This window comes from Pseudomonas sp. ES1 (assembly GCF_050586605.1).
GTDB classification, from domain to species: Bacteria; Pseudomonadota; Gammaproteobacteria; order Pseudomonadales; family Pseudomonadaceae; genus Aquipseudomonas; species Aquipseudomonas sichuanensis.
Map to the genome: position 1 here is coordinate 1 of NZ_JBOBDM010000047.1, position 52,257 is coordinate 52,257.

At 64.1% G+C, this 52,257-nt stretch carries 52 protein-coding genes and 1 pseudogene; 30 read left to right on the forward strand and 23 right to left on the reverse strand.

Going from position 1 to position 52,257, the window contains the following annotated elements:
- Nucleotides 1–126: 126 nt before the first annotated feature.
- The 5 genes from ACQ4N9_RS18865 to dadA form a co-directional block, all read right to left on the reverse strand.
- Entirely contained in the window at nt 127–1,422 is a 1,296-nt protein-coding gene (locus ACQ4N9_RS18865) for a hypothetical protein (RefSeq protein WP_390969515.1), read from the reverse strand.
- Nucleotides 1,423–1,784: 362 nt separating this feature from the next.
- Nucleotides 1,785–2,189, reverse strand: coding sequence for a c-type cytochrome (locus ACQ4N9_RS18870; RefSeq protein WP_110992137.1), 405 nt, complete (start codon nt 2,187–2,189; stop codon nt 1,785–1,787).
- Between the two features lie 154 nt (nt 2,190–2,343).
- Nucleotides 2,344–2,892 carry a cupin domain-containing protein gene (locus ACQ4N9_RS18875; protein WP_110992018.1) on the reverse strand — a complete coding sequence of 183 codons (549 nt, stop codon included), beginning with the start codon at nt 2,890–2,892 and terminating at the stop codon, nt 2,344–2,346.
- Between the two features lie 108 nt (nt 2,893–3,000).
- Nucleotides 3,001–4,074 carry an alanine racemase gene (gene alr / locus ACQ4N9_RS18880; protein WP_390969517.1) on the reverse strand — a complete coding sequence of 358 codons (1,074 nt, stop codon included), beginning with the start codon at nt 4,072–4,074 and terminating at the stop codon, nt 3,001–3,003.
- Nucleotides 4,075–4,266: 192 nt separating this feature from the next.
- Nucleotides 4,267–5,568 carry a D-amino acid dehydrogenase gene (gene dadA, locus ACQ4N9_RS18885; RefSeq protein WP_390969519.1) on the reverse strand — a complete coding sequence of 434 codons (1,302 nt, stop codon included), beginning with the start codon at nt 5,566–5,568 and terminating at the stop codon, nt 4,267–4,269.
- Between the two features lie 155 nt (nt 5,569–5,723).
- On the opposite strand from dadA, the gene dadR reads away from it, so the two are divergent.
- Nucleotides 5,724–6,212, forward strand: a complete 489-nt coding sequence (dadR, locus tag ACQ4N9_RS18890; protein ID WP_003258963.1) for a transcriptional regulator DadR — start codon at nt 5,724–5,726, stop codon at nt 6,210–6,212.
- Nucleotides 6,213–6,216: 4 nt separating this feature from the next.
- Here the strand turns inward: dadR and ACQ4N9_RS18895 are convergent, their stop codons facing one another.
- Nucleotides 6,217–6,570, reverse strand: a complete 354-nt coding sequence (locus tag ACQ4N9_RS18895) for a YkgJ family cysteine cluster protein (RefSeq protein ID WP_390969521.1) — start codon at nt 6,568–6,570, stop codon at nt 6,217–6,219.
- 156 nt (nt 6,571–6,726) lie between these two features.
- Between ACQ4N9_RS18895 and ACQ4N9_RS18900 the strand changes: the two genes are divergently transcribed.
- Nucleotides 6,727–8,019, forward strand: a complete 1,293-nt coding sequence (locus tag ACQ4N9_RS18900) for an NAD(P)/FAD-dependent oxidoreductase (protein WP_390969523.1) — start codon at nt 6,727–6,729, stop codon at nt 8,017–8,019.
- 130 nt (nt 8,020–8,149) lie between these two features.
- Here ACQ4N9_RS18900 and ACQ4N9_RS18905 read toward each other — a convergent pair whose 3' ends face one another.
- A complete protein-coding gene (locus ACQ4N9_RS18905; protein ID WP_125861103.1) occupies nt 8,150–8,380 on the reverse strand; it encodes a DUF1127 domain-containing protein in 231 nt (76 codons plus the stop codon).
- A gap of 178 nt (nt 8,381–8,558) precedes the next feature.
- On the opposite strand from ACQ4N9_RS18905, the gene ACQ4N9_RS18910 reads away from it, so the two are divergent.
- Complete coding sequence (locus tag ACQ4N9_RS18910; protein ID WP_390969525.1) at nt 8,559–9,989, forward strand: PLP-dependent aminotransferase family protein; 1,431 nt, start codon at nt 8,559–8,561, stop codon at nt 9,987–9,989.
- A gap of 60 nt (nt 9,990–10,049) precedes the next feature.
- Nucleotides 10,050–11,606 carry a phospholipase D family protein gene (locus ACQ4N9_RS18915; RefSeq protein ID WP_390969527.1) on the forward strand — a complete coding sequence of 519 codons (1,557 nt, stop codon included), beginning with the start codon at nt 10,050–10,052 and terminating at the stop codon, nt 11,604–11,606.
- A 35-nt stretch (nt 11,607–11,641) separates the two neighbouring features.
- Here the strand turns inward: ACQ4N9_RS18915 and ACQ4N9_RS18920 are convergent, their stop codons facing one another.
- Both ACQ4N9_RS18920 and ACQ4N9_RS18925 read right to left on the reverse strand, forming a co-directional pair.
- Entirely contained in the window at nt 11,642–12,781 is a 1,140-nt protein-coding gene (locus ACQ4N9_RS18920) for an MFS transporter (RefSeq protein WP_390969529.1), read from the reverse strand.
- 138 nt (nt 12,782–12,919) lie between these two features.
- The gene (locus tag ACQ4N9_RS18925) at nt 12,920–14,413 is read right to left on the reverse strand and encodes an aldehyde dehydrogenase (protein ID WP_110992009.1); all 1,494 of its coding nucleotides are present in this window, start codon (nt 14,411–14,413) and stop codon (nt 12,920–12,922) included.
- A 195-nt stretch (nt 14,414–14,608) separates the two neighbouring features.
- Between ACQ4N9_RS18925 and ACQ4N9_RS18930 the strand changes: the two genes are divergently transcribed.
- Nucleotides 14,609–14,968 (forward strand): cupin domain-containing protein, encoded by a 360-nt coding sequence (locus tag ACQ4N9_RS18930; protein WP_390969531.1) that lies wholly within the window; start codon nt 14,609–14,611, stop codon nt 14,966–14,968.
- A gap of 198 nt (nt 14,969–15,166) precedes the next feature.
- On the opposite strand, the gene rpmG is transcribed toward ACQ4N9_RS18930, so the two are convergent.
- Nucleotides 15,167–15,322 carry a 50S ribosomal protein L33 gene (rpmG, locus tag ACQ4N9_RS18935; protein ID WP_003253507.1) on the reverse strand — a complete coding sequence of 52 codons (156 nt, stop codon included), beginning with the start codon at nt 15,320–15,322 and terminating at the stop codon, nt 15,167–15,169.
- Nucleotides 15,323–15,333: 11 nt separating this feature from the next.
- Nucleotides 15,334–15,570 (reverse strand): 50S ribosomal protein L28, encoded by a 237-nt coding sequence (gene rpmB / locus ACQ4N9_RS18940; protein ID WP_003253504.1) that lies wholly within the window; start codon nt 15,568–15,570, stop codon nt 15,334–15,336.
- 362 nt (nt 15,571–15,932) lie between these two features.
- Between rpmB and ACQ4N9_RS18945 the strand changes: the two genes are divergently transcribed.
- On the forward strand, nt 15,933–17,522 hold the full coding sequence (locus tag ACQ4N9_RS18945) for an ABC transporter substrate-binding protein (RefSeq protein WP_390969534.1): 1,590 nt from the start codon (nt 15,933–15,935) through the stop codon (nt 17,520–17,522).
- Nucleotides 17,523–17,656: 134 nt separating this feature from the next.
- Here the strand turns inward: ACQ4N9_RS18945 and radC are convergent, their stop codons facing one another.
- Complete coding sequence (gene radC / locus ACQ4N9_RS18950) at nt 17,657–18,337, reverse strand: RadC family protein (protein WP_125466057.1); 681 nt, start codon at nt 18,335–18,337, stop codon at nt 17,657–17,659.
- 127 nt (nt 18,338–18,464) lie between these two features.
- On the opposite strand from radC, the gene coaBC reads away from it, so the two are divergent.
- The 5 genes and pseudogenes from coaBC (at nt 18,465) to ACQ4N9_RS18975 (ending at nt 22,928) form a co-directional block, all read left to right on the forward strand.
- Nucleotides 18,465–19,676: a bifunctional phosphopantothenoylcysteine decarboxylase/phosphopantothenate--cysteine ligase CoaBC gene (gene coaBC / locus ACQ4N9_RS18955; protein ID WP_110992005.1), complete on the forward strand. Its 1,212-nt coding sequence runs from the start codon at nt 18,465–18,467 to the stop codon at nt 19,674–19,676.
- Nucleotides 19,677–19,681: 5 nt separating this feature from the next.
- Nucleotides 19,682–20,137 carry a dUTP diphosphatase gene (gene dut, locus ACQ4N9_RS18960; RefSeq protein ID WP_102684802.1) on the forward strand — a complete coding sequence of 152 codons (456 nt, stop codon included), beginning with the start codon at nt 19,682–19,684 and terminating at the stop codon, nt 20,135–20,137.
- 134 nt (nt 20,138–20,271) lie between these two features.
- A pseudogene (locus tag ACQ4N9_RS18965) lies at nt 20,272–21,645 on the forward strand (phosphomannomutase/phosphoglucomutase); the annotation flags it as partial.
- Between the two features lie 30 nt (nt 21,646–21,675).
- Nucleotides 21,676–22,584, forward strand: a complete 909-nt coding sequence (argB, locus tag ACQ4N9_RS18970) for an acetylglutamate kinase (protein ID WP_347151123.1) — start codon at nt 21,676–21,678, stop codon at nt 22,582–22,584.
- 137 nt (nt 22,585–22,721) lie between these two features.
- Nucleotides 22,722–22,928 carry a hypothetical protein gene (locus tag ACQ4N9_RS18975; RefSeq protein ID WP_347151122.1) on the forward strand — a complete coding sequence of 69 codons (207 nt, stop codon included), beginning with the start codon at nt 22,722–22,724 and terminating at the stop codon, nt 22,926–22,928.
- Between the two features lie 54 nt (nt 22,929–22,982).
- Here the strand turns inward: ACQ4N9_RS18975 and pyrE are convergent, their stop codons facing one another.
- Nucleotides 22,983–23,624, reverse strand: a complete 642-nt coding sequence (pyrE, locus tag ACQ4N9_RS18980) for an orotate phosphoribosyltransferase (protein WP_125466060.1) — start codon at nt 23,622–23,624, stop codon at nt 22,983–22,985.
- An 80-nt stretch (nt 23,625–23,704) separates the two neighbouring features.
- Between pyrE and ACQ4N9_RS18985 the strand changes: the two genes are divergently transcribed.
- Nucleotides 23,705–24,484: an exodeoxyribonuclease III gene (locus ACQ4N9_RS18985; RefSeq protein ID WP_110991998.1), complete on the forward strand. Its 780-nt coding sequence runs from the start codon at nt 23,705–23,707 to the stop codon at nt 24,482–24,484.
- A 139-nt stretch (nt 24,485–24,623) separates the two neighbouring features.
- Here ACQ4N9_RS18985 and rph read toward each other — a convergent pair whose 3' ends face one another.
- Complete coding sequence (gene rph / locus ACQ4N9_RS18990; RefSeq protein WP_110991997.1) at nt 24,624–25,346, reverse strand: ribonuclease PH; 723 nt, start codon at nt 25,344–25,346, stop codon at nt 24,624–24,626.
- A gap of 227 nt (nt 25,347–25,573) precedes the next feature.
- Between rph and ACQ4N9_RS18995 the strand changes: the two genes are divergently transcribed.
- On the forward strand, nt 25,574–26,437 hold the full coding sequence (locus ACQ4N9_RS18995) for a YicC/YloC family endoribonuclease (RefSeq protein ID WP_125466061.1): 864 nt from the start codon (nt 25,574–25,576) through the stop codon (nt 26,435–26,437).
- Between the two features lie 14 nt (nt 26,438–26,451).
- Nucleotides 26,452–27,072 carry a guanylate kinase gene (gene gmk / locus ACQ4N9_RS19000; protein ID WP_322359671.1) on the forward strand — a complete coding sequence of 207 codons (621 nt, stop codon included), beginning with the start codon at nt 26,452–26,454 and terminating at the stop codon, nt 27,070–27,072.
- Nucleotides 27,073–27,185: 113 nt separating this feature from the next.
- Here the strand turns inward: gmk and ACQ4N9_RS19005 are convergent, their stop codons facing one another.
- From ACQ4N9_RS19005 to ACQ4N9_RS19015, 3 genes are all read right to left on the reverse strand, one after another.
- A complete protein-coding gene (locus ACQ4N9_RS19005) occupies nt 27,186–28,733 on the reverse strand; it encodes an APC family permease (protein ID WP_110991994.1) in 1,548 nt (515 codons plus the stop codon).
- 107 nt (nt 28,734–28,840) lie between these two features.
- Complete coding sequence (locus ACQ4N9_RS19010; RefSeq protein ID WP_390969562.1) at nt 28,841–29,620, reverse strand: gamma-glutamyl-gamma-aminobutyrate hydrolase family protein; 780 nt, start codon at nt 29,618–29,620, stop codon at nt 28,841–28,843.
- A 4-nt stretch (nt 29,621–29,624) separates the two neighbouring features.
- Complete coding sequence (locus ACQ4N9_RS19015) at nt 29,625–31,007, reverse strand: glutamine synthetase family protein (protein WP_390969564.1); 1,383 nt, start codon at nt 31,005–31,007, stop codon at nt 29,625–29,627.
- Nucleotides 31,008–31,214: 207 nt separating this feature from the next.
- Between ACQ4N9_RS19015 and ACQ4N9_RS19020 the strand changes: the two genes are divergently transcribed.
- The 5 genes from ACQ4N9_RS19020 (at nt 31,215) to ACQ4N9_RS19040 (ending at nt 35,927) form a co-directional block, all read left to right on the forward strand.
- The gene (locus ACQ4N9_RS19020) at nt 31,215–32,087 is read left to right on the forward strand and encodes a LysR family transcriptional regulator (RefSeq protein WP_110991991.1); all 873 of its coding nucleotides are present in this window, start codon (nt 31,215–31,217) and stop codon (nt 32,085–32,087) included.
- 219 nt (nt 32,088–32,306) lie between these two features.
- Nucleotides 32,307–32,570, forward strand: coding sequence for a DNA-directed RNA polymerase subunit omega (gene rpoZ, locus ACQ4N9_RS19025; RefSeq protein WP_003253383.1), 264 nt, complete (start codon nt 32,307–32,309; stop codon nt 32,568–32,570).
- A gap of 59 nt (nt 32,571–32,629) precedes the next feature.
- Nucleotides 32,630–34,738, forward strand: coding sequence for a bifunctional GTP diphosphokinase/guanosine-3',5'-bis pyrophosphate 3'-pyrophosphohydrolase (spoT, locus tag ACQ4N9_RS19030; protein WP_110991990.1), 2,109 nt, complete (start codon nt 32,630–32,632; stop codon nt 34,736–34,738).
- A 23-nt stretch (nt 34,739–34,761) separates the two neighbouring features.
- Nucleotides 34,762–35,142 (forward strand): RidA family protein, encoded by a 381-nt coding sequence (locus tag ACQ4N9_RS19035; RefSeq protein ID WP_110991989.1) that lies wholly within the window; start codon nt 34,762–34,764, stop codon nt 35,140–35,142.
- Nucleotides 35,143–35,201: 59 nt separating this feature from the next.
- On the forward strand, nt 35,202–35,927 hold the full coding sequence (locus ACQ4N9_RS19040) for a hypothetical protein (protein WP_390969568.1): 726 nt from the start codon (nt 35,202–35,204) through the stop codon (nt 35,925–35,927).
- 157 nt (nt 35,928–36,084) lie between these two features.
- Here the strand turns inward: ACQ4N9_RS19040 and ACQ4N9_RS19045 are convergent, their stop codons facing one another.
- Nucleotides 36,085–36,942, reverse strand: a complete 858-nt coding sequence (locus ACQ4N9_RS19045; protein ID WP_390969569.1) for an SDR family oxidoreductase — start codon at nt 36,940–36,942, stop codon at nt 36,085–36,087.
- 192 nt (nt 36,943–37,134) lie between these two features.
- On the opposite strand from ACQ4N9_RS19045, the gene exbB reads away from it, so the two are divergent.
- From exbB to ACQ4N9_RS19075, 6 genes are all read left to right on the forward strand, one after another.
- Nucleotides 37,135–38,097 carry a tonB-system energizer ExbB gene (gene exbB / locus ACQ4N9_RS19050; protein WP_125466068.1) on the forward strand — a complete coding sequence of 321 codons (963 nt, stop codon included), beginning with the start codon at nt 37,135–37,137 and terminating at the stop codon, nt 38,095–38,097.
- Nucleotides 38,098–38,100: 3 nt separating this feature from the next.
- Entirely contained in the window at nt 38,101–38,529 is a 429-nt protein-coding gene (gene exbD, locus ACQ4N9_RS19055) for a TonB system transport protein ExbD (RefSeq protein ID WP_110991985.1), read from the forward strand.
- Nucleotides 38,526–39,260: an energy transducer TonB gene (locus tag ACQ4N9_RS19060; protein ID WP_390969572.1), complete on the forward strand. Its 735-nt coding sequence runs from the start codon at nt 38,526–38,528 to the stop codon at nt 39,258–39,260. The genes exbD and ACQ4N9_RS19060 overlap by 4 nt, the downstream gene beginning before the upstream one ends.
- Before the next feature lie 94 nt (nt 39,261–39,354).
- Nucleotides 39,355–40,281 carry a hydrogen peroxide-inducible genes activator gene (locus ACQ4N9_RS19065; protein WP_125466070.1) on the forward strand — a complete coding sequence of 309 codons (927 nt, stop codon included), beginning with the start codon at nt 39,355–39,357 and terminating at the stop codon, nt 40,279–40,281.
- Between the two features lie 4 nt (nt 40,282–40,285).
- Entirely contained in the window at nt 40,286–42,364 is a 2,079-nt protein-coding gene (gene recG / locus ACQ4N9_RS19070) for an ATP-dependent DNA helicase RecG (protein ID WP_390969574.1), read from the forward strand.
- 78 nt (nt 42,365–42,442) lie between these two features.
- Nucleotides 42,443–43,846: an HDOD domain-containing protein gene (locus tag ACQ4N9_RS19075; RefSeq protein ID WP_390969575.1), complete on the forward strand. Its 1,404-nt coding sequence runs from the start codon at nt 42,443–42,445 to the stop codon at nt 43,844–43,846.
- Between the two features lie 114 nt (nt 43,847–43,960).
- Here ACQ4N9_RS19075 and ACQ4N9_RS19080 read toward each other — a convergent pair whose 3' ends face one another.
- The 4 genes from ACQ4N9_RS19080 to ACQ4N9_RS19095 form a co-directional block, all read right to left on the reverse strand.
- Nucleotides 43,961–44,335 carry a helicase gene (locus tag ACQ4N9_RS19080; protein WP_125466073.1) on the reverse strand — a complete coding sequence of 125 codons (375 nt, stop codon included), beginning with the start codon at nt 44,333–44,335 and terminating at the stop codon, nt 43,961–43,963.
- 142 nt (nt 44,336–44,477) lie between these two features.
- Complete coding sequence (locus tag ACQ4N9_RS19085) at nt 44,478–44,774, reverse strand: HU family DNA-binding protein (RefSeq protein WP_110991978.1); 297 nt, start codon at nt 44,772–44,774, stop codon at nt 44,478–44,480.
- A 188-nt stretch (nt 44,775–44,962) separates the two neighbouring features.
- Nucleotides 44,963–46,111, reverse strand: coding sequence for an NAD(P)/FAD-dependent oxidoreductase (locus ACQ4N9_RS19090; RefSeq protein WP_390969578.1), 1,149 nt, complete (start codon nt 46,109–46,111; stop codon nt 44,963–44,965).
- Between the two features lie 31 nt (nt 46,112–46,142).
- Nucleotides 46,143–46,310, reverse strand: a complete 168-nt coding sequence (locus ACQ4N9_RS19095; protein ID WP_008091623.1) for a rubredoxin — start codon at nt 46,308–46,310, stop codon at nt 46,143–46,145.
- Between the two features lie 216 nt (nt 46,311–46,526).
- On the opposite strand from ACQ4N9_RS19095, the gene ACQ4N9_RS19100 reads away from it, so the two are divergent.
- Nucleotides 46,527–47,084: a chorismate--pyruvate lyase family protein gene (locus ACQ4N9_RS19100; protein ID WP_390969581.1), complete on the forward strand. Its 558-nt coding sequence runs from the start codon at nt 46,527–46,529 to the stop codon at nt 47,082–47,084.
- The gene (gene ubiA, locus ACQ4N9_RS19105; RefSeq protein ID WP_390969583.1) at nt 47,084–47,974 is read left to right on the forward strand and encodes a 4-hydroxybenzoate octaprenyltransferase; all 891 of its coding nucleotides are present in this window, start codon (nt 47,084–47,086) and stop codon (nt 47,972–47,974) included. Before ACQ4N9_RS19100 ends, ubiA begins: the two co-directional genes overlap by 1 nt.
- 116 nt (nt 47,975–48,090) lie before the next feature.
- Here the strand turns inward: ubiA and ACQ4N9_RS19110 are convergent, their stop codons facing one another.
- Complete coding sequence (locus tag ACQ4N9_RS19110) at nt 48,091–48,459, reverse strand: COG4315 family predicted lipoprotein (protein WP_110991974.1); 369 nt, start codon at nt 48,457–48,459, stop codon at nt 48,091–48,093.
- A gap of 175 nt (nt 48,460–48,634) precedes the next feature.
- Here ACQ4N9_RS19110 and phoB point away from each other — a divergent pair, with 175 nt between their 5' ends.
- The 3 genes from phoB to ACQ4N9_RS19125 all read left to right on the forward strand — a co-directional run bounded on the left by phoB (nt 48,635) and on the right by ACQ4N9_RS19125 (nt 52,237).
- A complete protein-coding gene (gene phoB, locus ACQ4N9_RS19115; RefSeq protein WP_011536427.1) occupies nt 48,635–49,324 on the forward strand; it encodes a phosphate regulon transcriptional regulator PhoB in 690 nt (229 codons plus the stop codon).
- A 72-nt stretch (nt 49,325–49,396) separates the two neighbouring features.
- On the forward strand, nt 49,397–50,668 hold the full coding sequence (gene phoR, locus ACQ4N9_RS19120) for a phosphate regulon sensor histidine kinase PhoR (RefSeq protein ID WP_390969659.1): 1,272 nt from the start codon (nt 49,397–49,399) through the stop codon (nt 50,666–50,668).
- A 228-nt stretch (nt 50,669–50,896) separates the two neighbouring features.
- A complete protein-coding gene (locus ACQ4N9_RS19125; RefSeq protein WP_390969587.1) occupies nt 50,897–52,237 on the forward strand; it encodes a hemolysin family protein in 1,341 nt (446 codons plus the stop codon).
- Nucleotides 52,238–52,257: the final 20 nt, after the last annotated feature.

The window sequence follows — 52,257 nt, forward strand, 5'->3', positions numbered from 1 at the left end:
GAGGTTTGCCACTCGGCGGCGGATTAATTACCGCTGCTCCAACGTTGAGCAGAAACACCGCAAACCGCACAGACAACAGATGTCGTGCAAGAATGAAATCGTGAGCCGTAATACTTCATCAGCCTTTCACGACGTTGCAACAGCGACCACCGCTGCAACACCATGTCTACTACACGCCACCAACAATGAGCCACGGGACGTTAGTGTGGGCGGCATAGAAAATGTCGTACGTGTGTGCGAGGGCATACCGTATCCATACTCAGCGAAAGAATAATCCAACTCTCCCGACTCAGCCCGATAACAACCCAACATCGGAGCAGCGATAAGATCGGATCCCCCACAATAAATTCTATCTCCTGCCATCGTAGCAACTCTCCACTGGGAATCCACCTTAGGAATATGCAATGACTCGAAACGCTTTGTGATTTCTCCGGCCTCATCGATAGCCCATACAGTCGCAGCTCCGCGACGTGGATCATCAACCATAACATAGCCCAGCACCCTGAGACTATTATCGGAATGTAGCGCACACCCCCTGACAATTAATCCCTCAAGCTCAACTTTACCCGCACTGCCATAACTGAGGTCGACATCACCCGTTAATTCGAATGCACGGACAACAGACCATCTAGAATCACCAGGCGAGACGAAAACGCCTACTAGCCGTGCTCCGTGCACGGCAAGTTCTGTCAACACTCTCCCATATGAAAGATCATCGCGATTTCCTATAATTACGCCACCATCAGTACCAAACTTCTCATCGATCGCTCCGTTCGCATCGAGTCGCACTATCAGGCTTGCAAACTTGGCCTCAGATTCAAGGTAAGCGATCAGGTAGCAACCTCCATAGGGGTCGAAGACCGCCCCTTTGCAGGAGACCCGTTCAAACTCTGGATTTAGAGGAATGAAATGCGAAGCCAACAACCCATCTACATTCAGTAAGCCTTTATTTCCAAAGGTATCATCCAGCCTCCCCGCGCCATCCATGCATATCAAGTAAGCGACGTCTACCTCAGCCGACGCGGACAACGCATACGTGATTAATCTTCCTTCAGCGTCTATGAACGTCGACTTCGGGATCGTGTAGCCTCTCGACCCCAATTGAATTGTCAAGCTACCTCCTGTACCAAATGACTGTTCAACCACCCCCTTTTCGTCAAACATCGTAAACCCGGCTTTTTGCGAGCGACCACTATTAAGATAATTATAATAGCTAACGACATAGCTACCTTTACCTGCAGGGTAAGGTATCAGTGTCAACGCGTTTCCAGCGGGAACACCATCGATTTCAAACGACTTGACACCGGATTCGGCGAATCGTTTATCCAGACCCAGATCGGGGATAGGAAGAGGCGCTTCAGACGCGCTGGTCGAACTCGCACCAGGGCCAAAGTACAATTCTTTTTCTTCGATGTCTTTCATGAGATTTATCCTGTTGAATTGAACGTCATTACTGGACGCAGTATTCACACCTAGGAAAAGTATTTATCAATGCGAAAAGGCTTTATTCCAGGAGGGAGGGGTACGGATTTAGCATTCTCGCAAAAGCTCATTTACTTAAGCACACTTCCCTGATTGCCTAGTCCAGCTTCATGCAGTCGCACTACACCCTGATTGAAACGCTGCTCAAAAAGCTGCGCAACTGTCAAAAATGCTAGTTTTTATTGAGCACTGCGTGAGGCTGGTAGCGACTTACAGCTAGAGGGGGCATGCCAGTGAATAATGGTTCAAGCGCAAAAGAAAAAGCCCGCCATGCGGCGGGCTTTCGGTAATTCAAGCAGCGTTCAGAGCCCGGACATCTTCTTGATCGCACCCTTGAGGTCATCATCCGAGCAATCCGCGCAGGTGCCCTTCGGTGGCATGGCGTTGATCCCGGTGATGGCCTTGGCCAGGATGCCGTCGAGGCCGCCCTGGTGGTCGGCGCGTTCTTTCCAGGCCGCGGTGTCGCCGATCTTCGGCGCACCCAAAAGGCCACTGCCATGGCAGGCGTTGCAGTGCTTGGCGATGATGTCGTCCGGCGTCTTGGCACCGCCGCCGCCAGCGCTGGCGACCACTTCCATGCCCTTGCATTCCTGGCCCTGGACGCAGACTTGCCCAACCGGCGCCAGGCGCTTGGCGATCTCGTCGTTGGTCGCAGCGGTTGCGCTCATTGCCCAAAGGGCGAATACGGCTGCTGGTACGGCCAGCATCTTCTTGATTTGGTTCACACGTACACCCTCATGGTGGCTAATCACGCTCGCGGCCACGGTATAGCGAGCGTTGAAAAGTATAGCGGCACTCCTGAAAGCGTGGAACGACCACACTCGGGGAAAGGGTATTGGCGAATCAATGCACTGCGCTGGATCAAAAGTTCGACGGGGTGGCCGCGCTGATCAACCGGGCAGGCTCGGCGAACGGGTTGCGGAAACGGTGCGGGCGGGTGCTTTCGAAGTAGTAGCTGTCGCCGGCTTCGAGGATGAAGATCTCGGTGCCGACCACCAGTTCCAGGCGGCCTTCCAGGAGGATGCCGGTCTCTTCGCCGTCATGGGTGAGCATCTCTTCGCCGGTATCGGCGCCGGGCGGGTAGACCTCGTTGAGGAAGGCGATGGCACGGTTGGGGTGCGACTTGCCGACCAGCTTCATGGTCACCGCGCCGTCGGAGATGTCGATCAGCTCGTGGGCCTTGTAGACGATCTGCGTCGGGCTTTCCGGTGCCAGTTCGACCGAAAAGAACTCGACCATGGACATGGGGATGCCACTGAGCACCTTGCGCAGGGAGCTGATGGAGGGGCTCACGCTGTTCTTCTCGATCATCGAGATGGTGCTGTTGGTCACCCCGGCGCGTTTGGCGAGTTCGCGCTGGGACAGGCCCTTGAGCTTGCGGATGGCTTGCAGTCGTTCACCGACGTCCAAAGCGTGGGCCTCCAGGAAGGGGTCAGGTGGGGGATGTGTGAACGATATGATGGCAATGCCGTTCAGTATTTACAACACACCGCCCCGCAGCCTGTCCGCTTCGGCGCCTTATTCGCCGATATAGTCCCGCGGCACGCGCTTGAGATTGCAGAAGATCTGGTACGGGATGGTACCGGCCTGCAACGCCACGTCGCTGGCCAGCACCTGCTTGCCCCACAGCTCGACCGGGCTGCCGACGGTGGCCTCGGGCACCTCGGTGAGGTCGATGCAGAGCATGTCCATCGACACCCGGCCGATCAGTTGGGCGCGCTTGCCGGCGACCACCACAGGCGTGCCGGTGGGGGCCTGGCGCGGATAGCCGTCGGCATAGCCCATGGCGACTACGCCGACCCGGGTCGGGCGAGGGCTGACGAATTTGGCGCCATAGCCCACCGGCTCACCGGCCGGCAGTTCGCGCACGCTGATCACCCGCGATTGCAGGGTCATCACCGGTTGCAGGCGGGCGGCCTGGGCCTGCTCCACCTCGAACGGGGTGGCGCCATACAGCATGATGCCCGGGCGCACCCAGTCGCTCTTGATGTTCGGCCAGCCCAGCACCGCCGGCGAGTTGCGCAGGCTGCACTCGGCGCTAAGGCCCTGGCGGGCAGCTTCGAACACCGCCACCTGCTGCTCGGTGGCCGTGGCGTCGAGTTCGTCGGCACGGGCGAAGTGGCTCATCAGCACGATGCGCGACACCTTGCCGCTGGCCAGCAGGCGCTGGTAGGCGTTGTGGTAGTCCTTGGGGTGCACGCCAACCCGGTGCATGCCGGTGTCCATCTTCAGCCAGATGGTCAGCGGCTTGTGCACGGGGGTCTGTTCCAGCGCTTCGAGTTGCCACAGCGAATGCACCACGCACCACAGGTCGTGCTCGGCGATCAGTGCCAGCTCGCTGGCCTCGAAGAACCCTTCGAGCAGCAGCACCGGCGCCTTGATGCCGGCCGCGCGCAGCTCCAGGGCTTCCTCGATACAGGCCACGGCAAAACCGTCGGCCTCGGTTTCCAGGGCCAGGGCGCAACGCACCGCGCCATGGCCGTAGGCGTCGGCCTTGACCACGGCCAGGGCCTTGGCACCGGTCAGCTCACGGGCCAGGCGGTAGTTGTGACGGAGGGCTTGGAGGTCGATCAGGGCACGGGCGGGACGCATGGCGGCAGCCTTCTGGCAGTTCTGGTTATGTAGAAATCCCCGGCGCGGCAGATGGGGGTAGGTACCCACCGCACCGGGGTGAGGGAACAGGTCGATCAGTGTTTGCCCCTTCCCGGCTAAAGCCGCTTCCACAGAAATCGCGCTCTCTGTGGGAGCGGCTTTAACCGCGAAGGGGCCGGTACAGGCGCCCGCTTACTGGTGCGCCGGCGCCGGCTGGCCTTGGCTGGCAGCTTCGCGGCTGTTGCCGTAGCGCGAGATGTCCAGGCCTTCGGCGCTGATCTGCGGCTTCTTGCGGGCAATCAGGTCGGCCAGCAGGCGGCCGGAACCGCACGCCATGGTCCAGCCCAGGGTGCCGTGACCGGTGTTGAGGAACAGGTTACGGAACTTGGTGGCACCGACGATCGGCGTGCCGTCCGGGGTGGCCGGGCGCAGACCGGTCCAGAAGCTGGCCTGGCTCAGGTCGCCGCCGCGAGGATAAAGGTCGTTGACGATCATCTCCAGCGTTTCGCGTCGACGCGGGTTCAGCGACAGGTCAAAACCGGCGATCTCAGCCATGCCGCCAACACGGATACGGTTGTCGAAACGGGTGATCGCCACCTTGTAGGTTTCGTCGAGGATGGTCGAGGTCGGCGCCATGTCGCCATCGGTGATCGGCACAGTCAGCGAGTAGCCCTTGAGCGGGTATACCGGGGCCTTGATGCCCAGCGGCTTGAGCATCTGCGGCGAGTAGCTGCCCAGGGCCAGCACGTAGCGGTCGGCGGTTTCCAGCTTGCCGTCGATCCACACGCCGTTGATGCGGTCACCGGCGAAGTCCAGGCGCTGGATGTCCTGGCCGAAGCGGAACTCGACGCCCAGCTTGACGGCCATGTCGGCCAGCTTGGTGGTGAACAGCTGGCAGTCGCCGGTCTGGTCGTTGGGCAGGCGCAGGGCGCCAGCGAGGATATCCTTCACGCCGGCCAGGGCCGGCTCGACGCGGGCGATGCCGTCGCGGTCGAGCAGCTCGTAAGGCACGCCGGACTGCTCCAGCACGGCGATGTCCTTGGCCGCGGCATCCACCTGGGCCTGGGTGCGGAACAGCTGGGTGGTGCCCAGGCTGCGGTTCTCATAGGCGATGCCGGTTTCGGCACGCAGCTCGTCGAGGCAGTCGCGGCTGTACTCGGACAGGCGCACCATGCGCTCCTTGTTCACCGCGTAGCGGCTGGCGGTGCAGTTGCGCAGCATCTGCGCCATCCACAGGTACTGGTCGACGTCGCCGGTGAGCTTGATGGCCAGTGGGGCGTGGCGCTCCAGCAGCCACTTGATGGCCTTGAGCGGCACGCCTGGCGCGGCCCACGGCGAGGCATAGCCGGGCGAGATCTGGCCTGCGTTGGCAAAGCTGGTTTCCATGGCCACCGCCGGCTGGCGGTCGACCACCGTGACTTCGAAACCTTGCCGGGCCAGATAGTAGGCACTGGCGGTTCCGATCACACCGCTACCTAGTACCAGTACTCGCATTGTTCATCCCTCGCACGCGGCTCGCCGCAGTCTTTTGTTGATATGGCATGGATGCGCGCATTGTATGAAGGACAGCCCAGTGCAATTCACTATATAAACGCCTATATTTGGCGAGAATTCTTGGCAAAATCGCCTTTGACGGAGGGGCATCCCCTATGAGAACCCAGCACCAGAGCAAGCGTGAACTGGACAAGATCGACCGCAATATCCTGCGCATCCTGCAGAATGACGGCCGTATCTCGTTCACCGAACTGGGCGAGAAAGTCGGGCTGTCGACCACCCCCTGCACCGAGCGCGTGCGCCGCCTGGAGCGCGAAGGGATCATCATGGGCTACAACGCCCGGCTCAATCCGCAGCACCTCAAGGGCAGCCTGCTGGTGTTCGTCGAGATCAGCCTGGACTACAAGTCCGGCGACACCTTCGAAGAGTTCCGCCGCGCCGTGCTCAAGTTGCCCCACGTGCTGGAATGCCACCTGGTGTCGGGCGATTTCGACTACCTGGTGAAGGCGCGTATCTCGGAAATGGCCTCGTACCGCAAGCTGCTGGGCGACATCCTGCTGAAGCTGCCGCACGTGCGCGAGTCGAAGAGCTACATCGTGATGGAAGAAGTGAAAGAGAGCCTGTGCCTGCCGATTCCGGACTGAGGCGTCAGACCAGCACTTGGCGGGTGCTGGCGATATAGCTGTGGACCAGTTGTTCGGCCGCCGGGTCGATCGGCTGCTCAGGCCCGCGGCCACGCGGGCAGGCCAGGCGCGGGGTGGTGCCGAACAGGCGGCAGATCATCGGGCGTTCTTCGTAGACGGTGCAGCCGTTGGGGCCCAGGTGCACGCAGTTCAGATGCTCCAGGGCCACTTCCTGCTCGGCCTGGGTCTTGCGCGGCAGGCGGGCCATTTCTTCGGCCGAGGTGGTGACCGGGCCGCAGCAATCGTGGCAGCCGGGTACGCACTCGAACGAGGGAATGAGTTCGCGCAGGAAGTGGATCTTGTGGCGGTTGCAGGACATGGGCGGCGTATCTGTAGGATGTGCGGCGGATTATAGGGCCAATCGCCGGCAAGCCGGCTCCCACAAGGATCAGTGGTGGCCTGTGGGAGCCGGCTTGCCGGCGATGAGGCCAGTTGCCTATCCTCCCTCTTTCGCCTAAGCCCCGGGAATCGACAGATGATCCACAGCGCGCAGCACGCCGCCTCCTACTACGCCGCCAGTAGCGCGCCACACTCCGACCATCCGTACCTGCAGGGCGAGCACAGCGCCGACGTGTGCATCGTCGGCGGTGGCTATTCGGGCCTGAACACCGCCATCGAACTGGCCGAGCGCGGCCTGTCGGTGATCCTCCTGGAGGCCCGCAAGCTTGGCTGGGGCGCCAGCGGGCGCAACGGCGGGCAACTGATTCGCGGGGTCGGCCATGGCCTGGAGCAGTTCCTCCCGGTGATCGGCGAGGACGGCGTGCGCAGCATGCGCTTGATGGGCCTGGAGGCCGTGGAGATCGTCCGTGAGCGGGTCGAGCGCCACGCCATCGACTGCGACCTGACCTGGGGCTACTGCGACCTGGCCAACAAACCCGCCGAGCTTGCGGGTTTTGCCGAGGACGCCGAAGAACTGCGCAGCCTGGGCTATCGCCATGAACTGCGCCTGGTGCAGCCCGGCGACATGCATTCGGTGGTGGGCTCCGACCGCTATGTCGGCGGCCTGATCGACATGGGCTCGGGGCACCTGCACCCGCTCAACCTGGCGCTCGGTGAAGCGGCTGCCGCCAGCCGCCTGGGCGTGCAGTTGTTCGAGCAATCGGAAGTCACCCGCATCGAGTACGGCCCTGAAGTGAAGGTGCACACCGCCCAGGGCCGGGTCCGCGCCAAGACCCTGGTGCTGTGCTGCAACGCCTACCACAACGACCTCAACCGCGAACTGGGCGGCAAGGTGCTGCCGGCCGGTAGCTACATCATCGCCACCGAGCCGCTGGGCGAGGAGCGTGCACGCCAGCTGCTGCCGCAGAACATGGCGGTGTGCGACCAGCGCGTGGCCCTGGACTACTACCGGTTGTCCGCCGACCATCGCCTGCTGTTCGGCGGTGCCTGCCACTACTCCGGGCGCGACCCGCAGGACATCGCCGCCTACATGCGACCGAAGATGCTCAAGGTGTTCCCGCAACTGGCCGACGTGCGCATCGACTACCAGTGGGGCGGGATGATCGGCATCGGCGCCAACCGCCTGCCGCAGATCGGCCGCCTGGCCGGGCAGCCGAACGTCTATTACGCCCAGGCCTACTCCGGGCATGGGGTGAACGCCACCCACCTGGCCGGGCGCCTGCTCGGCGAAGCCATCAGCGGCCAGCAGAGCGGGCGTTTCGACCTGTTCGCCAAGGTGCCGCACCCGACCTTCCCCGGCGGCAAGCTGATGCGCTCGCCGCTGTTGGCATTGGGGATGTTGTGGTACAGGCTCAAAGAGCTGGTGTGATCGGGTATCGGGCCCTATCGCCGGCAAGCCGGCTCCCACAGGGACTGCGCAAGCTCATGATGCTCGCTACCCTGTGGGAGCCGGCTTGCCGGCGATAGGGCCAACCCTGACAACCCAATACCTTGATCCCTCAATCCCTCCAGAACGGCTTGCGCGCCTCGTGGCACGCCTGCTCCCAGGTCAGCCCGATATCGCGCAGCTGGTAGTCCTCCAGCTGCAGCAAGGCCCTGCGGGTGCGCCAGCGATGCAGCATGAGCCCCCAGCGCCCGAGCCCCGCCGGAGCGCTGTAAACCTTGGGCCGCTGCCCCGCCTCCAGTTCCGTGGCCAACAGTTGCAACCGTACATCGCTCATGCCACCCATTACCGCACCCTCCAGATCACGTCATAGCGTGCAGAAAGCATGCGCGTGCGAGCCATGAGCAATACAGATCCAACACAGATTTATTATTTCCATACAGAATTGGCGGAAGGCCCGCTGAATGGAGTATTTTCCTACAATCTGTATCGGTCCCACCCCACAAGATATTCAGGAGTATGCCGTGACCCTCTACCTCAACCTGGCCGAACTGCTCGGGTCGCGCATCGAGCAGGGCCTGTACCGGCCGGGCCAACGCCTGCCCTCGGTCCGCGCCCTGAGCACCGAGCACGGGGTCAGCCTGAGTACCGTGCAACAGGCCTACCGCCTGCTGGAGGACAACGGCCTGGTGTCGCCACGGCCCAAGTCCGGCTACTTCGTCGCCGAGGACCGCAACCTCCCTGCCCTGCCCGACATCAGCCGCCCGGCGCAACGGCCTGTGGATATCTCCCAGTGGGAACAGGTGCTGGAACTGATACGCGCCACCCCGCGCCCGGAAGTGATCCAGCTGGGCCGTGGCATGCCGGATGTCGACAGCCCCACGCTCAAGCCGCTGCTGCGCAGCCTGGCGCAGCTCAGCCGGCGCCAGGACATGCCCGGCCTGTACTACGACAACATCCACGGCAATGCCCAACTGCGTGAGCAGATCGCCCGGCTGATGCTCGATTCCGGCTGCCGCCTGGGCCCGGCCGACCTGGTGGTGACCACCGGCTGCCACGAGGCGCTGTCGTGCAGCATCCGCGCGGTGTGCCAACCCGGGGACATCGTCGCGGTCGACTCGCCGAGCTTCCACGGCGCCATGCAGACCCTCAAGGGCCTGGGCATGAAGGCGCTGGAAATCCCCACCGACCCGATCACCGGCATCAGCCTCGAAGCGCTGGAGCTGGCCCTGGAGCAGTGGCCGATCAAACTCATCCAGATCACCCCCAACTGCAACAACCCGCTGGGCTACATCATGCCCGAGGCGCGCAAGAAGGCCTTGCTCACCCTCGCCCAGCGCTACGACGTGGCGATCCTCGAAGACGATGTGTATGGCGACCTGGCCTACACCTACCCGCGCCCACCCACCATCAAGTCGTTCGACGACGATGGCCGGGTGCTGCTGTGCAGTTCGTTCTCCAAGACCCTGGCACCGGGCCTGCGTATCGGCTGGGTAGCGCCGGGGCGCTACCTGGAGCGGGTGCTGCACATGAAGTACATCAGTACCGGCAGCACCGCCTGCCAGCCGCAACTGGCCATTGCCGACTTCATCGCCGAGGGCCACTACCAGCCCCACCTGCGGCGCATGCGCAGCCAGTACCAGCGCGGCCGCGACCAGATGTGCGACTGGGTGACCCGTTATTTCCCGCCGGGCACCCGCGCCAGCCGGCCCCAGGGCGGCTTCATGCTGTGGGTGGAGTTGGCGGAAAGTTTCGATACGTTGCGCCTGAACCGGGCTTTACTGGAGCAGGGCGTGCAGATCGCCGTGGGCAGCATCTTCTCGGCCTCAGGCAAGTACCGCAATTGCCTGCGCATGAACTTCGCCGCGCGGCCGACGCCGCAGATCGAAGCCGCGGTGCGCAAGGTGGGGGAAACCGCCCATCGTCTACTGGCGGCCGAACAGGCTGCCGGGTAACGTTGCGCCGCCCGCCACGGTCCAACCCCATAAGCCCCTGTCGCACAGGACGATTCACCCTTGAGACGCCAGCCAGCCCTGCCCCTGCTGCTGGTGCTGCTGCTCGGCCTGTCAGGCTGCGCCAGCACCGCTACACCCCGTGATGTCAGCCAGGCGCTGCCGGCCAGCGAGTCGGCGTTCGGCCGCTCGGTGCAGCGCCAGGCCGCGCCCTACGAGGGGCGTTCGGGTTTTCGCCTGCTGCCCAACAGCAACGAGGCCTTCCGCGCCCGCGCCGAGCTGATCCGCAACGCCCAGGCCAGCATCGACCTGCAGTACTACATCGTCCACGACGGCCTCAGTACCCGCGCACTGGTGCACGAACTGCTGCGCGCCGCCGACCGCGGCGTGCGCGTGCGCATCCTGCTCGACGACACCACCAGCGACGGCCTGGACACCATCATGGGCACCCTGGATGCCCATCCGAACATCCAGATCCGCGTGTTCAACCCGCTGCACCTGGGCCGCAGCACCGGCGTGACCCGCGCCGCGGGCCGGCTGTTCAACCTGTCGCGCCAGCACCGACGCATGCACAACAAGCTGTTCCTGGTGGACAACAGCATGGCCATCGTCGGCGGGCGCAACCTGGGCGACGAATACTTCGACGCCGAGCCCAACCTCAACTTCACCGACATCGACCTGTTGGGGGTAGGCCCGGTGGCCGAGCAACTCGGGCACGGCTTCGACCAGTACTGGAACAGCGCCCTGAGCCGGCCGATCGGCGATTACCTGTGGTGGCAGCCCGATGCCGAAGACCTGCGCGCCAGCCGCCAGCGCCTGGAAGTGTCCCTGGCCGAGGCACGCATCAAGCGCAAAGCCCTTTACGACCGGCTGATGGCCTACCAGGCACAGCCACGTCTGGACGTATGGCGCAACGAGCTGATCTGGGCGCACAGCCAGGCGCTGTGGGACGCGCCGAGCAAAGTGCTGGCCGATGACGAACCCGACCCACAACTGCTGATGAGCCAGCAACTGGCGCCGGACCTGAACAGCGTGCGACACGAGCTGATCCTGGTGTCGGCCTACTTCGTGCCGGGTGAGCCGGGCTTGCTGTACCTGACCAGCCATGCGGACGCCGGTACCTCGGTCAAGCTGCTGACCAATTCGCTGGAGGCCACCGACGTACCGGCGGTACACGGCGGTTACGCGCCCTACCGCCGCGCCCTGCTCGAACATGGCGTGCAGTTGTACGAGATGCGTCGCCAGCCCGGCGACCGCAGTGCCCGGCGCGGCCTGAGCCTGCACGGCAGCTCCGACTCGAGCCTGCACAGCAAGGCGATGGTGTTCGACAGGCGCAAGACGTTCATCGGCTCGTTCAACTTCGACCCGCGTTCGGTGCTGTGGAACACCGAGGTCGGCGTGCTGGTGGACAGCCCGGAGTTGGCCGAGTACACCCGCGACCTGGCGGTACAAGGCATGGCGCCGGCGTTGAGCTACCAGCCAAAGCTGGTGGGCGGGAAGCTGGTGTGGGTCACCGAGGACAATGGCCAGCGGCATATGCTGCTGACCGAGCCGGGTGGCTGGTGGCGGCGGTTCAATGCCTGGATCAGCAAGGCGGTGGGGCTGGAGAAGATGCTGTAGGGCCTATCGCGGGCTTGCCCCGCGATAGCAATCGATCAGGCAGACGCTGGCTCGAAGGCATCCTTGCGCCGAGTCAACACCACCAACCCCGCTGCCCCCACCGCCATCAGCAGCAGCAACGCATGCCCACTGACCCACTGGCTACCCGCCCCGGCCAGCAGCGGCCCGAGCAGGCAACCGATACCCCACAACTGCGCCACGTGGGCATTGGCCCGCACCAGCTCATCATCACGATAGCGCTCGCCGATCAACACCAGCGACAGGGTGAACAACCCTCCCGCACTGGCCCCGAACAGCACCCACAAGGGCCAGATCAGCGGCGTGTGCAGCAGCAGCGGGATGGCCAGGCTCGAGACCAGCAGGGTCAGCGCGCAGCCACTGAACAACGTGCGTCGCGACATGCGATCAGCCAGCGCCCCGATCGGCAACTGCAACACCGCATCGCCCACCACCACGGTGCTGACCATGAACAGCGCCACTTCCGTGGTGAAGCCCTGCTGCAGGCAATACACCGGCAGCAGGGTGAGGATCATGGCCTCGAAAGCGGCGAACAGGGCGATGGCCCAGGCAATGACCGGCAGCCGCCGGCAGAAGGCGAACAGGTCGAAGAAGGTAACGCTGCACGCCTCGGTGCTGGGTGCGCCGCTACGGCCAATGAGGATCAGCGGGGCAACCAGCAGCAGCCCGGTCGCCGCCCAGAAACCGAAGTCATCGTTGGAACCGAGAAAACCCAGCACCATCGGCCCGGCCAGCTGACTCAGGGCGTAGCTGCTGCCATACAGCGCCACCAGCCGCCCGCGCCATTGCTCGACCACCAGCTGGTTGATCCAGCTTTCGCCGAGGATGAACACCACGGTCAGCGACATGCCGATCAGCAGGCGCAGCGCCAGCCACAGCGGGTAACTGGGCAGCAACGCCACCAGGCCGATCGACAGCGCCCCGCCCCACAGGCACAGGCGCATGGCGGCCGGTACACCGACCCAACCGGCCAGGCGGCTAGCCACGGCGGCGCCGACCAGCACGCCCAGCGCTGGCATCGCCGCCATCACGCCGATGGCGAACCCACCGTAACCCCAGCCCTCCAGGCGCAGGGACACCAGCGGCATGCTCACGCCGAGCGCGAGCCCGACACTGAGCACCGACGCCAGCACGGCAAAATAGGTTCCCCAACGCATGGTGGCCTCCCGGGCAGTCAAATCAGGCAGAAAGCATCGCGGGGCAAGCCCGCTCCCACGCCGCCAAGGGTTTGATGATGAATCATCAGCGCTTGGTTGCGTGGGAGCGAGCTTGCCCCGCGAAAAGGCGTTACCGGATTACAGCTTGATCCAGGTCGCCTTCAGCTCGGTGTACTTCTCCAGCGCGTGCAGCGACTTGTCACGGCCGTTGCCCGACTGCTTGAAGCCACCGAACGGCGCGGTCATGTCGCCGCCGTCGTACTGGTTGACCCAGACGCTGCCGGCACGCACGGCGCGGGCGGTCTTGTGGGCCTTGGAGATGTCCGAGGTCCAGATGCCGGCTGCCAGGCCGTATGGGGTGTCGTTGGCGATGGCGATGGCTTCTTCAGCGGTGTCGAAGGTGATCACCGACAGTACCGGGCCGAAGATTTCTTCCTGGGCGATCTTCATGGCGTTGGTCACGCCGTCGAAGATGGTCGGCTCGACGTAGGTGCCGCCGGTTTCTTCGAGGATGCGCTTGCCGCCAGCCAGCAGCTTGGCGCCGTCCTGGTGACCGGCGTCGATGTACGACAGCACGGTGTTCATCTGCTGGGTATCGACCAGCGCACCGACGGTGGTTGCCGGGTCCAGCGGGTTGCCCGGTTTCCAGGCCTTGAGGGCCTCGACCACCATGGGCAGGAACTTGTCCTTGATCGAACGCTCCACCAGCAGACGCGAACCTGCGGTGCAGACTTCACCCTGGTTGAAGGCGATGGCGCTGGCTGCGGCCTCGGCGGCGGCTTGCAGGTCCGGGGCGTCGGCGAAGACGATGTTCGGGCTCTTGCCGCCGGCTTCCAGCCAGACGCGTTTCATGTTCGACTCGCCGGCGTAGATCATCAGCTGCTTGGCGATCTTGGTCGAACCGGTGAACACCAGGGTGTCGACGTCCATGTGCAGGGCCAGGGCCTTGCCCACGGTGTGACCATAGCCTGGCAGCACGTTGAGCACGCCCGCCGGGATACCGGCTTCGATCGCCAGCTGGGCGATGCGGATGGCGGTCAGCGGCGATTTTTCCGACGGCTTGAGGACGATGGAGTTACCGGTGGCCAGGGCCGGGCCGAGTTTCCAGCAGGCCATCAGCAGCGGGAAGTTCCACGGCACGATGGCACCGACCACGCCCACCGGCTCACGGGTAACCAGGCCGAGCTGGTCGTGCGGGGTTGGCGCGACTTCGTCGTAGACTTTATCGATGGCTTCGGCGTTCCAGTGCAGGGCACTGGCCGCGCCTGGCACGTCGATGCTGGAGGAGTCGCCGATCGGCTTGCCCATGTCGAGGGTTTCGAGCAGGGCCAGCTCTTCGACGTGCTTGCGCAGCAGGTCGGCGAAGCGGATCAGCTTGGCCTTGCGCTTGGCCGGAGCCAGGCGCGACCAGACGCCGGATTCGAACACGGCGCGGGCATTTTCGACAGCGCGGTTGGCATCGGCCAGGTCGCAGCTGGCAACCTTGGCCAGGAAGCGTCCGTCCACCGGGCTCAGGCAGTCGAAGGTTTCACCGGATGCGGCATCGGTGTATTCGCCGTTGATGAAGGCGCGGCCTTCGATCTTCAGTTGCTGGGCACGCTGTTCCCAGTCCGCACGAGTCAGGGTGGTCATAGGAAACTCCTCTCTTGTTAAGGTGCAACGCCGCACTGAGGACTCACGGGCGCTGTCAGAAATTCTGGCCGGGTGACGAGGCACACGGGCACCTGCCACCCTAAACCAGGGCGGGGAAACTATCAATATATTTGACACGAACGGCTCAAATGCCTACTGATGTTCATTTTATTAAACAACAACAGGGTAACCACCATGAGTATCGCCAGCATCGTCGACTTCGCCCAGGTTCTGACCGAGGCCGAACGCTACCGCCCGGCGGCGGAGAAAATCCTCAAGGGCGAGCCTGACCAGGCTGTCTACAACCACTATTCCAGCCCGTGCGGGCAGTTCGCCGCGGGCGTCTGGGAAGGTGAAGTGGGCCAGTGGACGGTGAACTACACCGAGCATGAATACTGCGAGATCGTGCAAGGTGTGTCGGTGCTGCGCGACCAGGAAGGCAATGCCAAGACCCTGCGCACCGGTGATCGCTTCGTCATCCCGGCGGGCTTCAAGGGCACTTGGGAGGTGCTGGAGCCGTGCCGCAAGATCTATGTGATGTTCGAGCAGAAGTAAGCGCCAGCTTCTTCGCGGGTAAACCCGCTCCCACAGGCTGTGGGAGCAAGGGGTTCCTGCAGGCTTGCAGTGAAGCTCAGGTTTCGCACGGCCCCTGTGGGAGCGGGTTTACCCGCGAAGAGGCTGAACACGATTTTCCTGCAGGCATAAAAAAACCCGCCACCTTACGGTTGCGGGTTTTTTCAGGTTGCCGATCAATTACTTGATCTTGGCTTCCTTGTACACCACGTGCTTGCGGACGACCGGATCGTATTTCTTGATCTCGATCTTGTCCGGAGTGGTGCGCTTGTTCTTGTCGGTGGTGTAGAAGTGGCCGGTACCGGCACTCGAAACCAGACGGATCAATTCACGCATGATGTTCTCCCTTAAACCTTGGCGCCAGCTTTGCGGATGTCGACCAGAACGGCATCGATGCCGCGCTTGTCGATGATACGCATGCCTTTGGCGGAAACGCGCAGACGCACGAAACGCTTCTCGGATTCAACCCAGAAACGGTGGTGCTGCAGGTTTGGCAGGAAACGACGACGGGTTTTGTTGTTTGCGTGGGAAATGTTATTCCCGGTTACTGGACCCTTACCAGTAACTTGACAGACTCTCGACATGCCTCAGCCCTCTAAAACCACATGCCCAACCCGGCATGGGTTGGCCGCTTAATCTCTCAGTCATTGGCGCTAGGCGCCGTGTTTCCGAGGGTCTTATCGACCGGAAGCGCTTACGCGACAGGCCGAGCCCCTAGAAAAGAGCGCTGCTTTATACCAGAAAGACTCAGCCGCAACAACAGAAGATGTGTCTTCAGGTCGTGCCGAGTGCGCCCGGGCAGCATAACGACTGGGGCGCCAAGGTGTCGACCGCCCGTCGCCGAATTAATGCGAAAGGGTGTGGTCATTTGCCCGTGCCCACACTAGGGTAGGACTTTTCCAGACTGCACCGGCAGATGGTGCCACAAACCCGCCAAGGAGCCACCATGCGTGCCGCCGCCCTTTCCCTGTTGTTCACCACGCTGTGCGCCGCCGGCCTTGCCCAGGCCGCGCCGCTGTCGGTGTGCACCGAAGCCAGCCCGGAAGGCTTCGACGTGGTCCAGTACAACTCGCTGACCACCACCAATGCCTCGGCCGATGTGCTGATGAACCGCCTGGTCGAATTCGATGCAGGGCTGGGCAAGGTCGTGCCCAGCCTGGCCGAGCGCTGGACGGTGTCGCCGGACGGCCTGATCTATGACTTCACCCTGCGCCAGGGCGTCAAATTCCACACCACGCCCTACTTCAAGCCCAGCCGCGAGCTGGACGCCGAAGACGTGCTGTTCAGCTTCCAGCGCATGCTCTACCCCGCCCACCCCTGGCACAAGACCGCTGCGGGCGGCTACCCGCATGCCCAGTCGCTGCAGCTGGGCAGCCTGATCAAGTCGATCGAGGCCCCCCAGCCCAATACCGTGCGCTTCACCCTCTCGCACCCGGATGCCACCTTCCTGGCCACCCTGAGCATGGGCTTTGCCTCGATCTACTCCGCCGAATATGCCGACAAGCTGCTCAAGGCCGAGACCCCGGACAAGCTCAACAGCCAGCCTGTGGGTACCGGGCCGTTCGTCTTCCAGCGTTTCCAGAAGGACGCCGTGGTGCGCTACCGCGCCAACCCCGACTACTTCGCCGGCAAACCGTCGGTCGACCCGCTGATCTTCGCCATCACCACCGACGCCAACGTACGCCTGCAGAAGCTCAAGCGCGGCGAATGCCAGGTGGCCCTGTCGCCCAAGCCGCTGGACATCGCCGAGGCCGGCAAGGACGGCAACCTCAAGGTGGCGACCACCCCGGCGTTCATGACCGCGTTCGTCGCCATCAACAGCCAGCACCCGCCGCTGGACAAACCCGAGGTGCGCCAGGCCATCAACCTGGCCTTCGACAAGCCGGCCTACCTGAAGGCCGTGTTCGAAAACACCGCCACCGCCGCCAACGGCCCCTACCCGCCGAATACCTGGAGCTACGCCAAGGACCTGCCGGGTTACGCCATGGACCAGAAGAAGGCCAAGGCGCTGCTGGCCAAGGCCGGCCTGGCCGATGGTTTTGCCACCACGATCTGGACCCGCCCGTCGGGCAGCCTGCTCAACCCCAACCCCAGCCTGGGCGCGCAGATGCTTCAGGCGGACCTGGCCAAGGTCGGCATCAAGGCCGAGATTCGCACCCTCGAGTGGGGCGAGTTGATCCGCCGCGCCAAGGCGGGCGAGCACGACCTGCTGTTCATGGGCTGGGCGGGTGACAACGGCGACCCGGACAACTTCCTCAGCCCGCAATTCTCCTGCGCGGCGGTCAAGTCCGGGACCAACTTCGCGCGGTTCTGCGACAGCCGCCTGGACCAGCTGATCAATGCCGGGCGCACCACCAACGACCAGAGCGTGCGCAGCCGTCTGTACCAACAGGCCCAGGCACTGATCCAGCAGCAGGCGCTGTGGCTGCCGCTGGCGCATCCGACGGCGGCGACCTTGCTGCACAAGGGTGTCGAGGGGTATCAGGTGAGCCCGTTCGGGCGGTTGGATTTCAGCAAGGTCTCTGTGGGCCGCTGATTATCTGCTGACTGTGCCGGCCTCTTCGCGGGTAAATCGGGGCGCCGAACCGCCGCTCCCAGAGGTTTCGCGCCGAATGCGCAGCCTGTGGGAGCGGGTTTACCCGCGAAGAGGCCGGCGCAGTCAACTCATGACTAGCCTGCCAACCACCCATGCTCGGCCATGGACAGTGGTTCGCCATCACCGACGATGACATGGTCCATCACCCTTACGTCGATCAGCGCCAGCGAGCGCTTGAGCATCTGCGTCAGGTGCACGTCGTCCTGGCTGGGCTGGCAATGGCCTGACGGGTGGTTATGGCACAGGATCAGCGCCGCCGCGTTGTGCAGCAAGGCCCGGCGTACCACCTCGCGCGGGTAGATGCTCGCCCGGTCGATGGTGCCGCGAAACAGGATCTCGAACGCCAACGGCCGGTGCTTGGTATCCAGGAACAGGCAACCGAATACCTCGCTGGCCTCATGGCGCAGCATCGATTTCAGATAGCGCCGCACCGATGTCGGCGACTCCAGCGCCGACGCACGCTCGATGCCCTCGTCCAGATACCGCCTGCCGATCTCCAGCAACGCCTGCAACTGGGCGTATTTCACCGGCCCCAGTCCCGGCTCACGCAGAACCCTGGCACGATCGGCCTCGAGGAACGGCCTGAGCCCGCCAAACTTCGCCAGCAGCCCACGCGCCAAGTCCAGCACATTACGCCCGGCGACCCCCGACCCCAGCAACACCGCGACCAGCTCGGCGTCCGACAGCACCGCCGCGCCGCGCTGCAACAACTTCTCCCTCGGCCGCTCCTCGGCCGGCCATTCTCTGATGTTCATCCCCCCTCCTCGCCTGCCACTACGGCCCGTTTGGGCGCTGTGTTAATCTAGTTCGCTTCGAAAATGCGACGATCTGCCGCAGGCAGTCACCGTCGCCGCCCGCTTTCACTGGAATAAGGCAAGGCCTATGCAGCGGTTGTATCGCAAGCGCATCGTTCTCGGCGTGGGTGGCGGCATCGCCGCCTACAAGAGCGCCGAGCTGATTCGCCGACTCCTGGAACACGGCGCGCAGGTGCGCGTGGTCATGACCCGTGGTGGTGCCGAATTCATCACTCCGCTCACCCTGCAGGCGCTGTCCGGCCACCCCGTGCACATGGACTTGCTCGACCCCGCCGCCGAAGCGGCCATGGGCCATATCGAACTGGCCAAATGGGCAGACCTGGTGCTGATTGCCCCGGCCACCGCCGACCTGATGGCGCGCATGGCCCAGGGCATGGCCGACGACCTGCTGACTACCCTGGTGCTGGCCACCGACGCCACCGTCGCCGTGGCGCCGGCGATGAACCAGGCCATGTGGCGCGACCCGGCAACCCAGGACAACCTCGAACTGCTCAAGCGCCGTGGTATCCAGGTGTTCGGCCCGGCCTCCGGCAGCCAGGCCTGTGGCGATGTGGGCCTGGGCCGCATGCTCGAAGCCACCGACCTGGCCTGGTGCGCCGCCGAGAGCTTCAAGCGCCAGGCACTGACCGGCAAGCACGTGCTGATTACCGCCGGGCCGACCCAAGAGAACATCGACCCGGTGCGCTACATCACCAACCATAGTTCAGGGAAAATGGGCTTTGCCCTGGCCGAGGCGGCCGCTGAAGCCGGGGCCCGGGTGACCCTGGTCACCGGCCCGGTACACCTGCCGACCCCGGACCGGGTCAGCCGCATCGACGTGGTCAGCGCGCGGGACATGCTCGCGGCCTGTGAAGCCGCCATGCCCTGTGACCTGTTCATCGCCTCGGCTGCGGTCGCGGACTACCGCCCGGAAGTCGTCGCCGCACAGAAGCTCAAGAAAGATCCCACCACCGGCGACGGCATGCTGCTGCAGATGGTGCGCAATCCCGATATCCTTGCGACCATTGCCGGCCGCGCCGATCGCCCGTTCAGCGTGGGCTTTGCCGCCGAGACCGAGCACCTGCTCGACTACGCCACGCGCAAGCTCAAGGACAAGAACCTCGACCTGATCGTCGCCAATGATGTGGCCAACCCCAGCATCGGCTTCAACAGCGAGGAAAACGCCCTGACCGTGATCGACCGGCAGCAGCATCAAACCCTCTTCGCGCAGACCAGCAAAGGCAAGATCGCCCGCCAGCTGGTTGCCTTCATCGCCGAACGGCTCAACCAGGTTCAATAAGTTACATGCACGCTCTTCAAGCCAAGATCCTCGACCCACGCCTGGGCACCGAATTCCCCCTGCCGCAGTACGCCACCCCCGGCTCCGCCGGCCTGGACCTGCGCGCCCTGCTCAAGGAGGACACCGTCCTCGAGCCAGGCCAGACCCTGCTGATCCCCACCGGCCTGTCGGTGTACATCGGCGACCCGGGCCTGGCGGCGATGATCCTGCCGCGCTCGGGCCTGGGCCATAAGCACGGCATCGTGCTGGGCAACCTGGTCGGCCTGATCGACTCGGACTACCAGGGCGAGCTGATGGTCAGCTGCTGGAACCGTGGCAGCACGCCGTTCACCATCACCGTCGGCGAGCGCATCGCGCAGTTGATCCTGGTGCCGGTGGTGCAGGCGCATTTCGACATCGTCGAGCAATTCGACGAGACCCAGCGCGGCGCTGGCGGCTTCGGCCACTCGGGCACCCGCTGAGGCAACAACAGACCGTTCGGGCCATGGATGGCGAACTCTCTGGCGAAACCGCCGTCCAAGCGTTCAGTTTGCGCCTGCCCAGAAGCCTTTGACTTATGGAGTCCCCAGAGATGAACGACATGGCCCACCTGGTCCCCGCACTGCCGGACAGCATCTTCCGCGCCTATGACATCCGCGGCGTAGTCGGCAAGACCCTGCACGCCGAAACCGCCTACTGGATCGGCCGCGCCATCGGCGCCCAGACCCTCGCCCAGGGCGAACCACAGATCTCGGTAGGCCGTGACGGCCGCCTGTCCGGCCCGATGCTGGTCGAGCAACTGATCAAGGGCCTGGTCGAGGCCGGTTGCCAGGTCAGCGACGTCGGCTTGGTGCCGACCCCGGCGCTGTATTACGCCGCCAACGTGCTGGCCGGCAAGTCGGGCGTGATGCTCACCGGCAGCCACAACCCATCGGACTACAACGGCTTCAAGATCGTCATCGCCGGCGACACCCTGGCTAACGAACAGATCCAGGCCCTGCTGACCCGCCTGAAAACCAACGACCTGACCCGTGGCGAAGGCCATGTGGAAAAAGTCGAGATCCTCGAGCGCTACTACCAGCAGATCGTCGACGACGTGAAGCTGGCCAAGCGCCTGAAGGTGGTGGTCGACTGCGGCAACGGCGCCGCTGGCGTGATCGCCCCGCAATTGATCGAGGCGTTGAACTGTGAGGTGATCCCACTGTTCTGCGAAGTCGACGGCAACTTCCCCAACCACCACCCGGACCCGGGCAAGCCTGAGAACCTGGAAGACCTGATCGCCAAGGTGAAAGAGACCGGCGCCGATATCGGCCTGGCCTTCGACGGCGACGGCGACCGCGTGGGCGTGGTGACCAACACCGGCAGCATCGTCTACCCCGACCGCCTGCTGATGCTGTTCGCCCAGGACGTGCTGTCGCGCAACCCGGGCGCCGAGATCATCTTCGACGTCAAATGCACCCGCCGCCTGACCCCGCTGATCGAACAGCACGGTGGCCGCGCGCTAATGTGGAAGACCGGCCACTCGTTGATCAAGAAGAAGATGAAACAGACCGGCTCCTTGCTGGCCGGCGAGATGAGCGGTCACATCTTCATCAAGGAACGCTGGTACGGTTTCGACGACGGTATCTACAGCGCCGCGCGCCTGCTGGAGATCCTCAGCAAGGCCGGGCAAAGCGCCGAAGACCTGTTCGCCGCGTTCCCCGATGATATTTCCACGCCGGAAATCAACATTGATGTGACCGACGAGGGTAAATTCAGCATCATTGATGCTCTGCAACGCGACGCCGACTGGGGCGATGCCAACCTGACCACCATCGACGGTGTGCGGGTCGACTACGCCCACGGCTGGGGCCTGGTTCGCGCCTCCAACACCACACCGGTGTTGGTGCTGCGCTTCGAGGCCGACAGCGCGGCAGAACTCGACCGTATCAAGGCTGTATTCCGCACGCAGTTGCTGCGGGTCCAACCAGGCCTGCAACTGCCGTTCTGACGACTATCCGTTCCTTACCTGGAGCCCTGCATGACCCTCGATCGCGATGCCGCTTCCCATGTAGCCGAGGTTTTGTCCGAAGCACTGCCTTACATCCGCCGCTTCGTCGGCAAGACCCTGGTGATCAAGTACGGCGGCAACGCGATGGAAAGCGAGGAGCTCAAGACGGGCTTCGCCCGTGACATCGTGCTGATGAAGGCCGTGGGCATCAACCCGGTGGTCGTGCATGGCGGCGGCCCGCAGATCGGCGACCTGCTCAAGCGCCTGTCGATCGAGAGCCACTTCATCGACGGCATGCGCGTCACCGACTCGGCGACCATGGACGTGGTGGAGATGGTCCTGGGCGGCCAGGTCAACAAGGACATCGTCAACCTGATCAACCGCCATGGCGGCAGCGCCATTGGCCTGACCGGCAAGGACGCCGAGCTGATCCGTGCGCGCAAGCTCACCGTCAGCCGCCAGACCCCAGAGATGACCCAGCCGGAAATCATCGACATCGGCCATGTAGGCGAGGTCGAGAGCGTCAACACCGACCTGCTGAACATGCTGGTCAAAGGCGACTTCATCCCGGTGATCGCGCCGATCGGCGTGGGTAAGAACGGCGAGTCGTACAACATCAACGCCGACCTGGTCGCCGGCAAGGTCGCTGAAGCGCTGAAGGCCGAGAAGCTGATGCTGCTGACCAACATCGCCGGCCTGATGGACAAGCAAGGCCAGGTACTGACCGGCCTGACCACCGAACAGGTCAACGAACTGATCGCCGACGGCACCATCTACGGTGGCATGCTGCCGAAGATCAAGTGTGCGCTGGAGGCGGTGCAGGGCGGCGTGAACAGCTCGCACATCATCGATGGCCGCGTGCCCAACGCGGTGCTGCTGGAAATCTTCACCGACAGCGGCGTGGGCACCTTGATCACCAATCGCAAACGTCACGCTTGATTGATCATGCGCCCCGGTTTCGACCGGGGCGCATTGCGTCAAGCAAGGAAACATCCTACGCACCACAGGGATCCCGACTACAACACCAGAGCCTTGATCGCCACTAGCATCGGATCTTCACCTACAGGAGATCTGCCATGCAAAAAGCTGCCGTCCCCTACGGAAGCGATGTCTCTTCCGGCACCTATGCGTGCTGCGATTGCGGATACGAGTATTCCAACACCAGCAAGACTTCCCTTCCGCCCTGCCCCAAGCTCGAGGAACTGCCTCACAGCCTGCACGCCTGGCGCATTCTCAGCGGCCGTGGGGATGCCGTGGACGACCCCTACCCCAACGGACGCTGAACGACAGGCACGAAAAAGGCGACCCTTAGGTCGCCTTTTCTTTGCACGTTCGCGTCAGATGCCGTACTTGGCGCGATACGCCTCGACCGCCGGCAAGTGCTGCTTGAGCTGCGGATCGTCGGCCAGGAACTCCAGCACCTGGGTCAGCGACACGATGCTGACCACCGGAATGCCAAAGTCGCGCTCGACTTCCTGAATCGCCGACAGCTCGCCGTTGCCACGCTCTTCGCGGTTCAGTGCGATCAGCACACCCGCGGCCTTGGCCTGCTGGGCGTTGATGATCTGCATCACTTCACGGATGGCGGTGCCAGCGGTGATCACGTCGTCGATGATCAGCACGTCACCGGCCAGCGGGGCGCCAACCAGGCTGCCGCCTTCGCCGTGGTCCTTGGCTTCCTTGCGATTGAAGCACCATGGCACGTCGAGCTGGTGGTGCTCGGCCAACTGCACCGCCGTGGCCGCCGCCAGGGGGATGCCCTTGTACGCCGGGCCGAACAGCACGTCGAACGGGATCTTGCTGTCGACGATGGCCGCTGCGTAGCAACGCCCCAGCTGCGCCAGGGCGGAAGCTGTGTTGAACAGGCCGGCATTGAAGAAGTACGGGCTGGTACGCCCCGATTTCAGGGTGAATTCACCGAAGCGCAGAACGCCGCGATCGATGGCAAAACGAATGAAGTCGCGCTGATACGGCTGCATAAAAGGTCCCGGACACCACGGATTTAGCTAAATGTGTTGAGCTCGGGTATCATACACGCACGAGATTTTTGGGGCCATTTATGCGGATCATCAGTGTGAACGTGAATGGCATTCAGGCTGCAGCCGAGCGTGGATTGCTCAGCTGGCTGCAAGCCCAGAATGCCGACGTCATCTGTCTTCAGGATACCCGCGCCTCGGCCTTTGAACTCGACGACCCAGCTTTCCAGCTCGATGGCTATTTCCTTTACGCCTGCGACGCGGAGGTGCCCACCCAAGGTGGCGTGGCACTCTACTCGCGCATGCAGCCCAAGGCAGTCATCACCGGCCTGGGCTTCGAGACAGTTGACCGTTACGGGCGTTACCTGCAGGCAGATTTCGACAAGGTAAGTATTGCCACGCTGCTCCTGCCTTCGGGCATGAACGGCGATGAAGACTTGAACCAGAAGTTCAAGTTGATGGACGACTTCGCCAAGTACCTGGACAAACAGCGTCGCAAGCGTCGCGAATACATCTATTGCGGCTCGTTCTACGTGGCGCAGCAGAAGCTCGACATCAAGAACTGGCGCGACAGCCAGCAGTCGGTCGGCTTCCTGCCGCCAGAGCGCGCCTGGATGGACGCGATCACCGGCGAAATGGGCTACGTCGATGCGCTGCGCGAAGTCAGCCGTGAAGGCGACCAGTACAGCTGGTGGCCGGACAACGAGCAGGCCGAGATGCTCAACCTGGGTTACCGGTTCGATTACCAGATCCTCACCCCAGGCCTGCGCCGCTTCGTGCGCAATGCACGCCTGCCGCGCCAGCCACGCTTCTCCCGGCACGCGCCGCTGATCGTGGATTACGACTGGACGTTGACCATCTAATAAAGCAATGGGGCCGCTTCGCGCCCCATCGCCGGCAAGCCGGCTCCCACACCAACTGCGTAGACCTCAAGTCATGCGCCGTACCTGTGGGAGCTGGCTTGCCAGCGATGGGCCGCAAAGCGGCCCCATTTGCTATCTGTCAGTCGGCCAGTGCGGCGTTCTGCAGCTCGAAGATCTCGCCCATGCCTTTTTGCGCCAGCGCCAGCATGGCGTTGAAGTCTTCCGGCTGGAACGGCGCACCTTCAGCGGTGCCCTGCACTTCGATGAAACCACCGGCACTGGTCATGACCACGTTGAGGTCGGTCTCGGCGGCGGAGTCTTCCAGGTAGTCGAGGTCGAGCACCGCTTCACCCTGGTACATGCCCACCGATACGGCGGCGATCATGTGCTTGAGCGGGTTGCCGCCCTTCAGGCCGCCACGCTTCTTGATCACGGCCAGGGCATCGCACAGGGCGACCATGGCACCGGTGATCGAGGCGGTACGGGTACCGCCGTCGGCCTGGATTACGTCGCAGTCGACATACAGGGTGATATCGCCGAGCTTGCTCATGTCCAGCGCAGCGCGCAGGGAGCGGCCGATCAGGCGCTGGATTTCCAGGGTGCGGCCACCTTGCTTGCCACGGCTGGCTTCACGCTGGTTACGCTCGCCGGTGGAGCGCGGCAGCATGCCGTACTCGGCGGTCAGCCAACCTTGGCCCTGGCCTTTGAGGAAGCGGGGAACACCATTTTCGACGCTGACCGTGCAGATGACCTTGGTGTCACCGAACTCGACCAGTACCGACCCCTCGGCGTGCTTGGTGTAGTTGCGGGTGATGCGGATCGAGCGGAGCTGATCGGCGGCGCGACCACTTGGACGTTTCATCTGGGATACCTGTACTGGGACTTTAAATCTGCCGAGCATTATAGAGCCCGTCGCCCCGCGAAGACATGCCTATCGTCGCACCCGGCGCAGCCTGTCGCCTTTTCCGACCACGGCGGCGGGGCAGCGGTAGCATGGCCGGATTGGGCGCCCGGGCCGCACTGCGCTACAATCCTGCGCCTTGCAGCCGTAAGGCTCCCCCGCTCACCCGATTACGCGAGGTACTCCCCATGGTGCACAGCATGACCGCCTTTGCCCGCGCCGAACGCGCCGGCAGCCAGGGCACCCTGGTCTGGGAGCTGCGCTCGGTCAACCATCGCTATCTCGAACCCCACCTGCGCCTGCCCGAGGCCCTGCGCGACCTCGAAGGCGCAGTGCGTGAAGGCCTGCGCCAAGGGCTGTCGCGGGGCAAGGTCGAATGCACCCTGCGCCTGAACGAAGACAGCACCGGCAAGCCGCTGCAGGTTGACCGTGAACGCGCCGCGCAACTGGTCGCCGCCGCCGAGACCGTCGCCAGCCTGATCAAACAACCGGCGCCGCTCAACCCGCTGGAAGTCCTGGCCTGGCCAGGCGTGCTGGTGGCCGACGCCAGCGACCCCCAGGCCCTCAACGCCGAAGCCATCGCCCTGTTCGACGAAGCGCTGGCCGAACTCAAGGCCGGACGCCTGCGTGAAGGTGCCGAGCTGGCCCGGCTGATCAACGAGCGCCTGGACAGCATGGCCAGCGAAGTGGCCACCCTGCGCACCCAGGTGCCACAGATGCTGGCCGTGCAGCGGCAGAAGATCCTCGACCGTTTCGGCGACATGCAGGCCGAGCTCGACCCGCAGCGCCTGGAGCAGGAGATGGTGCTGCTGGCACAGAAGAGCGACGTTGCCGAAGAGCTCGACCGCCTCAGCACCCACGTCACCGAAGTGCGCCGGGTGCTCAAGTCCGGCGGTGCCGCCGGCCGGCGCCTGGACTTCCTGATGCAGGAGCTCAACCGCGAAGCCAACACCCTGGGCTCCAAGGCCTTTGACCCACGCAGCACGCAGGCGGCGGTCAACCTGAAGGTGTTGATCGAACAGATGCGTGAACAAGTACAGAACATCGAGTAAGGCCACCCCCGACCATGAACCACAGCAGCGGCACCCTCTACATCGTTTCGGCACCGTCCGGCGCCGGCAAGACCAGCCTGGTCACCGAGCTGATCAAGCAGGACCCACACGTTCGCGTGTCGGTCTCGCACACCACCCGCGCCATGCGCCCGGGTGAGGCGCACGGGGTGAATTACCACTTCGTCGTCCACGAGGAATTCAAGGCACTGATCGCCCAAGGCGACTTCCTTGAGCACGCCGAGGTGTTCGGCAACTTCTACGGCACGTCGCGCAGCGCCCTGCAGGAAACCCTCGACCAGGGCTTCGACCTGATCCTCGAGATCGACTGGCAAGGTGCCCAGCAGGTACGCAAGCTGATGCCCGAGGCGCGCTCGATCTTCATCCTGCCGCCCAGCCAGCAGGCCCTGCGCCAGCGCCTGGACGGCCGTGGTCAGGACAGCGAAGAGATCATTGCCGGGCGCATGAAGGAAGCGGTCAGCGAGATGGAGCACTACGACGAATACGAGTACGTCATCATCAATGACGACTTCGACGTGGCGCTGGATGATCTGAAAGCAGTGTTCCGCTCGAACCGGCTGCTGCTCAAGAAACAGCAACAGCGCCATGAGGCGCTGCTGAAACAGCTGGTCGGCTGAAGATAGCCGGGGCCTCTGCGAGGCCCTATCGCTGGCAAGCCAGCTCCCACAGGGTTAATGCTGCTTTTGTGGGAGCCGGCTTGCCGGCGATGGGCTGCAAAGCAGCCCTGTCCTTATTCCTGCAACTGAATGGTCGCCTGCTGACGCAGGGTAGCCCCCAGGAAGTACGCCGGCGCCCGCAACCGCGAGAGCAACATCAGCACGATGCCCAGCGCCGAGATGATCGCTGCGATCACGAACACCAGGCCCAACCCGCCGACATGCGAGCCGCTGCCGAAGTCCGGCGAAGCGCTGTCGATCGCGGTGCGCGCGAAAATCACCGACAGGATCACCCCACCCAACAGCGGGCACACGCCGCGCATGAAGAAGTGGCGCACACTGGTGAACAGACTGTGGCGGAAGTACCACACGCAGGCGAACGCGGTCAGCGAGTAGTAGAAGCAGATCATCATGCCCAGGGCGGTGATGGTGTCAGCCAGCACGTTCTCGCTCAGGGTACGCATGGTCACGTAGAACAAGCCCGCGGCGACGCCAGCGCAAATGGTGGCATAACGCGGGGTCTGCGAACGCGGGCAGACGCTGGCGAAGCGCTGCGGCACGGCACCGTAGTAACCCATGGCAAGCAGGGTGCGCGCAGGCGACACGAAGGTCGACTGCAGCGATGCGGCAGTACTGGCCAGCACGGCGATGGACATCAGGATTGCCAGCGGGCCCATCACCGGGCCGGCCAGGTGGGCAAACACGTTCTCCTGGATACGCGGGTTACCCAGGCCCAGGCCAGTGTCGCTGATCCCGGCGAACTGCAGGGTGGCGATGGCGGTGAGCAAGTACAGCATCAGGATCAGCAATACGGTCCAGGTGGCCGCCTTGCCCGGCACCTCGTCACTGCCGACGGACTCTTCGCTGACGGTCAGGCACACGTCCCAGCCCCAGAAAATGAAGATCGACAACGACAGGCCGGCGGCGAACGCCGAGAACGACTCGACACCGAACGGGTTGAACCAGGCCAGGTCGAAGGCCAGCGGCGGCGGTGCCGTGGACTCGCTGAACGCGGCGAAGGCAAAGCCGATCAGCACCATCAGTTGCAGGGCCACCAGGCCATACTGCACCGTCATGGTCGTCGCCATGCCGCGACAACAGATCCACACCGCCAGGGCGATGAACACGCAACAGGTGGTGACGTTGATCAGCAGGTTGTCTGCCAGTGCCGCCAGCTCCTGGGTGCCGGTGATCTGGGCCAGGAACAGGTAGAAGAAGTCGACGGCCACGCCCGCCAGGTTGGACAGCACGATGGTGGTGGCGACCACCAGCCCCCAGCCGCCGATCCAGCCGATCATCGGGCCGAAAGCCCGCGCCGACCAGGTGAAGGAGGTGCCGCTGTCCGGCTCCGCCGAGTTCAGCTCGCGGTAGCCCAGGGCCACCAGCAGCATCGGCAGGAAGCCGACGATGAACACCGCCGGCAGGTGGGCGCCGACTTCGCGCACGGTCGGGCCGAGGGCGCCGGTCAGGGTGTAGACCGGGGCAATGGTGGAGATGCCCAGCACCACGCTGGCCAAAAGGCCCAGGCGGCCCTTGGCCAGGCCTTTGCTGGCGCCTTGGGTGTTGTTGCCCGAGTCGGCTGCCACATCAGGTGGGCGGCCGGCTTCTGTGTAATTGCTCATGAGTATTTGCCGTAACTATTGGAATTGTTCTCACAGGCCCGCCGTAGAGGGCCCGCTTTCACTCATTGAAAGCTTGCGGTGGGGGCACGGTCATCCTCGACCTTCGGCTAACGCCCGAATGTTTTCGAGCGCACACCCTCCCTTGCAGCGTGGGCAATGCAGGCCTCGCGGAACGCCTCGAACAGGCGCAGCGAAACCGGGTTTTCGGCGTAACGCCATTCCGGGTGCCACTGCACACCGAGCACCAGGCCCGGCGCGTCCGGCATCGACACCGCTTCGATCAGGCCATCCGGGGCCCGTGCCTCGACACGCAGGCCTGGGGCCAGACGGTCGATGCCCTGGCTGTGCAGCGAGTTGACCTCGAACTGCGCCGCCAGGCCCAGGCGCTCGAACAACCCGCCCGGTGCAACAGCGACGGGGTGACGAGGGCCGTATTGCACCTCCAGGGGTGCGTCCTCAGGTTCACGGTGGTCCAGGTAGCCGGGCAGTTCCTGCACCCGCTGGTGCAAGGTGCCGCCAAGGGCCACGTTCAATTCCTGGAAACCACGACAAATGCAGAACACCGGCACCCCGGCGGCAATCGCCGCCTGCAGCAACGGCAAGGTCAGGCGGTCACGCGCAAGGTCGTGGCGGGTGCCTGCCGCGCTGGGCGCGCCATTGTAATGATGCGGCTCGATATTGGAAGGCGAGCCGGTAAACAGAATGCCGTCGAGTTGCGCCAGCAGCGCCTGCGTGTCGCTGCCGCCATCACGGGCCGGCAGGATCAGCGGCATGCCGGCAAAGCCTGCGGCCTCGACATACTTGTCGCCCACCGTGTGCGACGAGTTCTTCCCCACCTGCTGACGGCAGGCGCTGACACCGATCAAGGGGACCGCAATTGCGCTCATGGGCTTACACCGTGTGCAGGTACCAGTTGTACTCGAGGTCGGAGATCGACACTTCGAACTCGGCCAGCTCGCTCTCTTTGCAGGCCACGAAGATATCGATGTAGTCCGGGCTGATGTATTGGTTGAGCACTTCACTGTCGTCCAGCGCGCGCAGGGCATCGCGCAGGTTGTTCGGCAGGCTTTGCTCCAGTTGCTCGTAGGAGTTGCCCTCGATCGGCGCGCCCGGCTCGACCTTGTTGGTCAGGCCATGGTGGATACCGGACAGGATCGCGGCGAGCATCAGGTACGGGTTGGCATCGGCGCCGGCCACGCGGTGCTCGATACGCACGTTGTCGCGGTTGTCGTTCGGCACGCGCACCGCCACCGTGCGGTTGTCCACACCCCAGCTCGGCGCATTGGGCACGTAGAACTGGGCGCCGAAGCGGCGGTACGAGTTGATGTTCGGGCAGAGGAATGCCATCGACGCCGGCATGGTCTCCAGCACACCGCCGACGGCGTGGCGCAGGGTGTCGCTTTCGAGCGGGTCGTCACTGGCGAAGATGTTCTTGCCGGTCTTCTTGTCGAGCAGCGAGATGTGCACGTGCAGGCCGTTGCCCGCCTGGCCCGGGTAGGGCTTGGCCATGAAGGTGGTGTCCATTTCATGGTCGTAGGCGACGTTCTTGATCAGGCGCTTGAGCAGGATCGCGTAGTCGCAGGCCTTCAGCGGGTCGGCGACGTGGTGCAGGTTGACTTCGAACTGCGCCGGGGCGCTTTCCTTGACGATCGCGTCAGCGGGCAGGCCCTGCTCCTTGGCGGCTTCGAGCATGTCCTGCAGGCAGTCGGCGTACTCGTCGAGGTCGTCGATCAGGTACACCTGGGTCGATTGCGGGCGCTTGCCGGAGATTGGCGAACGCGGCGGCTGCGGGCGACCGTTGAGGTTGTCCTGGTCGATCAGGTAGAACTCCAGCTCGAACGCGGCGCAGATATCCAGGCCCAGGTCGTCGAACTTGCTCACCACCTGGCGCAGCACTTCCCGCGGGTCGGCGAAGAATGGCGCACCGTCCAGCTCATGCATGGTCATCAGCAGCTGGGCGGTGGGGCGCTTCTGCCACGGCTCGTCGCACAGCGTGCCGGCGATCGGGTAGCAGATGCGGTCGGCGTCGCCGATGTCCAGGCCGAGGCCGGTGCTTTCGACGGTCGAACCGTTGATGTCGAGGGCGAACAACGAGGCCGGCAGGTTGATGCCTTTCTCGTACACCTTGTGCAGGCTGGCGCGCTCGATGCGCTTGCCGCGCACCACGCCGTTCATGTCGGAGATCAGCAGATCGACGTACTGGGTGTCCGGATGGGCTTCCAGGAATTCATTCATCTCGCGGGAAGAACTGGCGCACGGGGAGACCGACGTCATGGCTGTACATCCTTTGATTCGGAGCGGCGATGTGGGGATACGGCTGACGCCTGCTAAGGCGACGATGGAATTACTGTTGTTCTTTTCACTGGCCCATCGTTGGGGGCTGGTTGCCGACCGAGTGCATTGATTCCTGCCGGCCATTTCACTATAAAATGGCTCCAGCGCAACTAGACATTGGCAATTCGGCAAGCAGAGCGTGCACCAATGCAATATCAGATCAACCATGCGGACCTGTCACTGGTCCTGGCCCTGGAACGCGGCCGCTCCCTGGCAAAGGCTGCCGAACTGCTGAAGGTCGATGTTTCGACGGTGTTCCGCTCGATCCGCCGACTGGAATCGGCGTTGGGCACCGCGTTGTTCGTCAAGAGCCGCAAGGGCTACCTGCCCACCGACACCGCCCAGGCCCTGGCCGAGCAGGCCGAGCGCGCCGAACAGGCGCTGGATGCCGCGCGCATCGCCCTGACCAGCGGCGAACAGGTGGTCAGCGGTACGGTGCGCCTGACCTGCACCGAGGCGGTACTGCACAGCTTGCTGCTGCCGGCACTGGCCGAGTTCATGCCCAACTACCCGGCGCTTTCGCTGGAAATGGGCACCTCCAACACCTTCGCCAACCTCAGCCGACGCGACGCCGACATTGCCCTGCGCCTGACCAACACACCGCCGGAGCACCTGGTCGGTCGCTGCCTGGGCTCGACCAGCTACGTGATCTGCGGCCGCCCCGAACTGCGCGAGCGCCTCGACAGCTCGCCCACCAGCGTGCCATGGATCGCCCCGGACGACTCCATGCAGGACCACGCCACCGTGGTCTGGCGCAACCAGCAGTACCCGGGGCTGAGCCCGCGCTACCAGTGCAGCGGCATGTCGACCATTGCCCAGCTGGTGAGCACCGGCCTGGGCGTGGCGGCACTGCCCGACTATATGGTCCATGCCCTGCCCGGCGTCGATGCACTGAGCGGCCCGCTGCCCGGCTGCGATACCCAGCTGTGGCTGCTGACCCGCCCGGATTGCCGCGCGTTGCGCTCGGTGCAGACCCTGTTCGAGGAGCTGACCCCACGGCTGCGCGACGCGATGCTGTGAGGCTGTTGTGTTTGCGGGCTGGCTGACGTTATTGTCAGCCTCAGGCTTGGCGCCTGTCTGTTCCGGCGCTTTTGCGGGGCAAGCCCGCTCCCGCGGGGTGCTTGCGATGGGGCATCAGAGAAAACAGTCCTTCCCTATTGGCTGGTGATTTTTTAAACTATCGAGTCCGCCTGCCCATTCATGGGCGCACGCCTACCGCATTTGCTACTGAGGAAGACCATGGCCCGCGTAACTGTTGAAGACTGCCTGGAACACGTGGATAACCGCTTCGAGCTGGTCATGCTCTCGACCAAGCGCGCCCGCCAGCTGGCTACCGGCGGCAAAGAGCCACGCGTAGCGTGGGAAAACGACAAGCCAACCGTCGTCGCCCTGCGTGAAATCGCCGAAGGCATCGTCACCAACGAATTCATCGCCGCCGAAGAAATCGTCACCGAGGATCCGGTATTCGCCGCGTTCGAGGACGAGAACAACGAGGCCGTCTGATTGATGCCCAGTCGACACCGTGCGGCGCAAGGCCCTCTTCTTTCGCAAGAGGTGAAACCATGCCGGGTATAGAAGCCCTCGCCGAACGGCTGTCGACTTATCTAGGCCCCGAACAGGTCAACCTGGTTCGCCGGGCCTACTTCTACGCCGAACAAGCCCACGACGGCCAGCGCCGCCGCAGCGGCGAACCCTATGTGACGCACCCGCTGGCGGTCGCCAGCATCCTCGCCGACATGCACATGGACCATCAGAGCCTGATGGCGGCCATGCTGCACGACGTGATCGAAGACACCGGCATCGCCAAGGAAGCCTTGAGCCAGCAGTTCGGCGAAACCGTCGCCGAGCTGGTCGACGGGGTCAGCAAGCTGACCCAGATGAACTTCGAGACCAAGGCCGAAGCGCAAGCGGAAAACTTCCAGAAAATGGCCATGGCCATGGCCCGCGACATCCGCGTGATCCTGGTCAAGCTGGCCGACCGCCTGCACAACATGCGCACGCTGGAAGTGCTGTCCGGCGAAAAACGCCGGCGCATCGCCAAGGAAACCCTCGAGATCTACGCCCCCATCGCCAACCGCCTGGGCATGCACACCGTGCGCGTGGAGTTCGAGGACCTGGGCTTCAAGGCCATGCACCCGATGCGCTCCTCGCTGATCCACCGCGCGGTGAAAAGCGCCCGCGGCAACCGCAAGGAGATCGTCGCCAAGATCGAAACCTCGCTGGCCAACTGCCTGGCAGCCGACGGTATCGAGGGCGAGGTCAGCGGACGGCAGAAACACCTCTACGGCATCTACAAGAAGATGCGTGGCAAGCGCCGCGCCTTCACCGAAATCATGGACGTGTACGCCTTCCGCATCGTCGTCGACAAGGTCGACACCTGCTACCGCGTGCTGGGCGCCGTGCACAACCTGTACAAGCCGCTGCCGGGGCGCTTCAAGGATTACATCGCGATCCCCAAGGCCAACGGCTACCAGTCGCTGCACACTACCCTGTTCGGCATGCACGGCGTGCCCATCGAAATCCAGATCCGCACCCGCGAAATGGAAGAGATGGCCAACAATGGCATCGCCGCGCACTGGCTGTACAAGTCCAACGAGGAAGAGCAGCCCAAGGGCAGCCACGCCCGCGCCCGCCAGTGGGTCAAGGGCATCCTCGAACTGCAGCAGCGCGCCGGCAACTCGCTGGAATTCATCGAGAGCGTGAAGATCGACCTGTTCCCGGACGAGGTCTACGTCTTCACCCCCAAAGGCCGGATCATGGAGCTGCCCAAAGGCTCCACCGCCGTCGACTTCGCCTACGCGGTGCACACCGACGTCGGCAACAGTTGCATCGCCTGCCGTATCAACCGCCGCCTGGCGCCGCTGTCCGAACCGCTGCAAAGCGGCTCGACCGTGGAGATCGTCAGCGCCCCGGGCGCCCGCCCGAACCCGGCCTGGCTCAACTTCGTGGTGACCGGCAAGGCCCGCACGCACATCCGTCATGCCCTCAAGCAGCAGCGCCGCTCCGAGTCCATCAGCCTCGGCGAACGCCTGCTGAACAAGGTGCTGACCGGCTTCGACAGCAGCCTGGAGAAGATCCCCCAGGAGCGCATCCAGGCGATTCTCGCCGAGTACCGCCTGGAACTGATCGAAGACCTGCTCGAAGACATCGGCCTGGGCAACCGCATGGCCTATGTGGTCGCCCGCCGCCTGCTGTCTGCCGACGGCGAAGAGCTGCCGGCACCAGAAGGCCCACTGACGATCCGCGGCACCGAGGGCCTGGTTCTTAGCTACGCCAAGTGCTGCACGCCGATCCCGGGCGACCCGATCGTCGGCCACCTGTCGGCGGGCAAGGGCATGGTCGTGCACCTGGAAGACTGCCGCAACATCAGTGAAATCCGCCATAACCCAGAGAAGTGCCTGCAGCTCTCCTGGGCCAAGGATGTCGCTGGCGAGTTCAATGTCGAGCTGCGCGTCGAGCTGGAACACCAGCGCGGCCTGATCGCCCTCTTGGCCAGCAGCGTCAACGCCGCCGACGGCAACATCGAAAAAATCAGCATGGACGAACGCGACGGCCGTATCAGCGTGGTCCAACTGGTGGTCAGCGTGCGCGACCGCGTGCACCTGGCCCGCGTGATCAAGAAGCTGCGCACCTTGACCGGGGTGGTCCGCATCACCCGGACGCGTGCGTAGTCCGCCAACCGCAAGGAGTCATCATGAGCAAGACTGTCATCACCAGCGACAAGGCCCCTGCCGCCATCGGTACTTACTCTCAGGCGATCAAGGCCGGCAACACTGTGTACATGTCGGGCCAGATCCCGCTCGATCCGAAAACCATGGAACTGGTTGAAGGCTTCGAAGCCCAGACCGTCCAGGTGTTCGAAAACCTGAAGTCGGTCGCCGAGGCCGCTGGTGGTTCGTTCAAGGACATCGTCAAGCTGAACATCTTCCTCACCGACCTGAGCCACTTCGCCAAGGTCAACGAGGTGATGGGCCGTTACTTCGAACAGCCCTACCCTGCCCGCGCCGCCATCGGCGTGGCTGCGCTGCCAAAAGGCGCCCAGGTTGAAATGGACGCCATTCTGGTCCTCGAGTAATGCCCTCAGGTGACGGGCACCGCGCCCGTCACCGCCCCTCCTGCCCCAAGGTTCTCCCCATGCGCCACGCATTGCCTCTGGCATTGGCAGCCCTGCTTCTGGGCGGCTGCGCCAGCCACAAACCCGAAGATTTCAACGGCACCTGGATCAACCAGGACGCCATCGACGCAGTCGTCAAAAGCGGCCGAGTGAGCGAACCGCTGAACAAGAATGGCATCGAGCTCGAATGGAAGCTGGATGTCGCCAGCCAGAAAGCCAGCTTCAGCAATGGTTTCGAAGCGGTCGACGGCCGACTCAGCGCCAACAAGAACAACTGGCAGGTCAGCTTTGACGGTGGCCAGACCGAACAGCTGGAGCTCGATGGCGACGAGCTTCGGGTCGTCAACCCGGCAGGCGCAGAACAGCGCTTCGTACGCAGCGAAGCGGCAAGCATTACCCCGCTGGGTGGCAGCTTCGAGAAGGCGCTGTACAAAGCCTTCCTCGGCGGTGACTGGAAGATCGTCGAGGGCCAGGGCCAAGGCACTACCGTGCGTTTCAGTGACACCGGCAACGTCACCGGGTTGCCTGGGGTTGACCGCTTCGCCATATGCCTGGCGGGCGATTGCGCGACCATGGGCGGCGGCAACGACAGCATGTGGCTGGAGCGCAACCAGCGCGGTGCGCCGTGGATCTTCAAGCGCGATGGCGACACCCTGGAGATCTTCCGGGCGGTGAACCGCGCCCAGCCGGACGAGATGCCCGAGCTGGCTGCCGGCGCCCGACAGTGGGTGCTGGAGAAGGACTGAAACGCCTGCCCGCCCTGTAGGAGCGGCCTTGTGTCGCGAAAGGGCTGCAGAGCAGCCCCGGCGATTTATGCATCACGACTGAAACCCTGGGGCCGCCTTGCGGCCCTTTCGCGACACAAGGCCGCTCCTACACAGAGGCCGCGCCAATGCTGATATCTCAGCTATTCCCCGCAAGAATCGCCGCGTACCCTTCCTTGTAACTCGGATACTGCGGCACCCACCCCAACGCCTTGGCCCGTGCGTTGCTGCAACGCTTGCTGCCGGTACGCCGCACCCGCTGGTCATCCGACCACTCGGTGACGCCCATGTACCCCCGCAGCCAGGCCACCACATCGGCCAAAGGCGCCGGGTCGTCGTCGACACCGATATAGCAGTCTTCCAGCACCACACCACGGGCATCAGCCTGTAACAGGTAGGCCAGCAGGCTCGCCGCATCTTCGGCATGGATCCGGTTGCCATACAGCGGTGGTTCCTCGGCAACGCGATAGCCCTGCCGCACCTGGCTCAGCAACCACTCACGCCCTGGGCCATAGATACCCGTCAGGCGCACGACACTGGCCGGGATGCCGCTGCCCAGGGCGAGCTGCTCGGCTTCAAGCATCACCTTGCCGGAATAGCCCTCGGGCTCGGTGCTGGCAGTCTCGTCGATCCACTCGCCGTCCTTCTGCGCGAAAACGCTGCTGCTGGACACGAACAGCAACCGCCGGGGCAGTTTGCCGCCGCGCTGCAGCCAGGCCAGTACATGCCGCAAGCCCTCGACGTAGGCCGCCTGATAGCCGGCTTCGTCATGCTGGCTGGCCGCCACGCAGTACACCAGGTAGTCCGGATTGCGCTCGGGCCAGTCAGCCGGCATCCGCTGGTCGGACAGGTCGGCGGCGATGGGTTCGACCCCTTTGGGCAACTGCTGTACCGAGCGCCGCAAGCCGCTGACCTGCCAGCCGAGGGCCAGCAGTTGGCGGGCCAGACGACTGCCGACATCACCACAACCTACGATCAAAGCAGATACGTCTGACATGCCAAAACTCCTATTCCTAAAGGAGCAGGCTATAGCGTTCTGGCGATAAACGGCTATACCAAGGTCAAAAAAAGCAATCACATTACTTTTGTTAACAAGAATTAATTGCAATAATGGCCGCCTTGTCTGTTCTCGGCCTGTTTCGAGGCCCTGGAGAACTCAATCTTTTCCTCTTCATCAGGTCCGGCCAGCATGACACGCACTCAACCTTCCGCTTCGCCAACCACGTCGCGCGCCTGGCGCGCCATTGCCGCGCTGATGTTCAGCCTGGTGCTGGCACCCGTGGCAATGGCCGATGAGCCAACCGCCACTGCCGCCACCCCGGCCGCCGCCACCGCTCCGGCTGCGCCGGCCGCTGATGGCCAGGCACCGGTAGGCGCAACCGCGCCGGTTGACGCCCAGGCTCCGGTCGAAGAGAACGTGCAGCCGCTGGTCGAAGACACCTCGTTGGGCATGGCCCACGACCTGTCCCCATGGGGCATGTACAAGAACGCCGACGTGGTGGTGAAGGCCGTCATGATCGGCCTGGCCATCGCCTCGATCATCACCTGGACCATCTGGATCGCCAAAGGCTTCGAGCTGATGGGCGCCAAGCGTCGCCTGCGTGGTGAAATCGCGGCCCTGAAACGCTCGGTGAGCCTCAAGGAAGCCAGCGAAGTCTCCAACAAGGAAGGCACCCTGGCCCACACCCTGGTGCACGACGCCCTCGAAGAGATGCGCCTGTCGGCCAACGCCCGCGAAAAAGAAGGCATCAAGGAGCGTGTCAGCTTCCGCCTCGAGCGCCTGGTGGCCGCCAGCGGTCGCACCATGAGCAGCGGCACCGGCGTGCTGGCCACCATCGGTTCCACCGCGCCGTTCGTCGGCCTGTTCGGTACCGTGTGGGGCATCATGAACAGCTTCATCGGCATCGCCAAGACCCAGACCACCAACCTTGCCGTGGTTGCCCCGGGTATCGCCGAAGCCCTGCTGGCCACGGCCCTGGGCCTGGTTGCAGCGATCCCGGCAGTGGTCATCTACAACGTCTTTGCCCGCTCTATCGCCGGCTACAAGGCGCAAGTATCCGACGCCTCCGCTCAGGTACTGCTGCTGGTCAGCCGTGACCTGGACCACCAAGGTGGCGAACGCGCCACCCCGCACATGGTGAAAGTGGGGTAAGCCATGGGCCTGCATCTGAACGAAGGTGGCGACGACCTCGCCGAGAACCACGAAATCAACGTCACGCCGTTCATCGACGTGATGCTGGTGCTGCTGATCATCTTCATGGTCGCCGCCCCCCTGGCCACGGTCGACATCAAGGTCGACCTGCCCGCCTCGACCGCCAAGCCGGCGCCAAGGCCGGAGAAGCCGGTGTTCGTCAGCGTCAAGGCCGACAAGAAGCTGTACCTCGGCGATGACCTGGTGGCCCAGCAGGACCAGCTTGGCGCGATGCTCGACGCCAAGACCAAGGGTGACAAGGAAACCACCATCTTCTTCCAGGCTGACAAAGGCGTCGATTACGGCGACCTGATGGAAGTGATGAACACCATGCGCGCCGCCGGCTACCTCAAGGTTGGCCTGGTCGGGCTCGAGACGGCAGCCAAGAAATGACGAAAACGCGCTCAAACATGGCGCGCTACGGCATCGGCCTGGCCATCGTGCTGGCCGTGCACGTGGTCGCCGTGGTGCTGACGCTCAACTGGTCGGTGCCCCAGGCCATCGAGCTGCCACCGGCAGCCATGATGGTCGAACTGGCACCGCTGCCCGAGCCCGCCCCACCGCCACCGCCGAAGGCCGCACCGAAACCGCCGACCCCGGTCGAGGAACCGCCGCTGCCGAAACTGGCAGAAGCGCCAAAACCGAAAATCGCCATCCCCAAGCCGCCCAAGCCCAAGGCCAAGCCGCAGCCGCCCCAGCCTGAGAAAAAGCTCGAGCAGCCCAAGGACGAAGCGCCGGCCAAGGACGACGTCGCGGATACCCCGCCGAGCAATTCGCCACCGCAGAAGTCGGCGGCACCGGCACCGAGCATCGCCTCGAACAGCAATGCCCTGCCGAGCTGGCAGAGCGACCTGCTGCGCCACCTGGCGAAGTACAAGAAATACCCCGAGGACGCTCGCCGTCGCGGCTTGCAGGGCATCAACCGCCTGCGTTTCGTCGTCGACGCCGAAGGCAAGGTGGTCTCGTACTCGATGGCGGGTGGATCGGGCAGCGCGGCGCTGGACCGGGCCACAATGGAAATGATCCGCCGGGCCGGCACGGTACCCAAGCCTCCGGCTGAGCTGTTGACCAATGGCACGATCGAAGTCGTTGCACCGTTCGTCTACTCGCTGGACCGACGCTGACGCTTTTGTTTCTGTCACAAAACGGCAAGTCTGATAACGTGCGTCTATCAATTGCAGCCGCTATGCTGGGGCCGCAACTTCATGGACGCACGTTATGACCCTCACCGAACTTCGCTACATCGTCACCCTCGCCCAGGAGCAGCACTTCGGCCACGCCGCCGAGCGTTGCCACGTCAGCCAGCCCACCCTGTCGGTCGGGGTGAAGAAGCTCGAGGACGAGCTCGGCGTGCTGATCTTCGAACGCAGCAAGAGCGCGGTGCGCCTCACGCCGGTCGGCGAGAGCATCGTCGCCCAGGCGCAGAAGGTCCTGGAACAGGCCCAGGGTATCCGCGAACTGGCCCAGGCCGGCAAGAATCAGCTGACTGCCCCACTCAAGGTTGGCGCCATCTATACCGTCGGCCCCTACCTGTTCCCGCACCTGATCCCGCAGCTGCACCGCGTGGCGCCGCAGATGCCGCTGTACATCGAAGAGAACTTCACCCACGTGCTGCGCGAAAAGCTGCGCAATGGCGAGCTTGACGCGGTGATCGTCGCCCTGCCGTTCAATGAAGCCGACGTGCTGACGATGCCGCTGTACGACGAGCCCTTCTGCGCGCTGATGCCGGCCGACCACCCGTGGACCGCGAAGAAGACCATCGACACCGCCATGCTCAACGACAAGAGCCTGCTGCTGCTGGGCGAAGGCCACTGCTTCCGCGACCAGGTACTGGAAGCCTGCCCCACCCTCAACAAGGGTGGCGAAGGCGCCAAGCACACCACGGTCGAGTCCAGCTCGCTGGAAACCATCCGCCACATGGTCGCCTCCGGCCTGGGCGTCTCGATTCTTCCGCTGTCGGCGGTGCACAGCCACCACTACGCGCCCGGTGTCATCGAGGTTCGCCCGCTGACTTCGCCGGCGCCGTTCCGCACCGTGGCCATCGCCTGGCGCGCCAGCTTCCCGCGGCCCAAGGCCATCGAGATTCTTGCCGACTCGGTCCGCCTCTGCTCGGTGGCCAAGGCGCCCGTGGCACAACCGGCCTGACCCCATGACCGAGCTGTCGAATGTGCCGGTCACCGCGCTCAAGGGCGTTGGTGATGCCATGGCGGAGAAACTCGCCAAGGTTGGCCTGGAGAACCTGCAGGACCTGCTGTTCCACCTGCCCCTGCGCTACCAGGACCGCACCCGCGTGGTCCCCATCGGCCAACTGCGGCCAGGGCAGGACGCAGTGATCGAAGGTGTGGTCAGCGGCGCCGACGTGACCATGGGCAAGCGCCGCAGCCTGGTCGTGCGCCTGGGCGACGGCACCGGTGTGCTGAGCCTGCGCTTCTATCACTTCAGCAATGCGCAAAAGGAAGGCCTCAAGCGCGGCACCCACGTGCGCTGCTATGGCGAGGCCCGCCCCGGCGCCTCGGGGCTGGAGATCTACCACCCCGAGTACCGCGCACTGAACGGCGACGAGCCGGCAGCGCCGGTGGAACAGACCCTGACGCCGATCTACCCGACCACCGAAGGCCTCACCCAGCAGCGCTTGCGCCTGCTGTGCCAGCAGAGCCTCGGCCAGCTCGGGCCACGCAGCCTGCCCGACTGGCTGCCCGACGAGCTGGCCCGTGACTACCAGTTGGCGCCACTGAGCGACGCCATCCGCTACCTGCACAACCCACCGGCTGACGCCGATGTCGATGAACTCGCCGAAGGCCAACACTGGGCCCAGCACCGCCTGGCCTTCGAAGAGTTGCTGACCCACCAGCTGTCCCAGCAGCGCCTGCGTGAAAGCCTGCGCAGCCTGCGCGCGCCGGTGCTGCCCAAGGCCACTCGCCTGCCCGCGCAGTACCTGGCCAACCTGGGTTTCAACCCCACGGGCGCCCAGCAACGGGTCGGCAACGAAATCGCCTACGACCTCAGCCAGCCCGAACCGATGATGCGCCTGGTGCAGGGCGACGTCGGCGCCGGCAAGACCGTGGTTGCCGCCCTCGCCGCGCTGCAGGCGCTGGAGGCCGGCTATCAGGTCGCGCTGATGGCGCCGACCGAGATCCTCGCCGAACAGCACTTCATCACTTTCAAGCGCTGGCTCGAACCGCTGGGCATCGAAGTCGCCTGGCTGGCCGGCAAGCTCAAGGGCAAGGCCCGCGCCAGCGCCCTGGAGCAGATCGCCGGCGGAGCGCCAATGGTGGTCGGCACCCATGCGCTGTTCCAGGAAGAAGTGCGCTTCAAGCACCTGGCCCTGGCGATCATCGACGAACAGCATCGCTTCGGCGTGCAGCAACGCCTGGCCCTGCGCAAGAAGGGCGTCAACGGCGAGCTGTGCCCACACCAGCTGATCATGACCGCCACCCCGATCCCGCGCACCCTGGCCATGAGTGCCTACGCCGACCTGGACACCTCGATCCTCGACGAGCTACCGCCCGGGCGCACGCCGGTCAATACCGTGCTGGTGGCCGACAGCCGCCGCTTCGAAGTGGTCGAGCGGGTCCGCGCCGCGTGCGCCGAGGGGCGCCAGGCCTATTGGGTATGCACGCTGATCGAAGAGTCCGAAGAACTGACCTGCCAGGCGGCCGAAAGCACCTTTGAAGACCTCGGCAGCGCCTTGGGCGAATTGCGCGTGGGCCTGATCCACGGGCGCATGAAGCCCGCGGAGAAGGCTGCGGTGATGGCTGAATTCAAGGCTGGCAACCTGCAGTTGCTGGTGGCCACCACGGTCATCGAGGTCGGCGTGGACGTACCCAACGCCAGCCTGATGATCATCGAGAACCCCGAGCGCCTGGGCCTGGCCCAACTGCACCAGTTGCGCGGCCGGGTTGGCCGGGGCAGCGCCGTGAGCCACTGCGTGCTGCTGTATCACCCACCGCTGTCGCAGATCGGCCGCGAGCGCCTGGGCATCATGCGCGAAACCAACGACGGCTTCATCATCGCCGAAAAGGACCTGGAACTGCGCGGCCCCGGCGAGATGCTCGGAACCCGCCAGACCGGCCTGCTACAGTTCAAGGTCGCCGACCTGATGCGCGACGCCGACCTGCTGCCGGCCGTGCGCGATGCCGCCCAGGCCTTGCTGGCGCGCTGGCCCCACCACGTCAGCCCGCTGCTCGACCGCTGGCTGCGCCACGGCCAACAATATGGCCAAGTGTGACGGCCGTCCCAATACAGAACCAGCTTGCCGATCAGGCTGGTTATACTTCGCCTTCAAAGGAATTAGTGGATACAGGCCATGACTGAAGTTGCTCTGGATATCGCAACCCCACACGCACCGTCTGTCATCCGGCTGTTGCTCGAAAAACTCGGCGTACCCTATGTCGAGGTGCCAGAAAGCCCGAAGCAGTCGCCCGCATCGAAGGTTCAGGCCATCCTGCTCGATGACGAAGTCGGCGCCCTGCTGGTGCTGTACCCGCAGAGCAAGCTGCTGGACCTCAACCGCCTCGAGGAGCTGACAGGCCGCAAGCTCAAGGCCGTGCCGTTGCCGCGCCTCAAGCAGATGCTCGACAAGCACCATCTCAAGACCCTGCCGGCCATCCCGGCACTCACCAGCTCGCCTTGCCTGTATGAAGGCAAGCTGCTCGAGCAAGAGCACCTGCTGATCCAGTCGGGCGAGTCGGGCATCTTGCTGTCGATCAAGCACGACGACTTCAAGCGCATGTTGCACAAGTCCAGTGCCGGCAGCTTTGGCCAGCCGGTCCGCGAGATTCGCCCCAACCTCGACCGCCCGAATGACGACTCCAAGGAGATCACCCAGGCCGTCCAGGCCTTCACCGCTCGACGTATCCAGAAGCGCCTGGAAGAAACCATCGAGATCCCGCCACTGGCCGATACTGCGCAAAAAATCATCAAGCTGCGGGTCGACCCCAATGCCAGCACCGATGACGTCACTGGCGTGGTGGAAACCGACCCCGCCCTGGCCGCCCAGGTGGTCAGCTGGGCGGCATCGCCCTACTACGCCTCGCCGGGCAAGATCCGCTCGGTGGAAGACGCGATCGTGCGGGTGCTGGGCTTCGACCTGGTGATCAACCTGGCCCTCGGCCTGGCCCTGGGCAAGACCCTGAGCCTGCCCAAGGACCATCCGCAACAGGCCACCCCCTACTGGCAGCAGTCGATTTATACCGCTGCGGTCATCGAGGGCCTGACCCGTGCCATGCCACGCCCGGAGCGCCCGGAAGCCGGCCTGACCTACCTCGCCGGCCTGCTGCACAATTTCGGTTATCTGCTGCTGGCCCACGTGTTCCCGCCGCACTTCTCGCTGATCTGCCGCCATCTGGAGGTCAATCCGCATCTGTGCCACAGCTATGTGGAGCAGCACCTGCTGGGGATCAGTCGCGAGCAGATCGGCGCCTGGCTGATGAAGCTGTGGGACATGCCCGAAGAGCTGTCCACCGCCCTGCGCTTCCAGCACGACCCATCGTACGAAGGCGAGCACTCGGCCTTCCCCAACCTGGTCTGCCTGTCGGTGCGCCTGCTGCGTTCGCGGGGTATCGGTTCGGGCCCGCAGGACGAAATCCCGGATGCCCTGCTCGATCGCCTGGGGCTGACCCGGGACAAGGCCGAGGAAGTGGTGAACAAGGTGCTGGAGGCAGAAGCCTTGCTGCGTGAGCTGGCATCGCAGTTTCACGCGCCGCACTGATTGAGCCGGGCGCCTGTCCTGTGGGAGCGGGTTTACCCGCGAATGCGGTGGTTAATCCACAAGCGTATTCGCGGGTAAGCCCGCTCCCACAGGTGCATTGTTCTGTGTTGTATATCAGCCCTTCTTCTTCGGCTTCAGGTATTTCATCAAGCCCTGGAACCAGATCACCAGCGCCGGGTTGCCCTTGATCTGGATGCTCTTGTCTTGAATGCCCTGCATGAACGCCAGCTGCTTGTTACCCGCCTGCAGGGTGGCGAAGCCGTAGCCGGCATCCTTGAAGGCAATGGCGAACGCCGGTTGCGGGTGCAGGCCGCCCTTGCTGCTGATGCGTTGATCCTTGACCACGAAATGGCGGGCCACCTTGCCGTCCAGCGTCTGCATCTGGAACACCAGGTCCTTGTCCTGCAGCTGCTGCTGGAACGCCGGGTTGTTGCGGCTGGCCTTGGCCATCAGCAGACCCATGGCCCAGAGAAGAAAGCGAAACTTCATCAACGCGCCTCGATTGAAAAATGACTGAGTCGCGCAGTTTATCCGCTTCCTGGGCAGTTTATGCAAGTTCGCTGCATTTTCACCGCAGAAACACAACGGGCGCCTCAAGGGCGCCCGTTCGAATGACCGTTGTCGTTGCCGATCACTTCTTCTTGGCAGGCTTGGCCGGTACGTTGACGCTGTCGCGCAGGTTCTTGCCTGGCTTGAAGGCGACGGTGTTGCTGGCCTTGATCTTGACCGGCTCGCCGGTTTGCGGGTTCTTGCCGGTGCGGGCGCCACGGTGACGTTTCTCGAAGGTGCCGAAACCGACCAGGGTGACGGTGTCCTTGTCGAGTGCGCCGGTGATGCTGTCGAGAATCGCGTTCAAGACCTGGTTGGCCTTTTCCTTGGTCAGATCGGCCTTGTCGGCGATGACGGCGGCGAGTTCTGGTTTACGCATAGTGAAGCCTCTTTGACGGAATTTCTTGTTGTTATGCCGTGCTGCCAAGGGCGGCAGCGTTCAAGGCACCGCAGGCTCTAGGCTGCGGTAGACGCCAGTGAGAATGGCACGCCGTCCGGGGCCGCGCCAGTACCTGGGCGGCCATTGTCGCGGCAAGAACAGGAGAAATCCGACAGAACGCCCGTCATTTACGCCATCAGCGGCGGTAACTGGCGATTCAGCGCCAGTTTCTCCATGACGGCCGCGCCCGTGAGGGCGTAGCCCAGCAACTGGCCGTCAGCCCCGTGGCACAGCACTTTGAGGTCGGCGCCGCTGCCTTCCACCTGCCAGCTACCTTCCAGGCCGGCGGGTGGCGGTGACACCACCAACGGGCAGGCCGGGGTCTTCACGGTGACGGGCATCGGCCCATAGGCGACCTCCGTGGGGTTGCCGGCCAAGGTCTGGGCCAGGGCACGGGCGCAGGCCATCAGGGGCATGACGTACAGCAGGTTGATGCCATCGACTTCGGCGCAATCGCCCAAGGCAAAGATATTGGCGTGGGAGGTGCGCAGCTGGCGATCGACCACCACGCCACGGTTCACCTGCAAACCGGCGGCGGCCGCCAGGTCGGTGCGTGGGCGCAGGCCAATGGCTGAAACCACCAGGTCGCAGGGGATCACGCTGCCGTCGGACAGGTGCGCTTCGAGGGCCGCGCCTGCCCGCTGCAGACGGGTCAGCACCGGCCCCAGGTGGAAGCGCACGCCCAGGCCCTCGAGGCCCGCCTGCACGGCGCTGGCAGCAGCGGGGTGCAGCAGGGTCGGCATCACCTGCTCGCAGGGTGCCACCACGTTGCACTGGTAGCCACCCAGGGTCATGTCGTTGGCGAACTCGCAGCCGATCAGGCCGGCACCGAGGATCAGTACCCGTTGCTTGCCGGCAGCGGCGGCACGGAAGCGCGCGTAGTCCTCGAGGTCGTTGATCGGGAACACCTGGTCGCCGGCATCGCCTTCAACCGGCACCTGCACGGTCTGCGCGCCCCAGGCCAGGATCAGGTCGCGGTACTCGACCGCTTCTTCACCGATCCACAGGCGTTTGTGCCCTGGGTCGATACCGCTGATCCGGGTATGGGTGCGAACTTCGGCCTTGAGCTGCTCGGCCATGGCGCCGGGCTCGGCCATGCACAGGCCATCGGCGTCCTTGCCCTTGGCGAAACCGGTGGAGAGCATCGGCTTGGAGTAGGAGCGGCCGTCGTCGGCGGTAATCAGCAGCAGCGGCGTTTCGCTGTCGAGCTTGCGAAACTCGCGGGCCAGGTTGTAGCCGGCAAGGCCGGTGCCGATGATCACCACGGGGGACGTCATGCAGGTGCTTCCTCTTCCAGTAGGGTTGCGATCAGCCGATGGCGATCATTTCGAAATCGCTCTTGCCCACGCCGCAGTCGGGGCACAGCCAGTCTTGCGGCACGTCTTCCCAACGGGTGCCCGGGGCGATGCCGTCATCCGGCCAGCCTTCGGCTTCGTCGTAGATCAGGCCACAGACAATACATTGCCACTTCTTCATGGGGGGTCGTTCCTCGGTCAGGCTTGATGTGTCGCTGCTGATGACCTCTATCGCGGGGCAAGCCCGCTGCCACTGGACTTGCGTAGACCCAGTGGGAGCGGGCTTGCCCCGCGATAGAGGCACCGCGCAATCTCGTCCGGGCTTTGTACTGTATGCAAGCCGCCAGGGCAATCATGCTAAGCTCGCCGCCTCTCTGGCTGTCACAAGCATACCGACGTGTCGTACGAAACCCCGCAAGCAGCCGCTGTCGCGTGGCTGCCGTATCCACAACTGGCGAGCGCGCTCGACCAGCCGACCCTCGACTGGCTGTTCGACCAAGGCTCCCTGACCCGCCGCCTGACCCAACTGTCCCACGACCACTTCAGCGTCACGCCCTTGTTCGAAGGCTGGCAAGCGCTGCGCGATGACGAATGCGCAGCGCTCGGCCTTGCGCCCGGCGAAGAGGGCTGGGTGCGTGAGGTCTACCTGCGCGGCCACGGCCAGCCCTGGGTGTTCGCCCGCAGCGTGGCCGGGCGCAGTGTGCTGGAACGCGGCGGCCTGGACCTGGAAACCCTGGGCACCCGCTCGCTCGGCGAGTTGCTGTTCTGCGACCAGGCGTTCGTCCGCCACCCCATCGAAGTGTGCAGTTATCCACAGGGCTGGTTGCCTGCCGAGGCCGCCCATGCCGGGCTGTGGGGGCGGCGTTCGCGCTTCGAGCGTGCCGGCCTCGACCTGCTGGTGGCAGAGATTTTCCTGCCGGCACTGTGGCAAGCGGCCAAGGAGGCAACCTGCTGATGTACCTGCAACTGCTCAAATCGCTCAACCGCCTGCACCCACGGGCCTGGGACTTCGTCCAGCTGAGCCGCATGGACCGCCCGATCGGCATCTACCTGCTGTTGTGGCCGACGCTGATGGCCGTGTGGATCGCCGGCAATGGCGCACCCAGCGTGGCCAACGTGCTGATCTTCGGCCTGGGGGTGGTGCTGATGCGTGCCGCCGGCTGCTGCATCAACGATTTCGCCGACCGCAAGGTGGACGGCCACGTCAAGCGCACCGCCGACCGGCCGCTGGCCAGTGGCCGGGTCAAGCCACGCGAAGCCCTGGTGCTATTCGCCGTGCTGGTGGGGGTGAGCTTCCTGCTGGTGCTGTGCACCAACGCCAAGACCGTCTGGCTGTCGTTCGGCGCCGTGGCCCTGGCGTTCTGCTACCCGTTCATGAAGCGCTACACCTATTACCCGCAGGTGGTGCTGGGTGCCGCGTACTCCTGGGGCATCCCCATGGCCTTCACCGCCGCCGGCGGCGAGCTGCCGGCCGCCGCCTGGCTGCTGTACATCGCCAACCTGCTGTGGACGGTGGGCTATGACACCTACTACGCCATGGTCGACCGTGACGACGACCTGAAGATCGGGGTGAAATCCACCGCCATCCTGTTCGGCGAAGCCGACCGGGTGATCATCCTCAGCCTGCAGTTGCTGTCGCTGGGCTGCCTGCTGCTGGCCGGCAGCCGTTTCGAGCTGGGAGGCTGGTTCCATCTGGGGTTGCTGGCGGCAGCGGTGTGCTTCGCCTGGGAGTTCTGGTCGACGCGCAAGCTGGACCGGGACGCCTGCTTCAAGGCGTTCCTGCACAACCACTGGGCGGGGATGCTGATCTTCATCGGGGTGGTGCTGGATTACGCGTTGCGTTGAAACCGTTGGGGCTGCTTTGCAGCCCTTTCGCCGGCAAGCCGGCTCCCACAAGGGCACACGCTGTACTGTGGGAGCCGGCTTGCCGGCGAAAGGGCCGCAGGGCGGCCCCGGCAATCTCAGGGCTTGGCCACGTGCCAGACGTCCTTCATGCCATCGCCGGTCATGTCCCCGGCTTTCTTGTCCTTGACGAAGGTGTACAGCGGCTTGCCATCGTAAGCCCACTGCATCGACCCGTCGTCACGCTTGATCTGCGTCCACTTGCCTTCGGCTTTTTCGCCGGCCGTGACCTTCAACGGCGGCCAGTTGGTCGCGCAATCACCGTTGCACATCGACTTGCCGCCTGCATCCTTGTCGAAGGTGTACAGGGTCATGCCGTTGTGGTCGACCCACATGCCATCCTTCTCCATGGCGTGATGAGCCGACGCCACCCCCGGCACTGCCAGCGCAGCGCAAAGGGCCATCCAGCTCAGCGTATGTCGTGTCATTGGAATCACCATCGTTTCGGGGGGTGGAAAGGTTCTGGTAGCCGCTGCAGCGGCCCTGTGAAGCCTAGCCCAGTCATGCAATGTCGCCAGAACTGCCCATGCCCTGTCACACAGCTGCAATAATTCCGTTATCTAATGCGGGCCAAGACACCGTTCCCGGGAGAGGTAATTGAGCATGGTTGGCAGAAACATTCTGATCGTCGACGACGAAGCGCCTATCCGCGAGATGATCGCCGTTGCATTGGAAATGGCTGGCTATGACTGCCTTGAGGCGGAGAACTCGCAGCAGGCCCACGCCATCATCGTCGACCGCAAGCCGGACCTGATCCTGCTCGACTGGATGCTGCCGGGCACCTCGGGCATCGAACTGGCACGCCGCCTCAAGCGCGACGAGCTGACCGGCGATATCCCGATCATCATGCTCACCGCCAAGGGCGAAGAGGACAACAAGATCCAGGGCCTCGAAGTCGGCGCCGACGACTACATCACCAAGCCGTTCTCACCGCGCGAGCTGGTGGCGCGCCTCAAGGCCGTGCTGCGCCGCACCGGCCCGAGCGACAGCGAAGCCCCCATCGAAGTGGGCGGCCTGCTGCTCGACCCGATCAGCCACCGCGTGACCATCGACGGCAGGCCTGCCGAGATGGGCCCCACCGAATACCGCCTGCTGCAGTTCTTCATGACCCACCAGGAGCGCGCCTACACCCGCGGCCAGCTGCTCGACCAGGTCTGGGGCGGCAATGTCTACGTCGAGGAGCGCACGGTCGACGTGCACATCCGCCGCCTGCGCAAGGCGCTGGGTGAAGCCTACGAAAATCTGGTACAAACCGTCCGCGGCACTGGCTATCGGTTCTCGACCAAGAGCTGATCGAAGCCCAGACGCCCGTAGTACAAGGACTGTCAATTGAACCAGAACTGGCACGCAACCCTGATTCGCCACATGTTGCTGCTGATCACCGTCTGCCTGATCGGCGGCCTGGTCAGCGGCTTCTACGGCTGGAGCCTGGCCATCGGCCTGGCGTTCTACCTGGGCTGGACGCTCAAGCAGCTGCTGCGCCTGCACGACTGGCTGCGCCACCACCAGCCCGATGAGGCACCGCCAGACGGCTATGGCCTGTGGGGCGAGGTGTTCGACAGCATCTATCACCTGCAGCGCCGCGACCAGCGCGTGCGTGGCCGCCTGCAGGCGGTGATCGACCGGGTGCAGGAGTCCACCGCCGCACTGCGTGACGCGGTGATCATGCTCGACAGCGAAGGCAACCTGGAGTGGTGGAACCGCGCTGCCGAAACCCTGCTGGGCTTCAAGACCCCGCAGGACGGCGGCCAACCGGTGACCAACCTGGTGCGCCACCCACGCTTCAAGGAATACTTCGAAGCGGAAAACTATGCCGAGCCGCTGGAGATCCCCTCACCGATCAACGACCGCCTGCGCGTGCAGCTGCAACTCACCCGCTACGGCAACAACGAGCACCTGATGCTGGTTCGCGACGTGACCCGCATCCATCAGCTCGAACAGATGCGCAAGGACTTCGTCGCCAACGTCAGCCACGAGCTGCGCACGCCGCTGACGGTGATCACCGGTTACCTGGAAACCCTGCTGGACAACGTCGAAGGCGTGAACCCGCGCTGGGGCCGTGCGCTGCAACAGATGAGCGCGCAAGGCTCGCGCATGCAGACCCTGCTCAACGACCTGCTGCTGCTGGCCAAGCTCGAAGCCACCGACTACCCCTCGGACAACCAGCCGGTGCTGGTCGACGCCCTGCTCACTGCCATCAACAACGATGCCCAGGCGCTGTCCGGCCCGCGCAACCAGCGCATCACCCTGGAGGCCGCACCCGGCATCCGCTTGAAGGGCAGCGAGTCGGAACTGCGCAGCGCGTTTTCCAACCTGGTGTTCAACGCCGTCAAGTACACCCAGGATGAAGGCACTATCCGCATTCGCTGGTGGGCCGATGACCAGGGCGCGCACCTGTCGGTGCAGGATTCTGGCGTTGGCATCGAGGCCAAGCACCTGCCGCGACTGACCGAACGCTTCTACCGCGTCGACTCCAGCCGCGCCTCCAACACCGGCGGCACCGGGTTGGGCCTGGCGATCGTCAAGCATGTGCTGATGCGCCATCGCGGGCGCCTGGAAATCAGCAGCGTGCCGGGGCATGGCAGCACCTTCACCTGTCATTTCGCGCCGGCACAGTTGGTGGCAAACAAAGCGTGACATCAACGAGGGCTGCTTTGCAGCCCTTTCGCCGGCAAGCCGGCTCCCACCCCGACCGTGCTGCTCTCAAGCCATGTGCTGTACCTGTGGGAGCCGGCTTGCCCGCGATGGGGCGTGTAGCGGCCCTTTGCTTTTGCGGCTTCAGCCGCTACATTGGATCCCCTGTGCCAGCAAAAGCTGGCACTTTTTTTCTTACTTTTCAGCAGACGGACCCCGTAAAACTCCATCATGGACCCTTCCCCTGGTATCAGCCTCACCTCGTTGTTCGCCGATTTCGGCATGATTCTCTTTGCCTTGTTCCTGGTGCTGCTCAACGGCTTCTTCGTTGCCGCCGAGTTCGCCATGGTCAAGCTGCGCTCCACCCGCGTCGAATCCATCGCCGAGCTGCATGGCTGGCGTGGCAGCATCCTGCGCAAGGTACACAACCAGCTCGACGCCTATCTGTCGGCCTGCCAGCTGGGCATCACCCTGGCTTCGCTGGGCCTGGGCTGGGTCGGCGAGCCGGCGTTCGCCCACCTGCTCGAACCGCTGCTGGCCTATTTCGGCGTCGACTCTCCCGAACTGATCAAGGGCATCTCGTTCTTCGTCGCGTTCTTCGTCATCTCCTACCTGCACATCGTGGTCGGCGAGCTGGCGCCCAAGTCCTGGGCGATCCGCAAACCCGAGCTGCTGTCGCTGTGGACGGCGGTGCCGCTGTACCTGTTCTACTGGGCGATGTACCCGGCCATCTACCTGCTCAACGCCAGCGCCAACACCATCCTGCGCATCGCCGGGCAAGGCGAGCCCGGCCCGCACCACGAGCACCACTACAGCCGCGAGGAGCTCAAGTTGATCCTGCACTCCAGCCGCGGCCAGGATCCGAGCGACCAGGGCATGCGCGTGCTGGCCTCGGCAGTGGAGATGGGCGAGCTGGAAGTGGTCGACTGGGCCAACTCACGGGAGGACATGGTCAGCATCGACGCCCATGCCCCGCTCAAGGACATCCTCGCGCTGCTGCGCCGGCACAAGTTCAGCCGCTACCCGGTGTACGACGCCGAGCGCGAAGAGTTCACCGGCCTGCTGCACATCAAGGACCTGCTGCTGGAGCTGGCCGAACTGGACCACCTGCCGCAGACCGTCGACCTGGACGACCTGGCCCGGCCGCTGGAGCGGGTGTCCCGGCACATGCCGCTGTCGCAACTGCTCGAGCAGTTCCGCAAGGGCGGCGCGCACTTCGTGCTGGTCGAGGAGGCCGACGGCAAGGTGATCGGCTACCTGACCATGGAAGACGTGCTGGAAGTGCTGGTGGGCGACATTCAGGACGAACACCGCAAGACCGAACGCGGCATCCTCGCCTACCAGCCCGGAAAGCTGCTGGTACGGGGCGATACGCCGCTGTTCAAGGTCGAGCGGCTGCTGGGGATCGACCTTGATCACATCGAGGCGGAAACCCTTGCCGGCTTGATCTACGAGACCCTCAAGCGCGTGCCTGAGGAAGAGGAAGTGCTGGAGGTCGAAGGCCTGCGCATCATCATCAAGAAGATGAAAGGGCCGAAGATCGTGTTGGCCAAGGTGCTCAAGCTGGATTGATCAGCATCTGCAACCTATCG

Bases quoted from the DNA above. Each gene is read 5' to 3' on its own strand.
- ACQ4N9_RS18920 (WP_390969529.1), bottom strand. From the start codon at position 12,781: ATGCGTTGGGGAACCTATTTTGCCGTGCTGGCGTCGGTGCTCAGTGTC.
- radC (WP_125466057.1), bottom strand. From the start codon at position 18,337: ATGAACATCAGAGAATGGCCGGCCGAGGAGCGGCCGAGGGAGAAGTTG.
- alr (WP_390969517.1), bottom strand. From the start codon at position 4,074: ATGCGTCCCGCCCGTGCCCTGATCGACCTCCAAGCCCTCCGTCACAAC.
- exbB (WP_125466068.1), top strand. From the start codon at position 37,135: ATGACACGCACTCAACCTTCCGCTTCGCCAACCACGTCGCGCGCCTGG.
- ACQ4N9_RS19065 (WP_125466070.1), top strand. From the start codon at position 39,355: ATGACCCTCACCGAACTTCGCTACATCGTCACCCTCGCCCAGGAGCAG.
- rpmG (WP_003253507.1), bottom strand. From the start codon at position 15,322: ATGCGTGAATTGATCCGTCTGGTTTCGAGTGCCGGTACCGGCCACTTC.
- gmk (WP_322359671.1), top strand. From the start codon at position 26,452: ATGAACCACAGCAGCGGCACCCTCTACATCGTTTCGGCACCGTCCGGC.
- ACQ4N9_RS18995 (WP_125466061.1), top strand. From the start codon at position 25,574: ATGGTGCACAGCATGACCGCCTTTGCCCGCGCCGAACGCGCCGGCAGC.
- ACQ4N9_RS18985 (WP_110991998.1), top strand. From the start codon at position 23,705: ATGCGGATCATCAGTGTGAACGTGAATGGCATTCAGGCTGCAGCCGAG.
- ubiA (WP_390969583.1), top strand. From the start codon at position 47,084: ATGTACCTGCAACTGCTCAAATCGCTCAACCGCCTGCACCCACGGGCC.
- ACQ4N9_RS19075 (WP_390969575.1), top strand. From the start codon at position 42,443: ATGACTGAAGTTGCTCTGGATATCGCAACCCCACACGCACCGTCTGTC.
- ACQ4N9_RS19060 (WP_390969572.1), top strand. From the start codon at position 38,526: ATGACGAAAACGCGCTCAAACATGGCGCGCTACGGCATCGGCCTGGCC.
- ACQ4N9_RS19035 (WP_110991989.1), top strand. From the start codon at position 34,762: ATGAGCAAGACTGTCATCACCAGCGACAAGGCCCCTGCCGCCATCGGT.
- ACQ4N9_RS18975 (WP_347151122.1), top strand. From the start codon at position 22,722: ATGCAAAAAGCTGCCGTCCCCTACGGAAGCGATGTCTCTTCCGGCACC.
- ACQ4N9_RS18905 (WP_125861103.1), bottom strand. From the start codon at position 8,380: ATGGGTGGCATGAGCGATGTACGGTTGCAACTGTTGGCCACGGAACTG.
- ACQ4N9_RS19010 (WP_390969562.1), bottom strand. From the start codon at position 29,620: ATGAGCGCAATTGCGGTCCCCTTGATCGGTGTCAGCGCCTGCCGTCAG.
- pyrE (WP_125466060.1), bottom strand. From the start codon at position 23,624: ATGCAGCCGTATCAGCGCGACTTCATTCGTTTTGCCATCGATCGCGGC.
- phoB (WP_011536427.1), top strand. From the start codon at position 48,635: ATGGTTGGCAGAAACATTCTGATCGTCGACGACGAAGCGCCTATCCGC.
- recG (WP_390969574.1), top strand. From the start codon at position 40,286: ATGACCGAGCTGTCGAATGTGCCGGTCACCGCGCTCAAGGGCGTTGGT.
- rpmB (WP_003253504.1), bottom strand. From the start codon at position 15,570: ATGTCGAGAGTCTGTCAAGTTACTGGTAAGGGTCCAGTAACCGGGAAT.
- ACQ4N9_RS19015 (WP_390969564.1), bottom strand. From the start codon at position 31,007: ATGACGTCGGTCTCCCCGTGCGCCAGTTCTTCCCGCGAGATGAATGAA.
- dut (WP_102684802.1), top strand. From the start codon at position 19,682: ATGCACGCTCTTCAAGCCAAGATCCTCGACCCACGCCTGGGCACCGAA.
- dadA (WP_390969519.1), bottom strand. From the start codon at position 5,568: ATGCGAGTACTGGTACTAGGTAGCGGTGTGATCGGAACCGCCAGTGCC.
- dadR (WP_003258963.1), top strand. From the start codon at position 5,724: ATGAGAACCCAGCACCAGAGCAAGCGTGAACTGGACAAGATCGACCGC.
- argB (WP_347151123.1), top strand. From the start codon at position 21,676: ATGACCCTCGATCGCGATGCCGCTTCCCATGTAGCCGAGGTTTTGTCC.
- ACQ4N9_RS18930 (WP_390969531.1), top strand. From the start codon at position 14,609: ATGAGTATCGCCAGCATCGTCGACTTCGCCCAGGTTCTGACCGAGGCC.
- ACQ4N9_RS19110 (WP_110991974.1), bottom strand. From the start codon at position 48,459: ATGACACGACATACGCTGAGCTGGATGGCCCTTTGCGCTGCGCTGGCA.
- ACQ4N9_RS19020 (WP_110991991.1), top strand. From the start codon at position 31,215: ATGCAATATCAGATCAACCATGCGGACCTGTCACTGGTCCTGGCCCTG.
- ACQ4N9_RS19090 (WP_390969578.1), bottom strand. From the start codon at position 46,111: ATGACGTCCCCCGTGGTGATCATCGGCACCGGCCTTGCCGGCTACAAC.
- ACQ4N9_RS19045 (WP_390969569.1), bottom strand. From the start codon at position 36,942: ATGTCAGACGTATCTGCTTTGATCGTAGGTTGTGGTGATGTCGGCAGT.
- ACQ4N9_RS18865 (WP_390969515.1), bottom strand. From the start codon at position 1,422: ATGAAAGACATCGAAGAAAAAGAATTGTACTTTGGCCCTGGTGCGAGT.
- ACQ4N9_RS18900 (WP_390969523.1), top strand. From the start codon at position 6,727: ATGATCCACAGCGCGCAGCACGCCGCCTCCTACTACGCCGCCAGTAGC.
- exbD (WP_110991985.1), top strand. From the start codon at position 38,101: ATGGGCCTGCATCTGAACGAAGGTGGCGACGACCTCGCCGAGAACCAC.
- ACQ4N9_RS19005 (WP_110991994.1), bottom strand. From the start codon at position 28,733: ATGAGCAATTACACAGAAGCCGGCCGCCCACCTGATGTGGCAGCCGAC.
- phoR (WP_390969659.1), top strand. From the start codon at position 49,397: ATGTTGCTGCTGATCACCGTCTGCCTGATCGGCGGCCTGGTCAGCGGC.
- coaBC (WP_110992005.1), top strand. From the start codon at position 18,465: ATGCAGCGGTTGTATCGCAAGCGCATCGTTCTCGGCGTGGGTGGCGGC.
- ACQ4N9_RS19095 (WP_008091623.1), bottom strand. From the start codon at position 46,310: ATGAAGAAGTGGCAATGTATTGTCTGTGGCCTGATCTACGACGAAGCC.
- spoT (WP_110991990.1), top strand. From the start codon at position 32,630: ATGCCGGGTATAGAAGCCCTCGCCGAACGGCTGTCGACTTATCTAGGC.
- ACQ4N9_RS19080 (WP_125466073.1), bottom strand. From the start codon at position 44,335: ATGAAGTTTCGCTTTCTTCTCTGGGCCATGGGTCTGCTGATGGCCAAG.
- ACQ4N9_RS19085 (WP_110991978.1), bottom strand. From the start codon at position 44,774: ATGCGTAAACCAGAACTCGCCGCCGTCATCGCCGACAAGGCCGATCTG.
- ACQ4N9_RS19040 (WP_390969568.1), top strand. From the start codon at position 35,202: ATGCGCCACGCATTGCCTCTGGCATTGGCAGCCCTGCTTCTGGGCGGC.
- ACQ4N9_RS18945 (WP_390969534.1), top strand. From the start codon at position 15,933: ATGCGTGCCGCCGCCCTTTCCCTGTTGTTCACCACGCTGTGCGCCGCC.
- ACQ4N9_RS19125 (WP_390969587.1), top strand. From the start codon at position 50,897: ATGGACCCTTCCCCTGGTATCAGCCTCACCTCGTTGTTCGCCGATTTC.
- ACQ4N9_RS18870 (WP_110992137.1), bottom strand. From the start codon at position 2,189: ATGCTGGCCGTACCAGCAGCCGTATTCGCCCTTTGGGCAATGAGCGCA.
- ACQ4N9_RS18895 (WP_390969521.1), bottom strand. From the start codon at position 6,570: ATGTCCTGCAACCGCCACAAGATCCACTTCCTGCGCGAACTCATTCCC.
- rpoZ (WP_003253383.1), top strand. From the start codon at position 32,307: ATGGCCCGCGTAACTGTTGAAGACTGCCTGGAACACGTGGATAACCGC.
- rph (WP_110991997.1), bottom strand. From the start codon at position 25,346: ATGAAACGTCCAAGTGGTCGCGCCGCCGATCAGCTCCGCTCGATCCGC.
- ACQ4N9_RS18925 (WP_110992009.1), bottom strand. From the start codon at position 14,413: ATGACCACCCTGACTCGTGCGGACTGGGAACAGCGTGCCCAGCAACTG.